49 protein-coding genes and 2 riboswitches (2 of these 51 only partly in view) are annotated in these 57,671 nt (G+C 61.5%); of the genes, 19 read left to right on the top strand and 30 right to left on the bottom strand.

Annotated elements, in window-relative coordinates:
• Together AC3ISG_RS10760 and AC3ISG_RS10755 are read left to right on the top strand one after the other, a co-directional pair.
• Nucleotides 1-191, top strand: partial view of a DUF1349 domain-containing protein gene (locus AC3ISG_RS10760; RefSeq protein ID WP_489299498.1) — the end only. 385 nt of this gene lie to the left of the window's left edge; the window shows 191 of its 576 coding nt (coding positions 386-576); its start codon lies beyond the left edge, outside the window; it ends in the stop codon at nt 189-191.
• 93 nt (nt 192-284) lie between these two features.
• A complete protein-coding gene (locus AC3ISG_RS10755; RefSeq protein ID WP_122624711.1) occupies nt 285-626 on the top strand; it encodes an FKBP-type peptidyl-prolyl cis-trans isomerase in 342 nt (113 codons plus the stop codon).
• Between the two features lie 250 nt (nt 627-876).
• Here the strand turns inward: AC3ISG_RS10755 and AC3ISG_RS10750 are convergent, their stop codons facing one another.
• From AC3ISG_RS10750 to AC3ISG_RS10700, 11 genes are all read right to left on the bottom strand, one after another.
• Nucleotides 877-3,252: a hybrid sensor histidine kinase/response regulator gene (locus tag AC3ISG_RS10750; RefSeq protein ID WP_122538565.1), complete on the bottom strand. Its 2,376-nt coding sequence runs from the start codon at nt 3,250-3,252 to the stop codon at nt 877-879.
• Nucleotides 3,253-3,320: 68 nt separating this feature from the next.
• Nucleotides 3,321-3,782 carry a response regulator gene (locus tag AC3ISG_RS10745; RefSeq protein WP_122538564.1) on the bottom strand — a complete coding sequence of 154 codons (462 nt, stop codon included), beginning with the start codon at nt 3,780-3,782 and terminating at the stop codon, nt 3,321-3,323.
• 33 nt (nt 3,783-3,815) lie between these two features.
• Nucleotides 3,816-6,056: an ATP-binding protein gene (locus tag AC3ISG_RS10740; RefSeq protein WP_122538562.1), complete on the bottom strand. Its 2,241-nt coding sequence runs from the start codon at nt 6,054-6,056 to the stop codon at nt 3,816-3,818.
• 156 nt (nt 6,057-6,212) lie between these two features.
• Entirely contained in the window at nt 6,213-8,153 is a 1,941-nt protein-coding gene (locus AC3ISG_RS10735) for a response regulator (RefSeq protein ID WP_122538560.1), read from the bottom strand.
• On the bottom strand, nt 8,143-9,024 hold the full coding sequence (locus AC3ISG_RS10730) for a sensor histidine kinase (RefSeq protein ID WP_489299228.1): 882 nt from the start codon (nt 9,022-9,024) through the stop codon (nt 8,143-8,145). Before AC3ISG_RS10730 ends, AC3ISG_RS10735 begins: the two co-directional genes overlap by 11 nt.
• Nucleotides 9,017-10,054 (bottom strand): ATP-binding protein, encoded by a 1,038-nt coding sequence (locus AC3ISG_RS10725; protein WP_205902668.1) that lies wholly within the window; start codon nt 10,052-10,054, stop codon nt 9,017-9,019. Before AC3ISG_RS10725 ends, AC3ISG_RS10730 begins: the two co-directional genes overlap by 8 nt.
• Nucleotides 10,045-10,449, bottom strand: coding sequence for an anti-sigma regulatory factor (locus AC3ISG_RS10720; RefSeq protein WP_122538557.1), 405 nt, complete (start codon nt 10,447-10,449; stop codon nt 10,045-10,047). Before AC3ISG_RS10720 ends, AC3ISG_RS10725 begins: the two co-directional genes overlap by 10 nt.
• Complete coding sequence (locus tag AC3ISG_RS10715; RefSeq protein WP_037010489.1) at nt 10,446-10,808, bottom strand: STAS domain-containing protein; 363 nt, start codon at nt 10,806-10,808, stop codon at nt 10,446-10,448. The genes AC3ISG_RS10720 and AC3ISG_RS10715 overlap by 4 nt, the downstream gene beginning before the upstream one ends.
• Nucleotides 10,809-10,811: 3 nt before the next feature.
• A complete protein-coding gene (locus AC3ISG_RS10710; protein WP_122538555.1) occupies nt 10,812-11,663 on the bottom strand; it encodes an STAS domain-containing protein in 852 nt (283 codons plus the stop codon).
• A 265-nt stretch (nt 11,664-11,928) separates the two neighbouring features.
• Nucleotides 11,929-12,408 carry a hypothetical protein gene (locus AC3ISG_RS10705; RefSeq protein ID WP_122538719.1) on the bottom strand — a complete coding sequence of 160 codons (480 nt, stop codon included), beginning with the start codon at nt 12,406-12,408 and terminating at the stop codon, nt 11,929-11,931.
• A 235-nt stretch (nt 12,409-12,643) separates the two neighbouring features.
• On the bottom strand, nt 12,644-13,765 hold the full coding sequence (locus tag AC3ISG_RS10700) for a DUF1615 domain-containing protein (protein WP_489299227.1): 1,122 nt from the start codon (nt 13,763-13,765) through the stop codon (nt 12,644-12,646).
• A gap of 1,819 nt (nt 13,766-15,584) precedes the next feature.
• Between AC3ISG_RS10700 and AC3ISG_RS10695 the strand changes: the two genes are divergently transcribed.
• The 5 genes from AC3ISG_RS10695 to AC3ISG_RS10675 all read left to right on the top strand — a co-directional run bounded on the left by AC3ISG_RS10695 (nt 15,585) and on the right by AC3ISG_RS10675 (nt 20,179).
• The gene (locus AC3ISG_RS10695) at nt 15,585-16,127 is read left to right on the top strand and encodes a cysteine hydrolase family protein (protein ID WP_489299226.1); all 543 of its coding nucleotides are present in this window, start codon (nt 15,585-15,587) and stop codon (nt 16,125-16,127) included.
• A gap of 14 nt (nt 16,128-16,141) precedes the next feature.
• Nucleotides 16,142-17,095, top strand: a complete 954-nt coding sequence (locus AC3ISG_RS10690) for a 2-hydroxyacid dehydrogenase (protein ID WP_489299225.1) — start codon at nt 16,142-16,144, stop codon at nt 17,093-17,095.
• A gap of 231 nt (nt 17,096-17,326) precedes the next feature.
• Nucleotides 17,327-17,971 carry an HAD family hydrolase gene (locus tag AC3ISG_RS10685; protein WP_122624703.1) on the top strand — a complete coding sequence of 215 codons (645 nt, stop codon included), beginning with the start codon at nt 17,327-17,329 and terminating at the stop codon, nt 17,969-17,971.
• Nucleotides 17,972-18,053: 82 nt separating this feature from the next.
• Nucleotides 18,054-19,274 (top strand): putative DNA modification/repair radical SAM protein, encoded by a 1,221-nt coding sequence (locus AC3ISG_RS10680; RefSeq protein WP_489299224.1) that lies wholly within the window; start codon nt 18,054-18,056, stop codon nt 19,272-19,274.
• A complete protein-coding gene (locus AC3ISG_RS10675; RefSeq protein ID WP_489299223.1) occupies nt 19,271-20,179 on the top strand; it encodes a TIGR03915 family putative DNA repair protein in 909 nt (302 codons plus the stop codon). Before AC3ISG_RS10680 ends, AC3ISG_RS10675 begins: the two co-directional genes overlap by 4 nt.
• Nucleotides 20,180-20,204: 25 nt before the next feature.
• On the opposite strand, the gene AC3ISG_RS10670 is transcribed toward AC3ISG_RS10675, so the two are convergent.
• The 3 genes from AC3ISG_RS10670 to AC3ISG_RS10660 all read right to left on the bottom strand — a co-directional run bounded on the left by AC3ISG_RS10670 (nt 20,205) and on the right by AC3ISG_RS10660 (nt 23,812).
• The gene (locus AC3ISG_RS10670) at nt 20,205-21,272 is read right to left on the bottom strand and encodes an alpha/beta hydrolase family protein (RefSeq protein WP_489299222.1); all 1,068 of its coding nucleotides are present in this window, start codon (nt 21,270-21,272) and stop codon (nt 20,205-20,207) included.
• Nucleotides 21,273-21,672: 400 nt separating this feature from the next.
• Nucleotides 21,673-22,278, bottom strand: coding sequence for an FMN-dependent NADH-azoreductase (locus AC3ISG_RS10665; protein WP_489299221.1), 606 nt, complete (start codon nt 22,276-22,278; stop codon nt 21,673-21,675).
• 598 nt (nt 22,279-22,876) lie between these two features.
• The gene (locus AC3ISG_RS10660; protein WP_489299220.1) at nt 22,877-23,812 is read right to left on the bottom strand and encodes a LysR substrate-binding domain-containing protein; all 936 of its coding nucleotides are present in this window, start codon (nt 23,810-23,812) and stop codon (nt 22,877-22,879) included.
• A gap of 173 nt (nt 23,813-23,985) precedes the next feature.
• Here AC3ISG_RS10660 and AC3ISG_RS10655 point away from each other — a divergent pair, with 173 nt between their 5' ends.
• The 3 genes from AC3ISG_RS10655 (at nt 23,986) to AC3ISG_RS10645 (ending at nt 27,403) form a co-directional block, all read left to right on the top strand.
• Nucleotides 23,986-26,226 (top strand): heavy metal translocating P-type ATPase, encoded by a 2,241-nt coding sequence (locus tag AC3ISG_RS10655; RefSeq protein WP_489299219.1) that lies wholly within the window; start codon nt 23,986-23,988, stop codon nt 26,224-26,226.
• Complete coding sequence (cueR, locus tag AC3ISG_RS10650) at nt 26,223-26,636, top strand: Cu(I)-responsive transcriptional regulator (protein WP_489299218.1); 414 nt, start codon at nt 26,223-26,225, stop codon at nt 26,634-26,636. Before AC3ISG_RS10655 ends, cueR begins: the two co-directional genes overlap by 4 nt.
• 194 nt (nt 26,637-26,830) lie before the next feature.
• Nucleotides 26,831-27,403, top strand: coding sequence for a cytochrome P460 family protein (locus tag AC3ISG_RS10645; RefSeq protein ID WP_489299217.1), 573 nt, complete (start codon nt 26,831-26,833; stop codon nt 27,401-27,403).
• A 210-nt stretch (nt 27,404-27,613) separates the two neighbouring features.
• Here AC3ISG_RS10645 and acpP read toward each other — a convergent pair whose 3' ends face one another.
• Nucleotides 27,614-27,856 carry an acyl carrier protein gene (gene acpP / locus AC3ISG_RS10640; protein ID WP_489299216.1) on the bottom strand — a complete coding sequence of 81 codons (243 nt, stop codon included), beginning with the start codon at nt 27,854-27,856 and terminating at the stop codon, nt 27,614-27,616.
• Nucleotides 27,857-28,204: 348 nt separating this feature from the next.
• Here acpP and AC3ISG_RS10635 point away from each other — a divergent pair, with 348 nt between their 5' ends.
• Nucleotides 28,205-28,564: an MmcQ/YjbR family DNA-binding protein gene (locus AC3ISG_RS10635; RefSeq protein ID WP_122538715.1), complete on the top strand. Its 360-nt coding sequence runs from the start codon at nt 28,205-28,207 to the stop codon at nt 28,562-28,564.
• Nucleotides 28,565-28,595: 31 nt separating this feature from the next.
• Here AC3ISG_RS10635 and AC3ISG_RS10630 read toward each other — a convergent pair whose 3' ends face one another.
• Both AC3ISG_RS10630 and AC3ISG_RS10625 read right to left on the bottom strand, forming a co-directional pair.
• The gene (locus tag AC3ISG_RS10630; protein ID WP_489299215.1) at nt 28,596-29,039 is read right to left on the bottom strand and encodes a DUF1294 domain-containing protein; all 444 of its coding nucleotides are present in this window, start codon (nt 29,037-29,039) and stop codon (nt 28,596-28,598) included.
• A 7-nt stretch (nt 29,040-29,046) separates the two neighbouring features.
• Nucleotides 29,047-29,877, bottom strand: coding sequence for an undecaprenyl-diphosphate phosphatase (locus AC3ISG_RS10625; RefSeq protein WP_272635228.1), 831 nt, complete (start codon nt 29,875-29,877; stop codon nt 29,047-29,049).
• 357 nt (nt 29,878-30,234) lie between these two features.
• Between AC3ISG_RS10625 and pnuC the strand changes: the two genes are divergently transcribed.
• Nucleotides 30,235-30,798, top strand: a complete 564-nt coding sequence (gene pnuC / locus AC3ISG_RS10620; RefSeq protein WP_489299214.1) for a nicotinamide riboside transporter PnuC — start codon at nt 30,235-30,237, stop codon at nt 30,796-30,798.
• A 5-nt stretch (nt 30,799-30,803) separates the two neighbouring features.
• Complete coding sequence (locus AC3ISG_RS10615; RefSeq protein WP_489299213.1) at nt 30,804-31,328, top strand: AAA family ATPase; 525 nt, start codon at nt 30,804-30,806, stop codon at nt 31,326-31,328.
• A gap of 51 nt (nt 31,329-31,379) precedes the next feature.
• On the opposite strand, the gene AC3ISG_RS10610 is transcribed toward AC3ISG_RS10615, so the two are convergent.
• Complete coding sequence (locus AC3ISG_RS10610) at nt 31,380-32,717, bottom strand: sigma 54-interacting transcriptional regulator (protein WP_489299212.1); 1,338 nt, start codon at nt 32,715-32,717, stop codon at nt 31,380-31,382.
• Nucleotides 32,718-33,105: 388 nt separating this feature from the next.
• On the opposite strand from AC3ISG_RS10610, the gene AC3ISG_RS10605 reads away from it, so the two are divergent.
• Complete coding sequence (locus AC3ISG_RS10605) at nt 33,106-33,372, top strand: hypothetical protein (protein ID WP_062381945.1); 267 nt, start codon at nt 33,106-33,108, stop codon at nt 33,370-33,372.
• A gap of 35 nt (nt 33,373-33,407) precedes the next feature.
• Here the strand turns inward: AC3ISG_RS10605 and AC3ISG_RS10600 are convergent, their stop codons facing one another.
• The 4 genes from AC3ISG_RS10600 to cobW form a co-directional block, all read right to left on the bottom strand.
• Entirely contained in the window at nt 33,408-33,986 is a 579-nt protein-coding gene (locus tag AC3ISG_RS10600) for a vWA domain-containing protein (RefSeq protein ID WP_489299497.1), read from the bottom strand.
• A 101-nt stretch (nt 33,987-34,087) separates the two neighbouring features.
• Nucleotides 34,088-35,128 (bottom strand): magnesium chelatase ATPase subunit I, encoded by a 1,041-nt coding sequence (locus AC3ISG_RS10595; protein WP_489299211.1) that lies wholly within the window; start codon nt 35,126-35,128, stop codon nt 34,088-34,090.
• Between the two features lie 88 nt (nt 35,129-35,216).
• Nucleotides 35,217-38,981, bottom strand: coding sequence for a cobaltochelatase subunit CobN (gene cobN / locus AC3ISG_RS10590; RefSeq protein ID WP_489299210.1), 3,765 nt, complete (start codon nt 38,979-38,981; stop codon nt 35,217-35,219).
• Between the two features lie 2 nt (nt 38,982-38,983).
• The gene (gene cobW, locus AC3ISG_RS10585; protein WP_489299209.1) at nt 38,984-40,057 is read right to left on the bottom strand and encodes a cobalamin biosynthesis protein CobW; all 1,074 of its coding nucleotides are present in this window, start codon (nt 40,055-40,057) and stop codon (nt 38,984-38,986) included.
• A gap of 128 nt (nt 40,058-40,185) precedes the next feature.
• Nucleotides 40,186-40,416, bottom strand: a riboswitch (cobalamin riboswitch).
• A gap of 101 nt (nt 40,417-40,517) precedes the next feature.
• A riboswitch (cobalamin riboswitch) is annotated at nt 40,518-40,750 on the top strand.
• A 97-nt stretch (nt 40,751-40,847) separates the two neighbouring features.
• Here cobW and AC3ISG_RS10580 point away from each other — a divergent pair.
• From AC3ISG_RS10580 to cobM, 4 genes are all read left to right on the top strand, one after another.
• A complete protein-coding gene (locus tag AC3ISG_RS10580) occupies nt 40,848-41,057 on the top strand; it encodes a CbtB domain-containing protein (protein WP_122538509.1) in 210 nt (69 codons plus the stop codon).
• An 11-nt stretch (nt 41,058-41,068) separates the two neighbouring features.
• Entirely contained in the window at nt 41,069-41,788 is a 720-nt protein-coding gene (locus AC3ISG_RS10575; protein WP_489299208.1) for a CbtA family protein, read from the top strand.
• On the top strand, nt 41,785-42,201 hold the full coding sequence (locus AC3ISG_RS10570) for a cobalamin biosynthesis protein (RefSeq protein ID WP_489299207.1): 417 nt from the start codon (nt 41,785-41,787) through the stop codon (nt 42,199-42,201). Before AC3ISG_RS10575 ends, AC3ISG_RS10570 begins: the two co-directional genes overlap by 4 nt.
• 581 nt (nt 42,202-42,782) lie before the next feature.
• The gene (cobM, locus tag AC3ISG_RS10565; protein ID WP_489299206.1) at nt 42,783-43,529 is read left to right on the top strand and encodes a precorrin-4 C(11)-methyltransferase; all 747 of its coding nucleotides are present in this window, start codon (nt 42,783-42,785) and stop codon (nt 43,527-43,529) included.
• A 79-nt stretch (nt 43,530-43,608) separates the two neighbouring features.
• Here cobM and nfuA read toward each other — a convergent pair whose 3' ends face one another.
• Together nfuA and AC3ISG_RS10555 are read right to left on the bottom strand one after the other, a co-directional pair.
• Nucleotides 43,609-44,202: a Fe-S biogenesis protein NfuA gene (gene nfuA / locus AC3ISG_RS10560; protein ID WP_489299205.1), complete on the bottom strand. Its 594-nt coding sequence runs from the start codon at nt 44,200-44,202 to the stop codon at nt 43,609-43,611.
• A 105-nt stretch (nt 44,203-44,307) separates the two neighbouring features.
• Nucleotides 44,308-45,327 (bottom strand): acyltransferase family protein, encoded by a 1,020-nt coding sequence (locus AC3ISG_RS10555; protein WP_122538500.1) that lies wholly within the window; start codon nt 45,325-45,327, stop codon nt 44,308-44,310.
• 360 nt (nt 45,328-45,687) lie between these two features.
• On the opposite strand from AC3ISG_RS10555, the gene metH reads away from it, so the two are divergent.
• Nucleotides 45,688-49,398, top strand: a complete 3,711-nt coding sequence (gene metH / locus AC3ISG_RS10550) for a methionine synthase (RefSeq protein WP_489299204.1) — start codon at nt 45,688-45,690, stop codon at nt 49,396-49,398.
• Between the two features lie 216 nt (nt 49,399-49,614).
• Here metH and tssF read toward each other — a convergent pair whose 3' ends face one another.
• From tssF to AC3ISG_RS10520, 6 genes are all read right to left on the bottom strand, one after another.
• On the bottom strand, nt 49,615-51,381 hold the full coding sequence (gene tssF, locus AC3ISG_RS10545) for a type VI secretion system baseplate subunit TssF (RefSeq protein ID WP_489299203.1): 1,767 nt from the start codon (nt 51,379-51,381) through the stop codon (nt 49,615-49,617).
• Between the two features lie 52 nt (nt 51,382-51,433).
• Entirely contained in the window at nt 51,434-51,697 is a 264-nt protein-coding gene (locus tag AC3ISG_RS10540; RefSeq protein WP_122623207.1) for a PAAR domain-containing protein, read from the bottom strand.
• A gap of 115 nt (nt 51,698-51,812) precedes the next feature.
• Nucleotides 51,813-53,273, bottom strand: a complete 1,461-nt coding sequence (locus AC3ISG_RS10535; protein WP_489299202.1) for a hypothetical protein — start codon at nt 53,271-53,273, stop codon at nt 51,813-51,815.
• Complete coding sequence (locus tag AC3ISG_RS10530; RefSeq protein ID WP_489299201.1) at nt 53,270-54,553, bottom strand: SEL1-like repeat protein; 1,284 nt, start codon at nt 54,551-54,553, stop codon at nt 53,270-53,272. Before AC3ISG_RS10530 ends, AC3ISG_RS10535 begins: the two co-directional genes overlap by 4 nt.
• Nucleotides 54,553-56,511 (bottom strand): phospholipase D-like domain-containing protein, encoded by a 1,959-nt coding sequence (locus tag AC3ISG_RS10525; RefSeq protein WP_489299200.1) that lies wholly within the window; start codon nt 56,509-56,511, stop codon nt 54,553-54,555. The genes AC3ISG_RS10530 and AC3ISG_RS10525 overlap by 1 nt, the downstream gene beginning before the upstream one ends.
• Nucleotides 56,508-57,671, bottom strand: partial view of a type VI secretion system Vgr family protein gene (locus tag AC3ISG_RS10520; RefSeq protein WP_489299199.1) — the 3' portion only. It continues 1,563 nt past the right edge of the window; only the last 1,164 of its 2,727 coding nucleotides appear in the window; its start codon lies beyond the right edge, outside the window — the gene reads right to left on this strand; its stop codon occupies nt 56,508-56,510. The genes AC3ISG_RS10525 and AC3ISG_RS10520 overlap by 4 nt, the downstream gene beginning before the upstream one ends.

Here is a 57,671-nt window from a genome sequence, read left to right as displayed (position 1 = left end):
GCGTGCTGCGTCTGCAATACTCCACCGATGGCATCACTTGGCCGCTGCTTAGACTTGCTCCCTTTCCAGACGCGGACAGCTACACGGTGGGTCCTATGTGCTGCACACCGGGGCGCCAAGGGTTAAAGGTGAGATTTTCCGAATGGTCGTTGATCCCGCCTCTCGGGCGAGACCTGCATGACCTGAGCTAGCCAATCTGCCGGGCGGGCCAGTCAGGCAACTGATTTGGCCGGCTGCTGACGCCCGGCTGACCTGCACCCCCCTCTCGTTGTGGACACCTGAACATGAATGAAGAACTGAGCATCATTGATCTGCACCAGGGCGACGGCAAGGCCGTCGTCAAAGGCGCGCTGATCACCACGCAATACACCGGCACCCTGGAAGACGGCACCGTGTTCGATTCCTCATGGGAACGTGGCAAGCCGTTTCAGTGCGTCATCGGCACCGGGCGGGTGATCAAGGGTTGGGACATCGGGCTGATGGGCATGAGGGTCGGCGGCAAGCGCAAGCTCTGGGTGCCTGCGGCGCTGGCGTACGGCGAGCGCTCAATGGGCGCGCACATCAAACCCGATTCGAACCTCGTGTTTGAGATCGAGCTGCTGGAAGTGCTGACGCGGGATGATTGAGGTGGTTGACGACCGGTATTCATACGAGGCTTTGCGATATGGCCACCGACGCCTTCCCGGCTAAATCCGGTCCCACAATATGGGGTCGCCCACCGTCACGTTGGGTGTGCGCGATGGGTTTTGTGGGACCGGCTTCAGCCGGGAAGAGGCCACTGTGTACGCGACCAGTCTGACAGTAGGACAACCAACGCTTCCCCGGCCACAGCCGGTCCTAACCTGGGAGCCTGCCGTCGCCCCCACAATCTCGGGCCTACGCCTTCATCAATACATCGGCCAGTTTCTTCGCCAGCTCTTCTTCCTTGTACGGCTTCTGCACGATCAGCTTCGGGTCGACATCGAGGATGTCGATGTCGGCGAAACCGGTGATGAACATGATCGGCAGCTGCGGGTGGTCGCGGCGGACGATTTCGGCCAGTTCGCCGCCGGTCATGTTGGGCATGGCGAAGTCGGTGAGGAGCAGTTCGATGCTCGGGTCGAGTTTCTTCAGCGCCTCGTCGCCGCTGTCCGCTTCGACCACCGAATAACCCAGCGAAACCAGCATCATCGCCGTCACCGAGCGTACGTCCGGGTCATCGTCGACCAGCAGAATCGTGCGGTCCTTGTCGTCAGCGTCGGCACGACCGGGCATGTCGGAGGCGCTGATCACCGGGACTGCGGTGCGCGCAACACTCGGCAGATAGACTCGCAGCGTGGTGCCGGCGTTTTCGGCGGTGTCGATGCTGACGCCGCCACCCGATTGCTTGGCGAAACCGAACACCTGCGCCAGACCCAGTCCAGAACCCTTGCCCACCGCCTTGGTGGTGAAGAACGGCTCGAAGGCCTTGGCCAGCACTTCCGGGCTCATGCCACAGCCGGAGTCACTCACCGACAACACCACGTAGGCGCCGGGTTCAGGGTCTTCAGGCCGTAGCGGCAGGCGATAGACCATCTCGTTCCAGGTGCTCAGGCGCAGTTGCCCGCCCTGGGGCATGGCGTCCCGGGCGTTGATTGCCAGGTTGAGAATGATCATCTCGGTCTGCGTCGGGTCGACCAGCGCACTCCACAGGTCTTCGGCCAGTTCGGTCTCTACCCACACACTGCCGCCCAGCGCACGGCCAAGCAGTTCGCGCATGCCGGCGATCGTGTCGTTGAGGTTCAGCGCAACAGGCTCCAGACGCTGGCGACGGGAGAACGACAAGAGCTGGCTGGTGAGCTTGGCGCCCCGCTCGCCCGCTTCGCGGATGTTTTGCAGGCGCTGGGGAGACTTGGTGAACACCCCTTTTTCCAGATCCCGGCTGAGGAAATTCGCGCTGGTCAGAATCACCGTCAGCAGGTTGTTGAAGTCGTGGGCAACGCCGGCGGTCAATTGGCCGACCACCTCCAGCCGCTGCATCTGCTGCAGGGCGGCCTCGACGCGCTCGCGCTCCTTGATCTGATCACGCAGGCGCTTGTTGGTCGCCGCCAACTCGTCCACCACCGCCCGCTCGCCGGTGATGTCGCGGACTGCGGCGTACATCAGGCCGTCGTCCGGCACGATGGTCCAGGACAACCAGCGGTAGCCACCGTCGGAATGGCGCATGCGATTGACGAAACGCGTCGAGACATGGCCTTCAGCGACGCTGGCGGTTTCGCGCAACGTGGCTTCGAGATCATCCGGATGAATCAACTCGCTCAAACGCTGCCGCCCGACCTCATCGCGCGCCCAGCCCAGCGTCGATTCCCATGCCGGGTTGAGGGCGATCGGCGTCATGTCGAAATGCAGCACGCCGAGCAGCTCCCGGGACAGCTCCCAGGTTCGGTCGCGTTCGCGGGTTCGCTGCACGACACGTTCACCGAGAATGTCGTTGAGCTGATGCAGCGCCTGAGTGGCGTGCTTGCGCTCGGTAATGTCCTGCATGACGCCGGTGAAGCGCACGCATCGGCCCTCTTCAAACACCGAGCGGCCGTTGGAGAACACCCACCGTTCCTCGCCCTCATCAGTGACCAGTCGGTGCTCGATCTGGAAGGAAGTGTCCACCGTCAGCGCGGCCATGACCTTGCTGTGCAGCTGATCGCGGTCGTCCGGATGGCAGAGCAGAAACATCAGCGCCAGGCTGACGGGAGCGTCGGCGCCAACGCCGTAAAGCGCCTTACAGCGCTCGTCCCACAGCAGCGTGTCGGTGCGCGGGTCGTACGTCCAGACCCCCATGTCCGCGGCTTCGATCGCCAGCTGCGCGCGCACTTCCGCCACTTGCAGCGTCTTCTCGGCGTACAGTCGCTTTTCCCGCTCCTGCACTTCGGACACCGCGCGCATGACCGCCTTGGGCAGCATCTTCATGTTCTGCTTGAGGACGTAATCGATGGCGCCCATGCGCATCATTTCGACGGCATGCTGCTCGCCGAAAATCCCCGACAAAAAGATGAAAGGCGTCTGCGGCGCCAGACGCAATGCGCTGTTGAGCACATCCGCACCTGAAGAGCCCGGCAGCAGAAAATCGCTCAGAATGAGGTCAAAACGCGCGGCCAGCAGCTCACGCTCGACGTCCTGATGGTTGTAGACCAGCGTGGCGTCGATCTTCAGCCCGCTGTTTTCGAGGGTGAGCAGGATCAGTTCGGCATCCAGCGAACTGTCTTCGACCAAAAGCAATTTAAGCTGCGATAACGGCATGAATAAAAGTCATTGTTCCAGAAGGGGCTGGTTCGGCGGTTATAAGTGCCGGTCCGAGAGCCCCGGAGTCAGGAGCCTGGACGGCGCGCAAGTCGCAGGGAGCCCGGTGGTGGCTCGTTCAATACAGCCCAGAACACGCCGAGGTCCGAGATCGCCGAGACGAATTCCTTGAATTCGACCGGCTTGACCACGTAAGCGTTCACACCCAGTGAGTAGGCGCGGTTCAAATCGGGCTCTTCGCGAGAGGACGTCAGCATTACCACGGGGATGCTGCGCAGTTCCTCGGTTTCGCGGATGACCTTGAGCACTTCAAGACCATCCACTTTCGGCAGCTTCAGGTCCAGCAGCATCACTGCCGGATTACCGGCGACACGGTCGTGGTGATGGTTGCGGCGCAGCAGGTAATCAAGCGCCTCGGCACCGTCACGCAGCACGATCACTTCATTGGCCAACTGGCTACGCTCAAGGGCGACAAGGGTCAGCTCCAGATCGTTTGGATTGTCTTCCACCAGAAGAATGGGTTTCAGCACTGGGCGTCTCCTTCGACACTCAAAGAGTAACGGTCAACCGCGCTTGGGTAGCGCAAAGTAAAAAGTGGCGCCATGGCCCAACTGGCTATGGGCCCAGACGGTGCCGTCATGGCGTTCGATGATCCGTCGGACGCTCGCCAGGCCAATGCCGGTGCCTTCGAATTCTTCCATGCGGTGCAGGCGCTGAAACACGCCAAACAGCTTGCCGGCGTAAGCCATGTCGAAGCCTACGCCGTTGTCGCGGATGTACACCACGACCTTGCCGTCTTCCTCGTAACTGCCCACCTCGATCACTGCCGGGTTCTGGTTGCGGGTGTACTTGATCGCGTTGGACAGCAGGTTGCGCATCGCCAGGTGCAGGAACGCCGCGTCGGCAATGACCACGGGCAACGGCTGGGAGACTTTCCACTCCAGCGCGCGGCTTTCGTAATCGGGCAGCATTTCCCGGCGTATCGATTCGACCATGGCATTGAGGTCAACATCAGAGAAACGCATCGCCGAACGGCCCATCTGCGAAAAGCTCAGCAGGTTGTCGACCAGCGTGCCGGCAAAGCGCGCCGACTCGCTGATGTTTTCCAGAAAGCGCACCCCCCGGTCGGACAACTTGCTGCCTTCAATGTCGCTCAACAACTCAGCGTAGCCGGCAATGTGTCGCAACGGCGCGCGCAGATCGTGGGACACGCTGTAGGAAAATGCTTCAAGCTCTTTGTTGGATTTCTTCAATTCATCGGCCAGTGCGGCCATTTCTTCAGCCTTGCGCAGGACGATGCCCAGCACGGCCGCACGCAGCTCGATCACCGCTTCGCAGTCCATGTCGTCCCAGGGTCTGGAGAACCCGCGCACGGTCTGCTGCCATAAGGCGAAGCTGTTGCGCGGGCTCAGCGAGCCGCTCGGGCTGACGCTTTTCTCGGGTTTGCCGGCCCAGTTGACCACGCGGGTCTGCTCGGGCCGGAACCAGATGATGAAGTTGGAATGCAGCTCGGAGATCGCCGTCGCCAGAACGCCGCTGACCGAGCTGGCGAGCAAGGGCAGCTCAGGGATGTCACGACTGATGTTGTCGGAGCGAAAGACCTCGTGGGGGTCGCGGCCGCTCAACCAGTCGGCGAGCTTGACGATCTGCTCGCGCTCGGGGGTTTCGCCGTAGACATCGACGCTGGCGCCGGAAATCACTGCCGCGCCAGTGGCACCGACAAAACCCAGCAACACTTCGGGCATCGTGCGCAGGCCACCGGTGACGCTGTCGAGGTCAGCCATGGCTGCGAGCATCTGCACGATCTGCCGGCGCAGGCTCAGCATGCGCTGGTTGGCGGCATGGGCTTCCTTGCTCTCGATCTGCAGCGACAACACGCTGCCCAACAGCTCACAGGCAGTGCGGGACTGGAAGGTGACCCTGCGTGGCGTGGCGTGGTGGCAGGAAATCAGGCCCCATAACTGCCCGCGCACCACGATGGAGATCGACATCGAGGCCAGCGTCTGCATGTTGCGCATGTACTGCAGATGCACGGGCGACACGCTGCGCAAGGTGGCAAAAGTGAGGTCCAGGGGCGCGCCGGTCATGGGGTTGTTGCCGGGTACCAGCGGCGATGGCTGGTAATTGGCGTTTTCGATGACGCGAATGCGGTTGGCCAGGTACAGCGCCCGGGCCTGGGCAGGCACGTCAGACGCCGGGAAGCTCAGGCCGAGGAGGCTTTCGTAATCTTCATCCAGTGCTTCGGCGCTTACCAGCCCGTTGCCATCGGCATCGAAGTGATACGCCTTGATCCGGCCGAAACCGGTGATGCGCTTGACCTCGGCCACCGAGCGCTGACACAGCGCTTCGATGCTTTCTTCCACATTCATCTGGCTGATGAAGCCGCGCATCAGCGGGTAGACGTTGCCGTACGCGCCACTCATGTCCCCGGCCGGCTCGAACTCGGCGATCAGCACCTGATCGTGACGATGGACCATCATGGTCATCGGCTGGCCGGCACTCGAACCTGGCAGGAACCGCACCTCACCGATGTGAAAAGGATTTTGCTCTTCGTCAGGCAAAGCGTGCAGGCGCTGGAGCAGGCGCTCAGGCTCGGCGAACACACTGGACAGGGTTGCGCCGATCAGCGCCTGCGGATCCAGCCCAAGCCAGTCTCTGACGTTGGCGCTGACTTGAATGACCGTAGAAGCGGCTTCGTCGATGACCAGCAGAAATCCCTGGGGCTGAATGCTGCCGGGGATCTGAATCGGTTCACGCGCGCAATGCTCGATCGCGCCCTTGAGGGCGTCGTCGCTAAGGGTCAAGGTCTTGCTCCTTTACCTTCAACGTTTGGGCAAACGGCGTCGGCAATGTGTGCCGCAAAAGCGGCACGGATGGGAATGCCGCACACGTTAACAAAAACCGTCCTGCTCAAATACTCCGAACTCACTGATTGGCGAGAAAAAAACCATCCATTCGCATCAGCTGTCGAGCATGGCCCTCACCTTCGACAGAAATTCAACCAACTGGAAGGGCTTCAGGATCATGTCCATCCGTTCGCCCAGAAAATCCTGTCGGTTGAGCGCGTTCTCCGCGTAGCCGGTCATGAACAGCACTGGCAGGTCGGGCCGCCACCCTCGGCCGCGCTGGGCCACTTCGCGGCCGTTCATTTCCGGCATGCCCACGTCGGTGAGCAACAGGTCAATGGTGCCGTCATGCTCCAGGCACGACAGCGCCGTGCCGACATCGGCCACCTGGGTGCAGCGGTAACCGGCATCGGTGAGGACTTCATTGACGAACATGCGCACCGACGCCGTGTCTTCGACGATCAACACGTGCTCCCCCGCGCCCTGCGCGGCGACGGCGGAAGGCTGCGGCGGCTCGACGCTCTGCTCGTCCGCCGCCGGCAACAGCAGCGTGACCTCGGTGCCGTGACCGACCACGCTGCGAATCTGCACGTCGCCGCCCGACTGCCGGGCGAAACCGTAGATCGTCGACAGGCCCAGGCCGGTGCCCTGGCCGATCGGCTTGGTGGTGAAGAACGGGTCGAATACCTTGTCGATCAAGTGGTGTTCGATGCCGACGCCGTCATCGCGCACGGTCAGGGCGATGTACGCGCCATCTGCCATGCGTGAGTGGCCCTGGGAGTAGGTCTCGAAAGTGCTGATCCAGATGTTGCCGCCCGACGGCAACGCGTCCCGGGCATTGATCACCAGATTGAGCACGGCGCTTTCGAGCTGGCCGGCGTCGACCATCGCCACCGCGCTGCGTGAAGTCAGCTCCAGCGTCAGGCAAATGCCTTTGCCGATGGTGCGACCCAGCAGGTCCTCAAGGGAACGCACGTACTGATTGACGTCGGATGCGCGCGTATCAAGGGGCTGCTGGCGGGCGAAAGCCAGCAGACGATGGGTCAGTGCCGACGCGCTTTTCGCCGACGCCAACGCGGCATCGGCATACACCATCACTTTTTCGGGGCGGCCGTCTTCGGTGCGTTTCTTGACCAGCTCCAGCCCGGTGACGATACCCGTCAGCAGGTTGTTGAAATCGTGGGCGATGCCGCCGGTGAGCTTGCCGATAGCGTCCATCTTCTGCGCTTGCAACAGCTGTTCTTCGGTCCGGGCGCGCTCGGCGACTTCATGGGCGAGCCGGCTGTTGACCGAGTTCAGTTGCTGCAGATGCGACTGTTCGCGACGGCGGTGCTCGGTGACGTCTTCGATGAACACCAGGCTCATGCCGCTCTCCCTGTACGGCGAAACCTGCCATTCAGTCTCGCGCAATTCACCCTTGACCCGCATGCTAAGCGTGCCCATCCAGCGCTCCCCTGCGCCCAGCGCTTCGCGCAGGCCGTCGAGGGCCGAGCCCTGATCTTCACTGAAGCTGCGCAGCACCGACCCCTCATCGGCGCCTTGACCCAGCAGTTGGGCAAAGGCGTGGTTGGCTTCGTGGACGTTCAGGCTGCCGTCCATGACCGCAATCGGCGCCGAGACATTGGCAAAAATCTCGCGGAAGCGCTCTTCGCTGTCACGCAATGCGTATTCGGTATCACGCACCCGCAACAGCGTGCGCAGCGTGGCAAGCAGCACGTCGGGGTCGACCGGGTGCACCAGATAGGCGTCCGCGCCTGCTTCCAGGCCGGTGACGATGTCGCCGGTCTGGATCGACGCCGCCGACACGTGCACCACTGGCAACAGCGCGGTGCGGGGCGCAGCGCGCAGCTGACGAACAATATCAAAGCCGCTCATGTCAGGCAGATTGACGTCGAGAATCAGCGCGTCGGGCAAGCGCTCGGCGATCAGCGCCAGACCTTCGGTGCCGGTGCCGGCCTCCGCCACCTTGAACCCCTGGCGCTCCATCCGACGCCGCAAGGCGTAGCGGGTCGCGGCATTATCGTCGACGATCAGCAGCCGGGTTTCAGGCTTCATTGGCAGGCTCCTGGGCCAGCGCCAACGGGATCACCACGTAGAACGTCGAGCCTACGCCGGGTTCGCTCTCCACGCCGACATGCCCGCCCAGCAATTCGGCAAAACGCTTGCACAGCGACAGGCCCAGACCGGTGCCGCGCAAGCGTTTCTGCAGGGGCGAATCGACCTGAGTGAAGTCCTCGAACAGCGCACCATGAAGCTCTTGGGGAATGCCAATACCGGTGTCGGTCACGGCAAAGCGAACCGAGTCCTCGGATTCCAGCCGTGCCGAGACGCGCACTTCACCGCGCTGGGTGAATTTCAGCGAGTTGGAGATAAAGTTGCGCAGAATCTGCCCCAGTTTTTGATCGTCGGTGTACAGCCGGGGCAAGCCTACGGGCGCTTCGAAGATCAGGTCCACAGTGGAGGCGTCGACGATGGGACGGAACATGCCCCGCAGTGCCGAGAACAGGTCGAACATGTCAAACCATGCCGGCGAGATGCTGATGCGGCCGGCTTCGATCTTCGCCAGGTCCAGCAGGTCGTCGACCATGTCGCTCAACTCCCGTGCGGCCGTGCTGACAAAAGCGACCTGCTTGTGCTGTTCTTCGCTCAGGGGACCGTCCAGTTCATCAGTCAATAGACTGGCGATGCTGAGAATCGACCCCAGCGGCGTGCGGAATTCATGGCTCATGTAAGACAGGAAACGGCTCTTGAGGTCGGAAGCCTGACGCAATTGGTCGGCTTGATTCTCAAGTTCGGCGTACAGCGCGAGAACGCCCTGGTTGGTCTCGTCAAGCTCGGTGCGCAGGGCAACGGCTTCGGCGCGCGAGCGCTCCAGCTCAAGTTCGATAGACCCCTGAGGCGTCACACGGGCGTTGTTGTCAGTCATCGAGCGTCTCCAGAGCCATCACCAATACCGTCACATCGTCCCTGCCCCGGCAATAATCGCGATGCAAGACCGCTGCGATGATGGCCGGATGTCGGTACACCAGACCTGGGCTATCGCGCAGATTCCAGCGCGATTGCAGGCCATCGCTGAACATGATCAACAACTGCCCGGTGCAATCGTCATAGTCCATCGGCGGTATTTTGCGGTACTGCAGGCCGACGATGCCGGGGTGCGAAGGAATGCCGCGGGTTTTCTCGTCGCCAATCAGCGTCGCGCCGATGTTACCGATGCCGATAAAACGCAGCTTGCCTGTCGCACCGTCGAACCGCACCAGTGCTGCCGCGCCGCCACGGCTGCCTTGCATGTCGACGTGCAGGTCCTCCAGCAGCACGCCCGGATCGGCGAACGGATTGCGAATGAACGCACGTGCGCCGGCCATTCCCGCCGCTTCGGCTTCAGGGCCGTGGCCGAGGCCGTCGATCATCATGATCGACATCTGCTGCCCCTTGACCGCGACTTCCCACACATCGCCGCAGGCCGGGTCATCGTGCAGCGAATGCTGGGTGATGCCCATGCGCAGGTCTTTGACCGTGGCTTTGCGCGGGAAGAAACGCGCCAGCAATACACTGCCGCGCGCGTCGCTGTGCACATCGAAGACTTGCGCCTGGCGCAGCACGGCGCCCAGGCCGATGCCTTGGGTACCGCGGGTGGAAAAACCATCGGCCATGCAGTTTTGCACGTCGAACCCCTTGCCCCGGTCGATCGCGATGATCTCGACGCCCGGCGCTGAACGCGAGGCATCGCCCGAGGCATCACCCGGCAGCGCGCGAACGTGCAACTCTCCGCTTTGCGCATGTTTGAGAATATTGCTGGCCAGTTCGGTGACGACCAGGGCCACGCGGCCGCAATCGGCCTCGTCAAACCCCGCCTGTTCGGCCAGTCGTTGCACCGTGCGCCGTGCGTGCCCGACCTGACTGATGTCTTCGACCGACAACACCTGGGTCACATGACTGTGCAGGTTCACGTCCATTTGCAAATCATCACGCGCGTACCTGCGCCGGGTGCGGTGTCCAGCTCGAAGTCGTCCACCAGACGCTTGGCACCCGTCAGGCCCAGACCGAGGCCGCCCCCGGAGGTCCAGCCGTCGGTCATCGCCAGCTTGAGGTCGGGAATGCCGGGGCCTTCGTCGCGAAAGGTCAGGCGCACGCCGACGCGCAGGCCGTCTTCGACAACCTGCCAGTCCATGTCACCGCCGCCGCCATAAACCATCGTGTTGCGCGCCAGCTCGCTGACCGCCGTGACCAGCTTGGTCAGGTCGATCAGGCGCATGCCGCAGTCCTGCGCCAGCTTGCGCGCGGTCTGCCGCGCCAGCACGACATCTTGCTCGATGCGAATGGGCTGAGTGCCGCTGCTGCGCTCGTTCATTGAGAATAGGCCCGCTCGCGCAACAGCTTCATGCCCCGTTCAACGTTCAGCGCGGTGCTCACGCCGGGCAGGGTCATGCCCAGCTCCACCAGGGTAATGGCGACGGCAGGCTGCATGCCGACCAACACGGTTTCGGCGTCCATGATTCGCGACAGGCCGGAGATCATGCCGATCATCCGGCCAATGAACGAATCGACCATGTCCAGCGCGGAGATGTCGATGAGCACGCCGCGCGCCGAGGTGCGACTGATGCGTTCGGACAGGTCATCCTGCAGCGTCAGCGCCAGTTGGTCGTGCATGTCTACCTGAATGGTCACGAGCAGAAAGTCGCCCATCTGCAGAATCGGAATGCGCTCCATGGCTCATACCGCCTTGGTGAGGGTGACGCCCAGACGGCGCAGCGCCAATGCCAGCGCATCGGCCAGATTGGCTTTGGTCACCACGCCTTGCAGGTCCAGGCCCAGGTGCACGATGGTCTGGGCAATCTGCGGACGCACGCCGCTGATGATGCAATCGGCGCCCATCAGGCGGATCGCTGTCACGGTCTTGAGCAGGTGCTGGGCCACCAGGGTGTCGACGGTCGGCACGCCAGTGATGTCGATGATGGCAATTTCCGCGCCGGTGTCGACGATGCGTTGCAACAGCGACTCCATCACCACCTGTGTGCGCTGCGAATCCAGCGTGCCGATCATCGGCAGTGCCAGGACGCCGTCCCACAGTTTGACCACCGGCGTGGACAGCTCCAGCAGTTCTTCCTGCTGACGCTTGATCACCGCTTCACGGGATTTCTGGTAGGTACGGATGGTGTGCAGGCCCAGACCGTCGAGCAGCTCCGACATCTGCAGCACTTGCTCGGCGATCAGCAACGGCTGGTCAGCGAAGGCGTTTTGCAGTTGGGTGAACAGCGGGCCCTTGAGGGCGAAGATGAAACTGGCCGTTTGCTGAGAGTCCTGACCGGCCAGAGCGCGCTGGCTGGACAGTTTTTCGAGGAAGTGACGAACGTCGTCCCATTCGGCGGTGGTGATGTTGGCAGAGCCGCCCTTCTCCAGCGTCAACGTCAAAAGGCGCAGAAAATCGGCCACCTGCTGCCGGATTTCCTCGGGCTTGAGGTTGCGCGTCGCGCCGCTGGCTTCCAGATCAGCGTGCCATTGGGCGGCGAGTTGTGATTCGGAGCGTTTAAGGGCGTCAACGGTGATTTGTTGTAATGCTGCCATGAGATGGCTCCAGTGAGTGCAGGTCGAGAATTGAAATGGGTCGACGTAGCAGGCCTGTGAAATATGCGAAAGGGTCAAAAAAACAGCGCAGGGCGTTGCGCGGCAGATAGCTGCAAGGTGCGGACCAGAAAGCTATCGGGTCCACGAGGGTACGGCGGCTGCAACCAGCATGAACCGCGCACACGAAATACGCCTGCCGCCGGTAGGTGTCAAGGTAACATCACCGGGTTTTCAATGTTTATTTATCAATGGAGTCGTCGCCGGCTTAAAACACGCTGTCGACCAACTGAACATAGATGGAAAACGCGCCCAGCAAAAACCAGAACGCCGTAAACAGCCACGGTGTGCGCATCGAAAACATCAGCGATTTGCGGTAGCCCTTTTCGCTGGATTCGTGCTCGCTGAACAACGGCGAATCGTCATAAGCGAGGCCCATGGCCGGTTGACTGCTCAGCAACTGGGCCTGTTTGAAATGCCAGTGGTCGATGATTTCGTACGCCGCGCGGATGCCCGGCCAGGCGTGCATGGAGCTGATCAGTCCGAGCAATGTCAGAAAGGGGGGCACCACCAGCGTGAACATCTTGCCCCATTCGGGGTTGAGGTTGGCCATCGACGAGGCGAAGGCGATCACCAGAAAAGACTGCGCGGACAAATAGGCGTTGGTGCGGTTGGACAGGATCGCTGTCTCGTACTGGATCTCCTTGCGGTAGAAATCCAGCCGATCCTTCGGCGACCCGAACAGCATGGCATCTGCCACTTGAGCGTTCGCGGACTGCTCCGCGGCGATCGGGTTGCTGCTGGTAATGATGGTCGGTGTTTCCATGTCACGACTCACAAGCGGGGCTCCTGCCTATAAAACGGCGGCGCAGTCGGTCCTGCGTCACCCATCGGTATTTGATTGAAGGATCTGGGTCGGGTGCCCGCAAGCGGACGAACGGCGTTCAGTTTCAGCAGGATGGAGGGCATCGGCGAAGACACCCTCACTTCAGTGAACCCGACGCCCGCGACATGCAGCGTACGCGCCGCTCTTCCACCCGCTGGGCAAACCAGGCGGTGGTCAACTTGCGGGTGATCTTCGGGCTTTCCAGCACGATGCCCGGCAGGATTGCCCTCGGCAGCGGTTTACCGGCGGCCTCTTCGGCCATGGCGAAGATCTTCGCGTACAGCTCGGTGTCTTCGAAGGCCAGCGTTTCGCCCTTCTCCAGCTGGTTGCGGATGGTCGTATTACGCATGTCCAGCCGAGGATAGAGGCTGCGCACGGCCAGTTCGGTCTGACCCAGCGCCGGGCCGAAACCGTAGCTGATCAGGTCGCCGTCCAGCGCCAGGCGCTTTCCGGACACCCGCGCCAGTGCGCTCTGAAATGCCGCATTGCGGCTGGCGTACCAGCCGGCGTTGAAGTCAGCGAAGCGGTACAGCGGCCGGTCGTAGCTGACCGGATAACCGAGCAGATGGGCGATGCCGAAGTACATGCCGCCACGGCGGCCGAACACCTCATGGCGAATCGACCCCTCGACCGGATACGGATAATCCCGGGCCTGCCGCTCGGCGAACTCAATACTGACCTGCATGGGCCCGGCGGTGTGCACCGGATTAAAGTTGCCGAACAACGTGCGGCCCAGGGGGACCATGCCGATGAAGTCATCGAAAATCGCGCTCAGGTCTTTTTCAGTCCGGGCGGCGCTGAGGCGTTCGCTGTAGGTCTTGCCGGTCGAAGAGCGGATGTCCAGCGCGCTGCGCACCAGCAGATTGGGGATGTGCGCCTTGCTGGCTCGACGGTCGATTTCGTCCTGGGCGATCTTGCCCATGCCGGGAACGGCCGGGTCGACCTGAAAGTTGGATTCCTGCTCAGTCACCGCCAGCACGGAACAGAGGTTTTCCAGACTGGGGTCGATTTTCTGCACGTCGAACGCGCGTTGAATGTCCTGGGCCCAGCCCTGGCGGTCGGCGACATTGGCAGGCAACAACCGCACAATCTCACTGCGGACCACTGAGGGCTCTGGCGCGGGTTCCTGGCTGCGTTGCGAGCTGCAACCCGCGAGCAGCGTCAGCAGGATTAGGCTGGCCAGGGTGTGCAGGTGGCGATTGATTCCATTCACGGGCATGACTTCTCGCTGGTTACTCAAACGGGGTGGCGCCTTATGGACATCGGCAAGCGCCGCTGATTCAAACAGGGCCGGAAACGGTCTTCATAGTGGGACCGGCTTTAGCCGGGAAAGCGTCGGACGTCACGCTGCAAAATCGATGTTGTACGCACTGGCCCCTTCCCGGCTGAAGCCGGTCCCACACTCACACCGCGCACCCGGTGAAACCGGCTTTAGCCGGGAAAGCGTCGGACGTCACGCTGCAAAATCAATGTCGTACACACTGGCCCCTTCCCGGCTGAAGCCAGTCCTACACTCACACCGCGCACCCGGCAGGACCGGCTTTAGCCGGGAAAGCGTCGGACGTCACGCTGCAAAATCAAGGTCGTACGCACTGGCCCCTTCCCGGCTGAAGCCAGTCCTACACTCACACCGCGCACCCGTTGGGACCGGCTTTAGCCGGGAAAGCGTCGGACGTCACGCTGCAAAATCGATGTTGTACGCACTGGCCCCTTCCCGGCTGAAGCCGGTCCTACTCACACCGCGCACCCCGTAGGACCGGCTTTAGCCGGGAAAGCGTCGGACGTCACGCTGCAAAATCGATGTTGTACGCACTGGCCCCTTCCCGACTGAAGCCAGTCCTACTCACACCGCGCACCCGGTGGGACCGGCTTTAGCCGGGAAAGCGTCGGACGTCACGCTGCAAAATCGATGTTGTACGCACTGGCCCCTTCCCGGCTGAAGCCAGTCCTACACTCACACCGCGCACCCGTTGGGACCGGCTTTAGCCGGGAAAGCGTCGGACGTCACGCTGCAAAATCGATGTTGTACGCACTGGCCCCTTCCCGACTGAAGCCAGTCCTACTCACACCGCGCACCCGGTAGGACCGGCTTTAGCCGGGAAAGCGTCGGACGTCAAGCCGCACATTTGATGTCGTACGCGCTTGCCCCTACCCGACTGAAGCCAGTCCTACTCACACCGCGCACCCGGTAGGACCGGCTTTAGCCGGGAAAGCGTCGGACGTCACGCTGCAAAATCAATGTCGTACACACTGGCCCCTTCCCGGCTGAAGCCAGTCCTACACTTACACCGCGCACCCGGTGAAACCGGCTTTAGCCGGGAAAGCGTCGGACGTCACGCTGCAAAATCAATGTCGTACACACTGGCCCCTTCCCGGCTGAAGCCAGTCCTACACTCACACCGCGCACCCGGCAGGACCGGCTTCAGCCGGGAAAGCGTCGGACGTCACGCTGCAATATCAAGGTCGTACGCACTGGCCCCTTCCCGGCTGAAGCCAGCCCTACATTCACACCGCGCACCCGGTGGGACCGGCTTTAGCCGGGAAAGCGTCGGACGTCACGCTGCAAAATCGATGTTGTACGCACTGGCCCCTTCCCGGCTGAAGCCAGTCTTACACTTACACCGCGCACCCGGTAGGACCGGCTTTAGCCGGGAAAGCGTCGGGCGTCACGCTGCAAAATCGATGTTGTACGCACTGGCCCCTTCCCGGCTGAAGCCGGTCCTACTCACACCGCGCACCCGGTAGGACCGGCTTTAGCCGGGAAAGCGTCGGACGTCACGCTGCAAAATCGATGTTGTACGCACTGGCCCCTTCCCGACTGAAGCCAGTCCTACTCACACCGCGCACCCGGTAGGACCGGCTTTAGCCGGGAAAGCGTCGGACGTCACGCTGCAAAATCGATGTTGTACACACTGGCCCCTTCCCGGCTGAAGCCGGTCCTACAAAACGCATCGCGTTGAACCTGTGTAGCGGGAGTGGCCCTACGCTCGGGCAGGCATTACTCTGACCCACCCTGCCCATTCAACAAGGAAGCCCGAATGCCCACCACAGCGCTCATCGTAGTCGATATTCAGAACGACTATTTCCCCGGCGGCAAATGGCCCCTCGCAGGCGCCGATGCCGCCGCTGACAACGCCGCCAGGGTGATTCAGGCCGCTCGAGACGCCGGGGATCTGGTCGTGTTTATCCGCCATGAATCAGGCGCCGATGCCCCCTTCTTCACCCCCGGTTCCGATGGCGCCAAATTGCATCCCAAGGTCCTGAACCTGGAAAGCGAACCGGTGGTGCTCAAGCACTTCCCCAATTCATTTCGTGAAACCGGGCTGCAGGCGCTGCTCGAAGACAAGGGCATCAAGCACTTGGTGATCATCGGTTCCATGAGCCACATGTGCATCGACGCCACCGCCCGGGCTGCGGCGGACATGGGCTACACCGTCAAAGTCATCCACGACGCCTGCGCCAGCCGCGACCTGGAATTCGAAGGCAGCGTGGTGCCTGCCGCTCAGGTCCACGCCGCTTTCATGTCAGCCCTGGGCTTTGCCTATGCCGAGGTGCTGAGTACCGACACGTATCTGGTTTGAACAAGGAGAAAACAATGAGCGAGAAAAAAACCGACATTCTGGTCTGGGGTCCGATGCATGCAGCGCTGATGCAAAATCTCGAGCGCGACTACAACGTGCACAAACTCGCCGACATCAACGACATCGATGCCTGGGCCGACCAGCACGGGACCCAGGTGCGCGGCGTCGTCACCAGCGGTGTGTTCGGCACCGATAACGCCATTCTTGACCGCCTGCCGAATCTGGAAGTGGTCAACAGCTTCGGCGTCGGCTACGACGCAGTCGACACCCAATACCTGTCGCGCAGGGGCATCAAGCTGAGCAACACCCCAGACGTGCTCAACAACGCCGTCGCGGAAACCGCCATGGCGCTGATGCTGTGCGTCTCCCGACGCATCAGCGAAGCCGAACGCTTCGTGCGTGCGGGCCAGTGGCCCAACGGCAAATTTCCCCTCGGCAACGACCTGTGCGGCAAGACCTGCGGCATCGTCGGCCTGGGCAAGATCGGCAAGACCATCGCCAAACGCGCCGCCGCCTTCGAGATGAACATCGCCTACTTCCGCCGTGGCCGCCCCTACGACGATGTGTCCTACCGGCATTACGGTGACCTTCGGGAACTGGCGCAGGACTCGGACTACCTGATCGTCATCGTCCCCGGTGGTCCTGACACCCAGCACCTGATCGACGCCGACGTGCTTCGGGCCCTCGGACCCAAGTCATTTCTGATCAACGTCGCGCGCGGCACCGTGGTCGATGAAAAGGCACTGGTGGCCTCGTTGCTGGCCTCGGAAATCGCCGGTGCGGGTCTTGATGTGTTCGATGACGAGCCCAATGTGCCCGCCGAACTGTTGAAGCTGGATAACGTGGTACTCACGCCGCACATCGGCTCGGGGACCTACGAAACGCGCCAGGCCATGGCCGACCTGGTCTTCGCCAACGTCAAGGGCTACTTCGAAAAGGGTACGCTGGTCACGCCGGTGGAGTTGTAACCGGCGCTTAACGTGCAGGTCTGACGATGAAGCCGTCGGCCTGCCCGCAATGACATTCAAACGCCTGCCGGCCGGAGCATGGACTGAAGAGGCCGTACCGTAAGTCAGTGCTCGAACACTGATGCCAACTTTTCAGGATAATGCCGGTCGAACTGCCCCTACCCGGATTCCAGACATCTGCACATGCATTCCGATCAAGCAACCTGATCGAGAAAAGAAGGAGAACCCTGTTTGAATATTGCCGGCGTCATTTTTGACTGCGACGGAACCCTGGTTGACAGCGAACGGCTGGCCGCCGGGTTGCTGCGAGAGATCCTTCACCAGCATCAGGTGTTGCTGAGCGTCGAGGAGGTGCTGCAACGCTTTCGAGGCGTGCAGTTTGCGCTATGCCTGGAAGGCCTCTGCCGCGATTATCCATGGCTGCCGAGCGACGAGATCGAAACCGAATTCCGAGCGCGCACCCTGCCGCTGCTGCGGGAGCGACTGGAAGAAATGCCCGGCGCGGTCGACTTCGTGCGCAATCTGGCGCTGCCCAAGTGCGTAGCGTCCAACGGCCCGCGCAGCAAGATCGAAACGTGCCTGAGCACAGTCGGCCTGCTGGACGTGTTCCACGGCTTGATCGTCAGCGCTTATGAAGTGCAGTCGTGGAAACCGTCCCCGGTGCTGATCGAACACGCCGCAGAATTGCTGGGCCTGCCGCCCACTCAGTGTCTGCTGGTGGAGGACAGCGTTCCGGGCGTTGAAGCCGGGCTCGGTGCCGGTGCGCAAGTGGCGGGCTACGGCGACACCGATTTCTCGGCCTTCGTGGGCAATGCCAACTTCCATCGCGTCAAGGATTTCGGCGAATTGAAGGAATTGGTACAGCGCATCAGTTGATCGACCGGCCATCCATCCGATCGGCCCTTGTTCATCACCGACCAACTCGATACTGTACATAAAAACAGTATCGAGAAAATCCATGCAGCTGATCGACAAGCTGAGCATCCTCGCCGACGCCGCCAAGTACGACGCCTCCTGCGCCAGCAGCGCCGCCCCCAAACGCAGTTCCGAGGGCAAATCCGGCCTTGGTTCAAGCACCGGCATGGGCATCTGCCACAGCTACACCCCCGATGGGCGCTGCGTCTCGCTGCTGAAAATTCTGCTGACCAACTTCTGTCTCTACGACTGCCAGTACTGCGTGAATCGCCGGTCCAGCGACGTGCCCCGCGCACGTTTCAGTCCGGAGGAAGTGGTGACGTTGACCATGGATTTCTACCGTCGCAACTGCGTCAGCGGCCTGTTTCTCAGCTCCGGGATCATCCGCTCGGCGGACTACACCATGGAACAGCTGATTCGCGTGGCCAAACTGCTCCGTGAAGACCACGAATTCCGTGGCTACATCCACCTCAAGACCATTCCCGAAGCGGACCCCGCGCTGATCGAAGAGGCCGGCCGTTACGCCGATCGCCTGAGCGTCAATATCGAATTGCCGACCCAGCTGGGCCTGCAGAGCCTGGCGCCGGAAAAAGAAATGGGTTCGATCAAGCAGGCCATGCAGACCATCTACACCGGTCAGCAAACCGTGCTGAATGAACCGCGTGCGCCAAAATTCACCCCGGCCGGGCAAAGCACGCAGATGATTGTCGGTGCTGACGAAACCGATGACAGCACCATCCTGCACACCGCCGAATCGTTGTACGGCGATTTCCGCCTCAAGCGTGTCTACTACTCGGCGTTCAGCCCGATTCCCAACAGCCCGAAAAGCGTGCCCCATGCCGCGCCGCCACTGATGCGCGAGCACCGCTTGTACCAGGCAGACTTTCTGCTGCGCAGTTACGGCTACAGTGCCAACGAATTGCTGCAGGGCCCGGGGCATCTGGCCCTGGACATCGACCCCAAGCTGGCCTGGGCGCTGGAGCATCGCGACATCTTCCCGCTGGACCTCAACCGCGCGGAGCCGGCCATGATCGCGCGGATCCCCGGCATCGGCATTCGCACCACCAAGCGCCTGGTCGAACTGCGCCGCCAGCGCCGCATTCGTTATGAAGACCTGACCCGTCTGCGCTGCGTGCTGGCCAAGGCCAAGCCGTTCATCATTACCAGCGACTACCATCCGCGCCAGGCCGACAGCTCGAGCATCGATCTGCGCGAGCAACTGCGCGACAAACCTCAGCCGCAGCAAATGGCGCTGTGGGGATGATCATTCTCGATTGCGCCGACGCCTTCGATACCTGGCGGCAGCAGGCGCGCTGGCTGCTGAGCCATCAGATCAACCCGGATCAGGTGAGCTGGAGCGTGCAGCAGGACGCTGACCTGTTCGCCAGCGACACCGATTACCCGGACGAGCCCGGTCCGTTCCGCGCGCGCATACCCCTCGAATTGCTGGAACTGCTGCAGAACGCGGCGCAATTCTGCGGCGACCAACGCTGGACGCTCTTGTATGAGGTGCTCTGGCGCGTCAGCCACGGTGATCGCACGGCGATGCTGGCCGGGGACAAACTGGGCAGCGAACTGCACCGACGCCTGAAACAGGTCAGCCGCGAAGCTCATCACCTGCATGCGTTTCTGCGTTTCGTGGCGTTGCCGGTGCTCGACAATGCCGAAGACGTCGCCGCCAAGGCAGCGTTACTGGAGATGTCCTGCCTGCCGGAATACGTTGCGTGGCACGAGCCAGCCCACGACATTCTGCGCACCGCCAGCGAGCACTTCATCGGGCGCATGGGCCGTCATCGCTGGATGATCGCAACGCCCAAAGACGGCGTGTTTTATGACGGCAAGCAATTGATTCATCAGCCGGTGTGCCCGGAGGCGTGGCAATCGCTGGCACGCAATGCCGACGATCCCCATGGCAATTTGTGGCTGACTTATTACAGCCACATCTTCAACCCGGCCCGGCTGAATCCGAAGGTCATGCAGGGACATCTGCCGGCGCGGTTCTGGAAGAACCTGCCAGAGGGGCCGTTGATTCCGGCATTGATCAGCGAGGCGCGTACCGGTGGCCAGCGTGATGGTCAGGCGCGAGAGATCGCCGAGCGCCGCGGCAAAGTGATTCGTGGCAAACCGGCGGCGCCCTCACCCGCAGCGGACACAAACCAGGCTCCGTAGGAGCATCAGAAGTTTCTGTGCACCACTACTGATCGAGGCTGCCGACTGGATCAAATTCATGGTGGGCGGCGGTCTGCATGTCGGCAGTGCTGATGGGCGTGCCGAGTGCAGTATCGAAAAAGCGTACGGCCTCGCTGCTCAGGTCGCGGTGAATGCTTTCACGGTTGACGCCAATGGCGTCGGTGCACAGACCAGGCTGGGTGGCGCGTTGCTCGTCGTCGCAGGGTGCCATGAACACGAAATGCCCTGCCCCGGCGAACAGTTTGAAATCAGAGACATCGGGCAGCTTGCGCGCCAGCGCTTCGGCGTTCTTATCGATGGCGAGCAGTTCGTCGCCGTCGCCGCTGTACAGCAACACCGGCACGTGCACATCCGCCAGCGTCTGCCGACCGAACATCAACCCCAGCGGTGCCATCAGCATCAACGCGCCTACACGGGGGTCGGCTTGGGCGTGCAGGTCTTCACGGTCTGCCACCAATTCGCCTTGGGTTTTACAGGCGTCATGGTCTTGGGGCCGCTCGGTACAGTAATGGCGCAGACGCTGGAGATCAGGCTGGGCGCCCGCCAGAATCAACGCCGTTTCGCCACCCGCCGAATAACCGATCACCCCGACACGGCGCGCGCTGATGTACGGCGAGAGCATCGGGTCGATCAATGCGGCACTGATGGCTTCGGAGATTTGCAGGGGGCGGCCGTAGAGATTGCTCAGGCTGCCCAGACGGCTGTGGTCCATGTAGTTGTCGCCCGGGTGAAACACCGCCACCACGACAAAACCCTTGCGTGCCAATGACGTCGCCAGGTCGTGCTGCGCGAGCGGTGTGCCGGTGTTGCCGTGGGACAGCATCAGCAAGGGGAAGCGGCCCATGGCAATGGTGGCGTCTTCCGACGCTTCAATGGGATAGCCTTGAACGCGGGTGATGTGTTCATCGTCGGTGGAGGGGTAAAAGGCGTACGCGTGCATCGGCCGGGAATCCAGGGGATCGAGAAACGTCAGCTCGTGAAAGCCCACGCTCCAGCTCTGCAGCTCGCTGGCTTGCACCGAAATCAGGCTGCCCAGCAGGCTGATCATCATCACTGCACAAAGACGCATCATTGCAATGCCCCTCACCTTATCAATCCATCCTTGCCGATTCAGACGCGCAAGGCCCAATGGCCCGTAAACACGGCGTCTGTCGCTATCTGACCCCTGGGGTTCGATAACATTCCGAAACGTTTGAGGATCAATGGTGCACAAGGCGGGCCAAGCTCGACTGATTAAAGAGAATGGCCACCGCTTGACGCAGAACGGACCGAAGAGGCCGGCATTCTACGGTGCTGCAAGGAGATTACGCGCAAAGATGTCATAAAGGCTGTCGCTGGGCTGAATGACAGGACGCAAAAGCCGAGGGGACTGATTTATTTACAGCGCTTCACCGTAAATTAATCTGTCCCCTCGGCTGCTGAGGGCTTATCTCACCGGGGACCGTCGAATGTATCCCTGCGAGTGCCCGGGCTTAGGCGAACAGCGTTTCGCTGATGTTTTTCTGCGCAGCGGCCATGGCGGCGGCACGCGGCTCGTCGCCATAAGCGAGGCCTTCGGCCACGACGAACTGCAGATCGGTGACGCCGATGAAACCGAATACGACCTTGAGCAAATCATCATGGCCCGCGCCACTCGGCAGGCCCTGATGCAGACCGCCCGTCGTCGAAACGATGATCACTTTCTTGCCCTTGCACAGACCTTCCGGGCCCGCTTCGGTGTAACGGAAGGTGCGGCCGGCTACACAGATCCGGTCGATCCATGCTTTCAACTGGCTCGGGATGCTGAAGTTGTACATCGGCGCACCGATGACCACCACGTCAGACGACAGGAACTCTTCAAGCGTGGCTTCGTTCGTCTCCACTTCCAGCGTCTGTGACGCGTCACGACCTTCCACCGGCGTACCGGCAGCGGCCAGCGTCGCACCGGAGAAATGATTGAGCGGCTCATTCGCCAGGTCGCGGTAAACCACCTGAGTATCCGGGGTGATGGCGGTAAAAGACTGAACAACACTGCGGCTCAACTGACGCGAAGCGGAGTGATCGCCGAGGATGCTGGAATCGATGTGCAAGAGTTTCATAAGGTGCTCCCCAAGGTGAGAATCGCCGCCTGGCGATCAAGTGGCGTCATCCTACCGTGCGAACCAATGCGTGATTAGAGGGGGCAAATGCGATAGATCGTCCCACATGCAGGACAATAAAAAGATGAAGCGCCGGCGCTGAGTTGAGGGATCCGCGAAAAATCCTGACATTGACGGCCTCCACACTGGCCCCTTCCCGGCTAAAGCCGGTCCCACTAAAAGCAGCGCATTCAGCCAGTAAACTCCCGAGCAGCCGTCAGTGGGACCGGCTTCAGCCGGGAAGCAGTTGATCTGCTCTTGATCTTGATCTTCAAACACAAAAGGTCCAGACACCGCCAATCGCGACTTGGGTGCAGGCCGAACGCAGACGACGCGCAGTGGGCCGAGCCGCATGGATGCGGCGAGAGCGCCGTCAGGACAGAGATGTCCGTTCGGCGCGGGCCCACGGAGCGTCGTCGGAGTGAGGGAACCCTGAGGAACGAAGGGCCAAACCAGGAGCAAGCACCCTTGGTTACTTGGGGTGCTTTTCCAAGTAACTCGCCGAAGGCGAAACCCGAGGCCGTTAGGCCGACGCTCTGGATCTTGATCTTCAAAGAGCTCAAAGATGCCCCGCCAACTCACATGCCTCCCGATCCGCTCTGGCATTCGCACCAAAATCCTCCGCCAGTAAATCCACCAACCCCCGCACCGACGGCAACAACCCCCGCCGCGACGGAAACACCGCATGAATCAACCCGCTCGGCGGCCGGAACCCCGGCAACACCTCGACCAGCCGCCCCTCATGCAACGAATGCCGAATCATGATCTCCGGCATCTGCACCACCCCCACCCCCTCAACCGCCGCCCGGTGCAACGCATCCAGATCAGACGTCACAAAGCGCGGCTGATGGGCAACCTCAACCCGCTTATCGTCCGGCCCGATCAACGCCCAGCGGTGATCCCGGTTTGCCGGGGCCAGATCCATACTCGGCAGCCCCAGCAAATCCTGCGGCGTACGCAGCGACAAACCCTCCACCAACGACGGTCGCGCCACCAGCTTCTGGACACTCTCGCCCAACACCTTCATCACCAGATTCTCATCGTCCAGCGGCGGAAACCGCACCCTCAGCGCGATGTCATAGCCCTCCCCCAACACATCCACCCGACGGTTGGTGCTTTCCACCTGAACCTGCACTTTCGGGTGCAGCACCAGAAACCTGGCGATCGTGTCGCTCACCCCCATGGCCCCGAGTGCAGGCGGGCAACTGATGCGCACGATGCCCTGGGGTTCGGACCGCGATTGCTCGACCACCTTCTCGGCGGCATCGGCCTCCACCAGCATCGCCACACAGTGCCGGTAATAATCCAGACCCACCTCGGTCACCGTGAACTTGCGCGTGGTGCGCTGGATCAGCCGCACACCCAGCCGATCCTCCAGCTGCGCAATGCGCCGACTGAGCTTGGTCTTCGGCACCTCGATCTTGCGCGCGGCGGCGGCGAACCCCTTGTTCTCGACCACCTGCACGAAGTAGTACAAATCGTTGAAGTCGTACACGGTATGCCGCTCGCCTGGCCAAAAGGGCTGAGATTGTCGCAGGTTGCAAATGGGCTGTCCTGCATGCCCTGGGCAAACGATCCGCCAGAAAAAACCATCACGGCACGCCCCTTGACCTTGCCAGAAGGGCAAGGTTGATCCTTACTGGCATTCGACTCACCGGAGTGTCCACCATGCCCAGTCCCGCCACATTCGATCTGCCCATTACCGGCATGACCTGCGCCAGCTGCGCAGGCCGGGTCGAGCGCGCCCTGCGCAAAGTGCCGGGCGTTCAACTCGCCACGGTCAACCTCGCCAACGAACGCGCCCACGTCGAGGTCAGCGGGCAGATCGATCCCGCCGTGCTGTTAGCCGCCGTCGACAAGGCGGGCTACGGCGCCAGCCTCGAACAGGATTCAGCCGTCCAGCAGGCCGACCAGCGCCAACGTCACGACACCGAGCGCTGGCAGTTGATCGTGGCCATCGTTCTCGCGCTGCCACTGGTGCTGCCGATGATCCTGCAACCGTTCGGCGTCCACGGGATGCTCCCGGCATGGCTGCAGTTCGCCCTGGCAACGCCGGTGCAGTTTCTCCTCGGCGCGCGCTTTTACATAGCCGCGTGGAAAGCCGTGCGCGCCGGCGCCGGCAACATGGATTTGCTCGTCGCATTGGGCACCAGCGCCGGTTATGGGTTGAGCGTTTACCAGTGGCTCAGCGCTGCGCCCGGTACGATGCCGCACCTGTACTTCGAGGCGTCGGCGGTGGTCATCGCCCTGGTCCTGCTCGGCAAATACCTGGAGAGCAGCGCCAAGCGCCAGACCGCCAGCGCGATTCGGGCGCTGGAAGCCTTGCGCCCCGACCGCGCGATCCGGCTGGTGAACGGGCAGGAAGTGGACGTCGCCATCAGCGAATTGAGCGTCGGCGATACGGTGGTAGTAAAACCCGGCGAGCGCTTTCCGGTGGATGGCGAGGTGACCGAAGGCCAGAGCCACGCCGATGAAGCCCTTATCAGCGGCGAAAGCCTGCCGGTGCCGAAACAGCCCGGCGACAGGGTCACTGGCGGCGCGATCAATGGCGAAGGTCGGCTGCTGATCAGCACCCGGGCGCTGGGCGCGGAAACCGTGCTGGCGCGCATCATCCGTCTGGTGGAAGCCGCGCAGTCTGCCAAGGCGCCGATTCAGAAGCTGGTCGACAAAGTCAGTCAGGTGTTCGTACCGGTGGTCTTGTTGACAGCGATCGCCACACTGACCGGCTGGCTGATGGCCGGTGCCTCACTGGAGAGCGCATTGATCAACGCCGTCACCGTGCTGGTCATCGCCTGCCCCTGCGCGCTGGGGCTAGCCACGCCCACCGCGATCATGGCCGGCACCGGCGTGGCCGCACGCCACGGCATCCTCATCAAGGACGCCGAAGCCCTGGAACGCGCCCATGAAGTCACCACGGTGGTGTTCGACAAGACCGGCACGCTGACCTCCGGCAAGCCGCGCATTGCCCACCTGGTCGCGCTCGACGGTAATGAAAATAACGTGCTTGAACTGGCCGGTGCGTTGCAGCGTGGCAGCGAACACCCATTGGCCAAAGCGGTGCTGGACGTGACCACAGAGCGCGGCCTGCAGCTGGAGACCGTCAGCAACAGCCGAGCGCTGGCCGGGCGCGGGATCGCTGGCACCCTGGGCGGTCGCGAACTGGCGCTGGGCAATCAGCGCCTGCTGCAGGAAAGCGGCTTGCTGCCAGAAAGCGGCCTGACCGGAGACGCCCTGCACGAGCGCGCTCTGGCCTGGGAGGCGGAAGGCCGCACGCTGTCCTGGCTCATCGAATTGAGCCCGCAGCGTCAGGTGCTGGGCCTGTTTGCCTTCGGCGACACGCTGAAGACCGGCGCCGTTGAGGCCATCGCGCAACTGAACGCCCGGCACATCAGCAGCTACTTGCTGACGGGTGACAATCGCGGCAGTGCGAGAGTCGTCGCGCAGGCTCTGGGCATCAGCGACGTGCACGCCGAGGTCTTGCCTGCCGACAAAGCCGCGACCGTCGTGTCCCTGAAGAAAACCGGCGTGGTGGCGATGGTCGGTGACGGCATCAACGACGCCCCTGCCCTGGCCGCTGCCGACATTGGCATCGCCATGGGCGGCGGCACGGACGTCGCCATGCATGCCGCCGGCATCACCCTGATGCGCGGCGACCCACGGTTGATCCCCGCCGCCCTCGACATCAGCCGCAAGACCTACGCGAAGATCCGCCAGAATCTGTTCTGGGCCTTTGTCTATAACCTGATCGGCATTCCGCTGGCCGCGTTCGGCCTGCTCAATCCGGTGCTGGCCGGCGCGGCCATGGCCTTGTCGAGTGTCAGCGTCGTGAGCAACGCTCTGCTGTTGAAAACCTGGACACCCAAAGACGACCCCAAAGACAAGCCCAACCACACGGGAGACGCGTCATGAACATCGGACAAGCCGCCAAACGCAGTGGCCTAAGCGCCAAGATGATTCGTTATTACGAATCCATCGGCCTGCTGCCTGCCGCTGCCCGCACCGGCAGCGGTTACCGCCTGTACGGCCCGGACGAGTTGCACACCCTGGCGTTCATCAAACGCTCGCGGGATCTGGGGTTTTCCCTGGAAGCGGTCGGCAAACTGCTGACCCTGTGGCAGGACCGCGGCCGCGCCAGCGCCGACGTCAAGGCGCTGGCCCACCAGCACATAGCCGAACTCAATCAGAAAATCGAGGAATTGGCCGGGCTGCGCGACACGCTGCAGAACCTGGTCAGCCACTGCCAGGGCGACCGTCGCCCGGACTGCCCGATTCTGGCGGACCTGGCGTCCAATGGCGCTCGCACCCATCAGCCCGTGTAACGCCTGAAGGCACGCGCGCCGCCGGATCATTTCGCCCCGTGCAATGCTGGATTGCGGGATTGGGTCATTCCGCTGCCTTTCAGATCGCGGGATGATCGGCGTGCGGCGATAGATCAGCTCTGAAGTCCTCATCCCACCGCCGAAGCGCCATTCAACGCTGCGTTCACCTTTGTCTACCCACGGGAGAATCTGTGATGACCCGGAACATGCGTTTTGCCTCGGTGACCGCCAGCGCGCTCTGCGCACTGATCGGTCTTACATGGCTCGGGCTTTCGAAGTTCGGGCTTTCCTCCGAGGCGAGGGCTGAAGCACCCCAAGGCGCGCCACCCGACGCCTCGCCGGTGTTTGGCGTAACGCTGCCACCGGGGTACCGCGACTGGCCGTTCGTGAGCATCGCCCATGAAGCCGGGGACAAACAGGACATCCGGGTCATCCTCGGCAACGACATCGCCATGCAAGCCTTCAGAGACGGCATCCGGCCATTTCCGGACGGCGCGATCATCGCCCGCCTTGCCTACAACTACGAGGTGTCCGCGCAGAACAACGCGGTCTTCGGTCGTGAGCAATCGTTCGTCGCGGGGGACCCGACCAACGTGCAGATTGAAATCAAGGATTCGAAACGCTTCGCCAGCACCGGCGGCTGGGGTTATGGGCAATTTGAAGAGGGCAACGCCAACCCCAGCGAGAAACTCGCCAACAGCTGCTTCGCCTGCCACAACAAACTGCCGGCGGCGACTGACCTGATCTTCACCCGTTATTCCCGGTGATACCTGGGCGGGAAAGGAGCAGCGCCCCGACCGCTATCCACTCACCCCGCCGCTGATGCCGCGCGCGCAACATTTGAGCGATGGTTTGAGATAACTGGAGTTTTGGGGTGTTTGCACCCGTTGCAAGGAAATATCAGAAGACGACCCCTAGATGAATAATAGTTGGCTGATGAGAGAGGGCTGTACCAAACAGCCCATCTCAATACTTTCTCAGTGGTTTTTGGTGAAAATCAAATCGATTACCTGGCCAACCGTCTTAATAGATTCAGCTTCTTCATCCGTTATCTCAATCTCGAACTCGCCTTCCACCGCCATCACTAGCTCTTTGAGGTCGATTGAGTCAGCGCCCAAGTCGTCGATGAACCTCGATTTCTCAGAAACGTCCTCTTCAAGAACACCAACTTTATCGGCGATTATTTCCTTAATCTTGGCAGCAATATCAGCCTTGTCCATGGCACACCTCTTTTCTCGTTGGTTGAGTACAATGTTTCGAATTCTCCCCCCGATAGCCTTGCCCGACTACTGTCAGAAATGACAGGTTTTGCTCGAAAACCTTGCCATTTCGATGAGCGGCACTGTGGTGCAAGCCCGGCATTCAGTTTTAAACCCGCACTCACGGGTTGGCTCGCAATCTACTCCGCGACTTTCAGCGCAACGGCGTTTACGACTGATAGCTTCTGCAAGGCTGGCCGTATGCAGTCCGAGGCAAAGCCCATCATACTGAGGACGCTTATGACTCCCCCGGAATAAAACTCCATTCAAGCCTGTGGCAGAATGCACTTTTTCAACCTGGAACTCCTCATGCGAGTTGAAGCCCTTCAGATTGAAGCAGTTGCTACGTTCTGCCTGAGCCTTCCGGGCGCGCGGGAGGACTACAAATGGGGCGGCATCAGGGTGTTCTCTGTCGCAGACACCAAAATGTTCGCCGTGATGGGCCTGGCGGGCAACGACCTGTCGTTCAAGGTCGGCGCCGAGCTGTTCCTCGGCTACGTTGACCGTCCGGGCGTGCGACCTGCGCCGTACCTCGCCCGCGCCCACTGGATCACCCTCACCTATCCGTTCGCCATGGGCGAAGACGAGCTGAAGGAATTGCTGACCCGCTCCCACCAGTTAGTGGTCGGCAAACTGTCGAAGCGCCGGCAGGTGGCACTGAAGCTGTGACCGCGCCCGTCCAGAGTCGTAGGTGATTCGTTTAAAACAGGTGGCGCGAGATCAGGCGACCGCCGAACAGCAGACGGTCGATCCAGAATAACTCGTGCAGCAGCACAATCAGCCAGAACAGCAACTGGTAGGAAAACTTGCGAGTTTTGTGGCGGAACACCTGCTGGGCCAGCAGTGCGCCGGGCCAGCCACCGAGCAGTTCCATTCCGTGAAGCAGCTTTTCCGGCGTACGCTGGCCGCCGTGCCGGGCCTGCTGCTTGTCGTAGCCGTACGAGGCAAAGGCAACAACGCTCATCAGCGCGTAGATCGCCGCCGGCAGCCAGCTGCCGCCGCGCGTCCAATACGTCACAACCCCGTAAACCGGCAAGCCGCACAGCAACAAGAGCGCCAGGAGCTTGAGTTTCAGGAAGCGCACCGCAACAGGCTTGCCAGCAGCCGGTCGACCCGGGTTTTGCGGTTCAGAGCGCTGAGTCATTGAAAGATCAGCCCTGCACGCTGGACCAGTCGACCCAGCCGAATTGCCAGGTCGCCAGAATCAGCAAACCGAAGGCGATGCGGTACCAGGCGAACACGTCGTAGCTGTGGGTGGCGATGAACTTGAGCAAGCCACGCACGGCGATCATCGCGAAGATGAACGCGGCGATGAAGCCGATGGCAAACACTGGCAAATCGTCGGGCTGGAACAGGTGGCGGTATTTGTAACCGGAGTACACCGAAGCCGCGATCATGGTGGGCATCGCCAGAAAGAACGAAAACTCGGTGGCGGTCTTGCGCGACAGGCCGAACAGCAGCCCGCCGATGATGGTCGAGCCCGACCGCGAGGTGCCGGGAATCATCGCCAGGCATTGCGCGAAGCCGACCTTCAACGCATCCACCCACGTCATCTCATCCACGGTTTCGGCGTGAATCGCATGCTCGCGGCGCTCGGCCCAGAGCATGATGAAGCCGCCGACCACCAGTGCAACGGCCACGGTGATCGGGTTGAACAGGTATTCGTGGATCAGGTCGGAAAACAGCACCCCGAGGACCATGGCCGGCAGCACGCCGATGATCAGGTTGAGGGTGAATCGACGCGCCTCGGGCCGCGTCGGCAAACCGCTGACGACGTCGAGGATCTTGCGGCGAAACTCCCACATCACTGCGAGGATCGCCCCCAGTTGAATGATGATATTGAACGCCATCGCGCGCTCGCCGCCAAAGCCGATCAGATCAGCGACGATGATCTGATGGCCCGTGCTGGAGATCGGCAGAAATTCCGTCAGCCCTTCCACAACCCCAAGTATCAGCGCCTGTGCAGCGGTCCAAAGATCCATCATTCCCCCGGCTGGAACCTGCTCATGGCAAGGCTCTCTTGATTTGTATTACAAACTGTTGCGCGAACGATAAACGGTCCCGCGTAAAAAAAGCATGAACGCTGAAGCGGTCTGGCTCGGGCATGAGCGCGGCGATGCTAGCAGACCTTTCTGACGAACGCGCTAGCATGAATACTGGCGCGAAGCCTTTGACGTTCGCCCCGCGCCCGTTACATTTTCTCTATGAGCGCCACTGGATGCCCTGAAGGTTTTCCGCTGCCTTTTCAGACGCTTCCGACGCATCATCGCCCCCCACCTCGGGCGATAAAGCGCCTACAATCGCCGACCCGTTTTTCCACCGTCTCTTCAGGAGTTGCCATGTCTGGGCTTGAGCTGTTCGCCGCTGCACTCGGTGTCATAGCCGTCTGGCTGACAGTCAAACAGAACCCGTGGTGCTGGCCGATCGGCCTGGTCATGGTGCTGCTCTACACCTGGATCTTCTTTGACGTGAAGCTTTACTCCGACATGCTGCTGCAGGTGGTCTACGCCGGGCTGCAGCTATACGGCTGGTGGCAGTGGACCCGACGGGGCGCGGCAGACAACGGCCGCCTCGTCACCTCGCTGGGCAGCGGCAGTCTGTTGCTCAGTCTGGCGGCCGGCGCGGTGGTCAGCCTCGTGCTTGGCGCGGCCATGGCCCACTTGACCGACGCTGCGCAACCCTGGCTCGACGCCACACTGACCGGCTACAGCCTGGTGGCGCAGGTCTGGATGGCGCAAAAACGCGTGCAGTGCTGGCCGCTGTGGATCCTCCTCGATGTCATCTTCGTCGGTCTGTTTCTCTACAAGGCGCTGTACCTCACCGCCGGCCTCTATGCCCTGTTCACCCTGCTCGCCGTGCAAGGCTGGCGTGACTGGCGCGCCGACCCAGCGCTGGCGCGTTGACCGGGATGAAAGTGCTGGTACTGACAGGGCCTGAATCCAGCGGCAAGAGCTGGCTGGCGGAAGAGATCCAACGACAGTTCGGTGGCGTGCTGGTGGGCGAATACGTCCGCCAGTACATCGATGAGGTGCAGCGGGACACCGTTTACGCTGACATCGACGTCATCGCCCACGAGCAACTGGCCCGGGAAGACGCCGCCCGCGCAATCAAGCCGGCACTGCTGATCCTCGACACCCATTTGCTCAGCAACATCCTCTGGAGTCGTACGCTGTTCAACGACTGCCCGGCCTGGCTCGAAGCCGCCCTCGTCGAGCGCCAGTACGATCTGCACCTGTTGCTATCGCCCGACGGCGTCGAATGGGTCGGCGACGGTCAGCGCTGCCAGCCGGATCTGGGGGAACGCCAGGCATTCTTCGAGGCCAGCCGGCAATGGCTGGTGGCCCACGGGCAGCCTTTCGCTGTGATTGAAGGAAGCTGGAGCGAGCGCAACGAACATGTGCTGCAGCGGGTCGCCCGGTTGATCAACGGCTGAATGCAAAACACCCGGAAGGTGGCGTCGGGGCATAAATCGCCCGACGCCGGGTCAACGAATCTGGTGTTTGTGCAGCAAGCGATAGAACGTGGGCCGCGAAATGCCCAGCACTTTGGCCGCTACGCTGAGGTTGTCGCTGTGACGGGTCAACACATCACACAGCGCTTGCCGTTCCGCCCGGGACTTGTACTCATCCAGGGTGGCCATGCTGGAGCTGATTTCCTCTTCGCCCAGCAAGCCGAGGTCAAACGCTTCAATCTGCCGCCCTTCTGCGAGCACCAGCCCGCGACGAACCCGGTTTTCCAGCTCCCGCACGTTGCCGGGCCAGTCGTGCTTGCCCATGGCGACCAGCGCGTCCTGACTGAAATTGCGCGCCCGCCGGCCGGTCTCCCGGCTGTAGAACTGAGCGAAGTGATTGGCCAGCAACGCCAGATCGCCGTGCCGTTCACGCAAAGGTGCGGTGCCCACTTGCAACACATTGAGCCGGTAATACAGGTCTTCACGAAAACGCTTCATGCGAATCGCCGCTTCCAGGTCGACGTGGGTCGCCGCCAGGACCCGTACATCGACCGGGATGCGTTCGCCGGCCACCTGGATGTGCCGATCCTGCAAAAACCGCAGCAGGTTGGCCTGCACGTCCAGGGGCAGATCGCCAATTCCGTCGAGAAACAAGGTGCCGCCGTTGGCTTCTTCGATGCGCCCCGGCTTGCGTTGGCGTGATGCGTCGACTGTCTCCCCTGCGTCGCCGAAGAGCTCTTCCTGCAGCAAACCCTCCGAAGCCGCCCCGCAGTTGACCGAAATAAAGGGCTGCTCGCGGCGCTGGGACTGTCCATGCAACGTGCGCGCGATCAATTCCTTGCCTGTCCCGCCTTCGCCTCGGATCAGCACTGGCGATTCAGTGGGCGCCAGCTTGCCCAGCAAACGCCGCAACTCGCGCATCGGCCGGCTTTCCCCCAGAAGTTGCTGCCCCGGGTTCTCGCCAACAGGGAGACCATTGGGATGGCTGGCGTCTTTGGCTCGCAGTCGCGCCATCCCGTAGGCGCGCCCTAACGTGACCTGCACCCGCGCGACATCGAAGGGCAAGGTATGGAAATCGAAGAACCATTCGCAGACGAAATCACCGATGTGCTCGCGGCGCAGGTCCTCGCTGGTCAGCACAGCGATCCATTCGGTGTTGCTTCGGGAAATAAGGGATTTGACCACTTCGGGGTGGGCGAAATGCTCGGGCAGCAGGCGGATAAGACCTACGTCGCAGGGACGCAACGCCGCCTCTTGCAGGGTGCAGCTGTCGACATCCCAACCCGCGATACGCAAGCCGGGGACCAGCTGCAAACATTCCTCGCACGGTTCGACGATCAGCAGGCGGCGGATGGAGGCCAGATCATGCATGTTTGATTCCTTGGCGCCGGGGTCGCGTAGTGATCCATGGAGAAAACGTTCTTATAAACAGTGGCTTGTGAAGGCCGATTGACACCATAGCAAGATTTTTGACACGCCCTTGGATCGATTCTCTATAAGCCTGAGATCGAAACGTGCTTAGCAGCAGCGTGCGAGATCGAACGTCGCTGGGCCTGAAAACCCCGGCGCCGGAACAGCTCACCCAGGCGCGGGAAGGAAGCGCGGCCTCACGTTCGTTCAAAATAAATCAGGAAATTTCAGGAATGGGTGTGACTCAGCCGTGGGGGACGGTCATCAGTACAGGTAGCGACACCAGTCACCACCGAGCGAAACGCCCGCCGCCGGTGCACAACGGATACGGGCACTTTGAGGACAGTCCATGAACGCCCCCTTGCGCTTCAACGATGCTTTGCTGATTGCCGGTCACGCCTTTGAACCCTTCCAGTGCGTGGCCTGGGCCCCACAGGATGGCAACGGCGAGCTGAGCCTGACGGTCGTCGACCGCACCAGCACCCGCATTGGCCGCAAGCAGATCCCCAGCAGCGCCTACTCCGATCCGAAGCAACTGGCGCAGTTTCTTGAACAGGCCCGTGCGGAGATCAGCGGTGAAGGCTACAGCCTTGAGCCGTGGACCATGCCGGCCTGAGACCTGCTGATCACACACCTGCCGGCGACGTGCGCTCAGCACTCGTCGATGTGGCGGTAGTCAGCGTCTAGTTGCGCGGCGATGTCCCGGGCGCGGCCCAGTCGGATGGGCCCGCGCTCGATGTCGATCAGCAGCACGGGGCTGCTGAACAAAGGAAGCGGCTGCGCCGGTCGTGCTGATAGCGTCGGCATGTCCTTGACCCGCCCGTCCGTGAGAATCAGCACCCGTTGCTGTTCCGCCGGGCAGCGCTTCTGCCGCTTGGCTGACCAGGCCGCGGCCTGGTTGATCGCATCAAACAGCGGCGTGCCGCCCCCAGCGCCCAATGCATCCAGCCAGGGCTGCAACGTAGCGCTGGCCTTCAGGCCCTGATGCTGCCAGCGGGCGCCCTTGCCGCTGGCGGTGAGCAACGCCAGTCTGGCGCGCTGCCGATAGGCATCGTCGAACACCCCTGCCAATAACCCCTTCGCCTGACTCAACGCCTGATTGCGTCGGGTCGATGCCGACGCGTCGACGATCACCAGCCAGAGCTGCTCCGGCCGGCGACTGCGGGGTTGATGCACCAGATCGGCACGAGCCCGAGGGCGGCCGCGCAGCAACGTCGGCAGCCAGGCAATGGCGCCGTCGGCACCTGAGCGTGCGGCGCCATTTTTACCGCCACCCGCTGCGCCCGGTCGAGGGCTGGCATTCGCCCCCTTCGACAGGCGGGGGCGAATGCCTAGGGCTTTTTTGACCAGTGGGGCACTTCTTTGCGATTGCCGGTTTGCACGCTGCGAGCGGGTAGCTCGCCCCAACTGCCCTCGCCTGATTCTGACGCGTCATGTTGCGGCCGAGCACCGTCATCGGGTGTCGGCGGGGTTTGCTCTGACGGCGCAGGCGGCTGAGGCTGGGAGTGATGGGGGGGTTGCGGCTCGCGCCGACGGTGGCGCAGGGCGAAATCAGCCACGGCGTCGATGTCCGCTTCAGTGATATGGGCTCCGCCACGCCAGGCTGAATGGGCACGGGCCGCGCGCAACCAGACCAGATCCGCCCGCAAACCGTCGACCCCGGCGGCAAAACAACGCTCGGTGATCAGGCCCAGACTGACGTCATCCAGCTCGATGCTCGGCAATAGTTCACGGGCGGTTTCACAACGGGCCTTCAATGCCTGCTGTTGCGGGGCCCATTGCGCGCAGAACGCTTCAGGGTCGGCGTCGAAATCCAGCCGGCGGCGAATGATCTGCCCGCGCTGGTGCGGCACTGTCTGCCCGCTCAACGCCACGTTCAGGCCGAAACGGTCGAGCAATTGCGGCCGCAGCTCGCCCTCTTCGGGGTTCATGGTGCCGATCAGCACGAAGCGCGCCGCGTGGCGATGGGAGATGCCGTCGCGCTCCACCAGATTAACGCCGCTGGCGGCCACATCCAGCAGCAGATCGACCAGATGGTCCGGCAGCAGATTAACCTCATCGACGTACAGCACGCCGCCGTCCGCCTTCGCCAGAACCCCAGGGGAGAAAGCCGCGCGGCCCTCGCCCAGTGCCGCGTCAAGGTCCAGCGTGCCGACCAGCCGCTCCTCGGTGGCGCCCAGCGGCAGCGTGACGAACTGACCGCTGGCCAACAGATCCGCCAGCCCTCGGGCCAGGGTCGATTTGGCCATGCCGCGCGGCCCTTCAATCAACACGCCGCCGATTTTCGGGTCGATGGCGGTCAGGCACAAGGCGAGCTTCAGGTCATCGGCACCGACGACGGCGGCCAAGGGAAAATGTGGGGTGTCGGTCATGTTCGATTCTCGTCAAGCGGCAGGGCAGTCACGTTGTTCAAGCCCGTCAGGCGTCTGTGCGCACTGCCGGGCAGGCGCTCATCCATCCTCATGACTCTTCGATGTCCAGCAACAGATTCTCCAGCGCCTCGCGGTACTCGCCCGGCTCCTGCCACAAGCCGCGCTGCTGGGCTTCGAGCATGCGCTCGGTCATGTCCCGCAATGCGTCGGGGTTGTGCTGCTGGATGAAATCGCGGGTCGAGGCGTCCAGCAGATAGGCGTCGGCGAGCAGCGCGTATTGGTGGTCGTCGATCAGTTCGGTGGTGGCGTCGAAGGCGAACAGGAAATCCACCGTCGCCGCCATCTCGAACGCGCCCTTGTAGCCGTGGCGCTTGACCCCTTCGATCCACTTCGGATTGGCCGCCCGCGAGCGCACCACCCGGTTGAGTTCTTCCTTCAGCGTGCGGATTTTCGGCAGATCGGGCTGGCTGTGGTCGCCGTGATAACTGGCGACCTTTTCGCCGGACAGGCTTTCCACCGCCGCCAGCATCCCGCCCTGGAACTGGTAGTAATCGTTGGAATCCAGCAGATCGTGTTCGCGGTTGTCCTGATTCTGCAGCACCGCCTGAACCTGGCTCAGCCGCCTGGCAAAACCGTCACGGGCCGGCGTGCCCTCGTCGCTGCCGCCATAGGCGTAGCCGCCCCAGTTCAAGTAGACCTCGGCGAGGTCGTCGCGGCTTTGCCACAAGCGTCCGTCGATGGCGTTCTGCACCCCCGCGCCATACGCGCCCGGTTTGGCGCCGAAGATGCGCCAGCCGGCCTGCTTCGCCGCTTGATCGGCATCCAGACCGTCGCGCAGCAGTTGCTCACGCTCCTGGCGCACGCGCGCCGCCAGAGGGTTCATGTCGTCGGGCTCGTCCAGCGCGGCGACGGCCTGCACCGCCGCATCGAACAGGCGGATCAGGTTGGCGAACGCGTCGCGGAAAAAACCGGACACCCGCAGGGTCACATCGACCCGAGGCCGATCTAGCAGGCTCAAGGGCAGGATTTCGAAATCATCCACGCGCTGACTGCCCGTCGCCCACACCGGACGCACCCCCATCAACGCCATGGCCTGAGCGATGTCATCGCCGCCTGTGCGCATGGTTGCCGTGCCCCACACCGAAAGACCCAGCTGACGGAGGTAATCACCATGGTCCTGTAAGTGCCTCTCCAGCAACAGATTCGCCGACTGGAAACCAATGCGCCACGCGGTCATGGTCGGCAGGTTTCTCACGTCCACCGAGAAGAAGTTGCGCCCGGTGGGCAACACGTCCAGCCGTCCGCGACTGGGGGCGCCGCTTGGCCCCGCCGGGACGAAACGCCCACTTAGCGCGCTGAGCAGGTTGGACATCTCCGCAGGACCACAGGCGTCGAGGCGCGGGATCACGACTTCATGCAGAGAATCAACAACTTCTGATAAACCTTTGTTTTCAAAGCGATTACTCACCTCGATTCCAGAGGCGATCTGCTCAATCATCTGCGCGGCCAGCAGCTCCAGCCGCTCGCGGGTGTCACCCGTGGTGCGCCACGGTTCAGCGCTGACCTCATGTAATACCTGAGGTTTATCGCCGGTCCACGGCGCGCCGAGGTCACAGTCCAAAGGGTCGAAATCCAGTGCCAGCGCCTGACTCAAAACGCGCAACAGGCTCGCCTGACCGCCGCGACCATCGCCGCGAGGCACGCGCACCATCGCCAGCAGCGTGTCGATGCGCAGCCGTCCAGTGGGCGACTCGCCAAACACGTGCAGGCCATCGCGAATTTGCGATTCCTTGAGGTCACACAGATAGGTGTCCAGGCGCGGCAACCACACGGCGGCATCGGCCTCGCTGCTGGCGTCCCCGTCCATCGCCAGTTCGCGGTCGATATGGGTTTCGCGCACCAACCGTAGAATGTCCTTTTGCAGCTCCCGGGCGCGGCGCGGGTCAAGCAGCTGCGCTTCGTAGTATTCGTCCGCCAGCAGTTCAAGGTCGCGCAGCGGCCCGTAGGTTTCGGCGCGGGTCAGCGGCGGCATCAAGTGGTCGATGATCACCGCCTGGGTACGGCGCTTGGCCTGTGCGCCCTCGCCCGGATCGTTGACGATGAACGGGTAGATATTCGGCATTGGGCCAAGGATCGCGTCGGGCCAGCAGTGCTCGGACAAACCGACCCCTTTGCCTGGCAGCCACTCCAGATTGCCGTGCTTGCCGACGTGGATGACGGCGTGGGCGCCATAGCGTTTGCGCAGCCAGAAGTAGAACGCCAGGTAACCGTGGGGCGGCACCAGATCAGGATCGTGATACACCGCGCTGTGATCGACGTTGTAGCCCCGCGCCGGTTGAATGCCGACGAAGGTCATGCCGAAACGCAGGCCGGCGATCATCATCCGCCCTTCGCGACACATCGGATCTGTCTGCGGCGCGCCCCACCGAGCCATCACGGCGTCGCGATTGGCCTCAGGCAACTCCTGAAACGCCGCCAGGTACTCGTCCATGGCCATGCTCTGATGGCACGGCCGCTGATCGAGGCTGTCCGGGTCATTGGTGACACCGCCAAGCAGGGCATGAATCAGCGCAGTGCCGGTTTCGGGCAAGCCTTCGACCGGGTAGCCCTCGGCCTGCATCGCCTTAAGGATGTTCAGGGCGGCCGCCGGCGTGTCGAGGCCGACGCCATTGCCGATGCGCCCGTCACGGGTCGGGTAGTTGGCGAGAATAAGCGCCACGCGCTTGTCGGCGTTGGCCGTGCGGGCCAGCAGCACCCAGCGCCGGGCCAGTTCGGCGACGAAATCCATGCGCCCCGGCTGGGCGCGGTAGCAGACCACGTCGGACTGGCTGCGCTCGCTGTGCCAGGCCAGGTCCTTGAAGCTGATCGGCCGGCTGATGATGCGACCGTCCAGTTCCGGCAGCGCGATGTGCATCGCCAGGTCGCGGGGGCCCAGCCCTTGGGCGCTTGCCCGCCAGGCGGGTTCATTGTCCTGGGCGCAAATGGCCTGAATGACCGGGATGTCCCGGCGAAACGGTCGTACATCCGGCGCTTCCGGGTTCGATTGAGCAAACCCGGTGGTGTTGAGGATGACCTCGCAGTCCACCTCGTCGAGCCAATCCTGTATCGCGCTCATGCAGCCGGCTTCTTTCAGGCTGGCGACAGCGATCGGTAATGGGTTCAATCCCTGGGCCGACAAGCGCTCGCAGAACACATCGATGAAACCGGTGTTTGCCGCTTGCAAGTGGGAGCGATAAAACAGCACGGCGGCGACCGGCTGATCCGCGCGCCAATCGGCCTGCCAGCGGGCCAAATCGGCGTTGGTGTTCTGCGGATGGTAAATGACGGTGCGCGGCAAGGTTTGCGGCTCGACCCAGGGATAGTCGCCGCCCAGCCAGCGTGTGGCGATGAAGTTGAACAGCGCCAGCGCGTTGTGCTTGCCGCCCTGACGCAGGTAATGCCAGAGCCGATCACGGTCTTCGGCAGACTCCGTGCTCAGGCCGCTCAGCTCGGGGTCCGGGCGATCACAACCCGGCACCAGAATCAGCTTCACCCCCTTTGCCGCCAGTTCCACCAGCCGCTCGACGCCATAACGCCAGTAGCCGATGCCGCCGTGCAGGGAAATCAGGATGACTTTGGCGTGGCGCAGCACCTCGTCGACGTACAAATCCACCGATGCATGATTTTGCACCTGCATCGGATTGGCCAGGCGCAGGCTCGGGTAGTCACCCGGCAGTTGCTGCGCGGTTTCAGCCAGCAGGGCCAGATTCGAGTCGGCGCTGCACAGGATCACCAGCTCGGCGGGGGTCTGGCCCAGGTCAGCGATGCTGTCGTCAGGAACGAAGCCGCCGGGCTGAGTGCGCAGCAGGTGCATGGTTAGCCTTTGATCGCTGAGAGAGCTGCGCGCAATTGCGCTTCGAGGACGCCGGGGTCCAGCTCCTGGCCGATCAGCACCAGGTGGGTTTCCCGGGCTTCGTCAGGCTTCCAGGCGCGGTCGAAATGCTTGTCGAAGCGCGTGCCGACGCCTTGCACCAGCAGGCGCATGGGTTTGCCGGGAATCGCAGCGAAGCCTTTGACGCGCAGGATGCCGTGCTGGACGACGGCCTGGGTCAGCGCGTCAAGCAACAGCGATTCGTCCGCCTGGGGCAGCGTAATGGAGATGGAATCGAAGGCGTCATGGTCGTGATCATCGTGATCGTCGCCTTCGTGGTGATCGTGATGGGTCTTGCGGCCATCAATGTGCAGCTCGGATTCGGCGCCGAGCCCCAGCAACACGCTGATCGGCAGCTGCCCCCGGTTCGCTTCGACGATTTTTACCGCTGGCGGCAATTCTTCGGCGACTTCTGCGCGCACGGCGGCCAGCGCATCGGCGTCGAGCATGTCGGCCTTGTTCAGCACGACCAGATCGGCGCTGGCCAGTTGGTCGGCGAACAGCTCGTGCAGCGGGGATTCGTGGTCAAGGTTCGGGTCGAGCTTGCGCTGGGCGTCGACTTGATCCGGAAACGCGGCGAAGGTGCCAGCGAGCACGGCCGGGCTGTCGACCACGGTGATCACCGCGTCGACGGTGCAGGCGTTGCGAATTTCCGGCCACTGAAAGGCTTGCACCAGCGGCTTCGGCAGGGCCAGGCCCGAGGTTTCGATGAGGATGTGATCGAGGTCGCCGCGGCGGGCGACCAGTTCCTGCATCACCGGGAAGAACTCTTCCTGAACGGTGCAGCACAGGCAGCCGTTGGCCAGTTCGTAAACGCGACCGACGGCCTCTTCTTCGGTACAGCCGATGGTGCACTGCTTGAGGATGTCGCCGTCGATGCCCAGCTCGCCGAATTCATTGACGATGACGGCGATGCGTCGTCCTTCGGCGTTGTCGAGCATGTGCCGCAGCAAGGTGGTTTTGCCCGAGCCGAGAAAGCCGGTGACGATGGTGACGGGAAGTTTGGCCAGTGTTTTCATCGGTTGCCCTCAGGCGTGCGGCGGGGCAACGAGGACGAAAACAGCGCAGGGCCGGCCGAAGCAGGCGCGCGGTTCGATTCGCCACCGGATCACCCCGCCCGGTTGTAGTGGAATTCCTCGGCCGCTTGCAGGCGGTCCGATTCGAGGCAGGTCTCCTGGCTCACGGCGTCCGGTTGCTGACAGGCATCGTCAGGCGACTGGCATTCATCGCGCCTTCCCGCTCGCGCAGTGGCTGTGCAATGAAACTGTCCGCTTACAGTTGCGGGGGCAGCTGCGGCTTGAAACCGCATTCCCTTCTTAGCGCCGGTGGCCTTGATACATGAAAAGGCGGCCGGCGAACCTCAAGTGCGCAAGGCTACGCAGTGACCGCAGGCCGGTCAATCGCGCCGTTGCAGTGATTGCCGCGCCGATTGACGCACCGAATGACCCTAAGATTGACGACTCGAACCGTGCGTGGTCTTCTACACACCTTGTTACGGGTGCCCTTCACAGGGTGAAACGGGAAACCGGTGCGTGCAGACCTTCGGGTGTGCATCAGTCCGGTGCTGCCCCCGCAACGGTAAGCGAGTGAAGAGTCAGATCCACTGTGTCGGCATCGATATGGGAAGGCGATTCTTGAAGGCACGATGGCTGTAACGGCTGATGCATGTGCCCCTCGCGAGCCCGGAGACCGGCCCGACAACACACCATAACAACCCGCGGTGGGCGGGCGCTGTTGAGCACTGCCGGCATTCGCCTGCGGTGTCTTTGCGCCTTTCCGTCCGCTGAAACCACTTCAGAGGGAAGCGCCATGTCCATCAGCACACCCCGCCAGACGTCCGGCACCGCCAGCAACACCACAACGGCCGTGACTGCCACGCAAAGCCAGCGCCTTGTTGCCGCCGTCAGCGCGATGTTTCTCGGTGCATTTCTGGTGTACTTCGCCGGTTTCTCCCACATCGATGCGGTGCACAACGCGGCACACGACACCCGTCACAGCTCCGCCTTCCCTTGCCATTGAGACCTGCCGCCATGTTCAAGCGAATTGCGCAAACGGCCGGGTTCACCGGACTGCTCGCCGCCCTGTTGTTGACACTGCTGCAGAGCTTCTCGGTCGCGCCGTTGATCCTGCAGGCGGAGACCTACGAAAAGGCTCCGGCTACCGAGATGCACGAGCACGCCGACGGTGCGATGGCCGGCCACGTTCATGACGCCGAAGCCTGGGAGCCTGAAGACGGCTGGCAGCGCGTGCTGTCCACCACGGGTGGCAATCTGGTAGTCGCGGTCGGTTTCGCGCTGATGCTGGCGGCCTTGTACACCTTGCGTACGCCGACGAGTGCTCGCGAAGGCGTGCTGTGGGGATTGGCCGGTTATGCCGTGTTTGTGCTGGCGCCCACTCTTGGTCTGCCGCCCGAACTGCCCGGTACCGTCGCGGCGGACCTGACCCAACGGCAGATCTGGTGGGTGGGCACTGCTGCCTCCACGGCTGCAGGGTTGGCGTTGATGGTGTTTGCCCGGCACTGGCTGTTGAAGGTTGTGGGCGCAATGATTCTGGTGGTGCCGCATATCGTCGGCGCCCCTCAGCCGGCGGTGCATTCGGCACTCGCCCCGGAAGCCCTTGAAGCGCAATTCAAGATTGCGTCGCTGCTGACCAATGCGGTTTTCTGGATTGCCCTGGGCTGGATCAGCGCCTGGCTGTTTCGTCGTAGTGGCATGCCCGCGACGCAAGCCGGTTTGAACCCTGCTCTGTGAACGAGTTGCGCGATCGACCGCTGTGGGTGGTCGGTCTGGGCTGCCAGCGCGGCTGTTCGGCGCTGGAGCTTCGGCAGTTGATGGAGGATGGTCTGCGCGAATGTCAGCTTCAGCTAAAGGACGTTGCCGCCCTCGCCTCCATTGACGGCAAGTCGGCTGAGGCGGGATTGCTGGAACTGGGCCATGGCTTGGGGCTGACGATTGGGTTCTTCAGTGCGGATGATCTAGCGGCTTACGAGGCACAGCTGAGCCATCGCTCGGACATCGCCTTTGAACGCACCGGCTGCTACGGCGTGGCAGAAAGCGCGGCGCTGGCGATGGCGACGCGGTTGACCGGCTCGCCCGCGACCCTGGCCATACCCCGCCGAAAGAGCCCCCATGCGACGTTTGCGCTGGCAACCGCAATCTTGTAGGACCGGCCAACCCTTGTAGGACCGGCTCAAACTGTAGGACCGGCTTTAGCCGGGAAAGCGCCAGGCGTCACACTGCAAATTTGGGGGCGTACATGCAGACCCCTTCCCGGCTAAAGCCGGTCCCACTAAAGCAGACCGCGTGCATTCATTGAGATATGACACGGTCTTGTAGGACCGGCTTTAGCCGGGAAGGCGTCAGTGGTCACACCGCAGATTTTGATGGTGTGCCCGAGGGCCCCTTCCCGGCTAAAGCCAGTCCCACTAAAGCAGACCGCGTGCATTCATTGAGATATGACACGATCTTGTAGGACCGGCTTTAGCCGGGAAAGCGTCAGTGGTCACACCGCAGATTTTGATGGTGTGCCCGAGGGCCCCTTCCCGGCTAAAGCCAGTCCCACAGAGGCGATTCGCGTACGGCTGCTGAAATATGAACGCGGACTGTTGTTGGGACCGGCTTTAGCCGGGAAAGCGCCAGGCGTCACACTGCAAATTTGGGGGGGGGCATGCGGGCCTCTTCCCGGCTAAAGCCGGTCCCACAACAGCAAACCGCGTGCTCAAATGAATTCCAATCAGGACACCCCATGACTGTTTTTTTCATCGGCGCAGGCCCCGGCGATCCGGACCTGATCACTGTCAAAGGCCAGCGGCTGATTCGCTCCTGCCCGGTGATCATTTACGCCGGTTCCCTGGTGCCTGAAGCAGTGCTGGAAGGTCATCAGGCGGTTCAGGTCGCCAATAGCGCTTCGTTGCACCTTGAGCAGATCATCGATCTGATGAAATCCGCTCATGCGCAAGGCCAGGATGTGGCGCGTGTTCACTCGGGCGATCCGAGCCTGTATGGCGCCATCGGCGAGCAGATCCGCTGCCTGCGCGAGCTGCAGATCCCCTTCGAAATCATTCCCGGCGTCACTGCCACCGCAGCGTGCTCTGCATTGCTTGGCACGGAGCTGACGCTGCCGGACATTTCCCAGAGCGTGATCCTGACCCGCTACGCCGACAAAACCGACATGCCAGAAGGCGAAGCCCTCGGTGATCTGGCGCAGCATCAGGCGACCATGGCGATTCACTTGGGGGTGAGTAACCTCGGCAAGATCGTCGCCGAGCTGACCCCACACTATGGCGCCGATTGCCCGATTGCCGTGGTGCATCGCGCCAGCTGGCCGGATCAGGACTGGGTCACCGGCACGCTGGCGGACATCGAGGAAAAGGTGCGGATCAAGGGATTCCGCCGCACCGCGCTGATTCTGGTAGGCAGAGTGTTGGGCAACGACCTGTTCAGCGAATCATCGCTGTATCGCGCGGGCCACGCCCATGTGTTCAGGCCCTAGCGTGCGCCTCAAGACGTTGGCGAGCGCCCACAAAAAAGCCCCGAACCAGTCGGGGCTTTGCTTGCCACGCCATCACTTCTCAGTAATACGCGTTTTCTTTCTGAGTGTGGTCGGTCACGTCACGCACACCGGTCAGCTCGGGGATGCGCTCCAGCAGGGTGCGCTCGATGCCTTCCTTGAGCGTCACATCCGCTTGACCGCAACCCTGACAACCGCCGCCGAACTGCAGAATGGCGACATTGGCCGCATCCTCTTCCACCACCTCGATCAAGGTCACCTGACCGCCATGGCTGGCGAGCCCTGGGTTGATCTCGGTCTGCAGGTAGTAATTGATGCGTTCGTTGATTGGGCTGTCGGCGTTAACCATCGGCACCTTGGCATTCGGGGCCTTGATGGTCAGCTGTCCGCCCATGCGGTCGGTGGCGTAATCGACCACGGCATCGTCCAGAAACGCTTCGCTGAATGCGTCGATCCAGGCGGTGAAGCTTTTCAGGCCAATGGCCGTGTCTTCGGGTTTCTCTTCGCCTGGCTTGCAATAGGCAATGCAGGTTTCAGCGTATTGGGTGCCAGGCTGGGTAATAAACACGCGGATGCCGATGCCGGGCGTGTTCTGCTTTTCCAGCAGATCAGCCAGGAAATCGTGGGCGGCATCGGTAATCGTAATAGCGGTCATGAAAATTCCTCGCAGACGTGGGGTGCAGTTTACGCCAATCAACTGCGCCTGACAAAGCCCTAGTAAATTAGTCGGGTAAGCGACCCATCGACTGCCCGACGCCTGTCACGACAGCGCCGCCTCCTTGCTCGCCCTCCTCTGGTCCAGCCAGCCTTTCATGCGCCGGTACAGCCCCTTCTCGATCCACTCATAACTGAGCCACGCCCCGAGCGCGATGACTGGCACGCAGACGGCGAAGACCAGATAGGGGTTAACGCCGTAACGCTCGCTCACCAGCCATCCCGCATAGAGCACCAGCACGTGGAGCAGGTACACCGAGTACGAACAGTCGCCCATGGTTTTCAGCAGGCGGTAATTTCGTAGATAGGGTTCGAGGGAGATGCACGCGACGACGATGACCGCGCTCGGCAGGCCCCAATTGATGATGCGGGGCGCCGGTTGCAGGTGGTCGATGGTGAACAGCGCAGCGCCGATTGCGATCAACGGCAACCACAGCCTTTCGCTGATCCAGCCCCGGCGGTACATCACACCCACGAAGATGCCAAGCAGGAACTCATAGACGATGTCATTGGCATAGAACCGGCTGACCAGCCCGGAGCGACCCAGCACGTCAGTAATGGCAAACAGTGCCGCCGCCAGGATTAACGGGCGTAGCCGTTGCTGAAACAGGAAGACCATCGAAAACAGCACGTAAAACAACATCTCGTAATTCAGCGTCCAGCCCACGTTCAGGGTGGGATAGAGGCCGTAACCACCAGGATTTTCCGAAGGGATAAACAACAGCGACAAGACGAAGCTCTGCCAGTCGACCACCTGATGGGGCAACAGCGGCTGTGCGACGACCACGAGCAGGCCCATCACCAGGGTGTACAGCCAATACGCGGGGACGATGCGAATCACCCGGTTGAGCATGAAGCGGCCGGCCGGAATATCCTTGTCCACGGTCGAAAGGTAAATGACCAGACCGCTGATGACGAAAAAGACGTCGACGCCGACAGCACCTTTTTCAGTGAAAAAACGGCCAACCGGCCCACTCGGATGGAAGTCGAAAAAAATCTGCATGAAGTGGTGACACACAACAGCCCACGCGGCGAGTGCCCGCAGGGCCTGAACCGAAATCAACATCTGCAACCTCTTGCTTCGTCTGGATTGACCTTCAATCCCACACTCAAAAAGAGCGGGTGCCGAAGAGCGACTCCCAATGTCCGACTTCAAACGTTGCAAAAAGGTTCGGCTTCACTGACGGGCTGCATAATGGCTGCGCGCCATGTTTTATAAGGGTTTCAGCGTTTGGGGCAGTGTCACTGGGGCCATTGCGCGCTAACGATGGATGTGCACGCAGGACGAGATTGCAGATCCGACCACCGCCTCCAACATGAACATAATTCATGTAAATCCCGAAATGATTTAAATCCGCGCAGGTTTGCTATTATTTCGCACCTTTCAGCGCCATCTTATTTCGTACTTTTTCATCCGGGTAACCTCATGTCAGATCGCAGCGCGCGTCTTCAAGCACTCCAGCAGGCTCTTCAACAGCGAATCCTGATCCTCGATGGCGGCATGGGCACGATGATCCAGAGCTATCGACTGGAGGAAGAAGACTACCGCGGCAAGCGCTTTGCCGACTGGCCGAGCGACGTCAAGGGCAACAACGACCTGCTGATCCTGACCCGGCCCGACGTGATTGGCGCGATCGAGAAGGAATACCTCGACGCCGGCGCGGACATACTCGAAACCAACACCTTCAACGCCACCCAGGTGTCCCAGGCCGACTACGGCATGGAGGCGCTGGTCTATGAACTGAACGTGGAAGGCGCACGCCTGGCCCGCCAGGTCGCCGACGCCAAGACCCTTGAAACCCCCGACAAGCCGCGCTTCGTCGCCGGCGTGCTCGGCCCGACCAGCCGCACCTGCTCGCTGTCGCCGGACGTCAACAACCCCGGCTACCGCAACGTGACCTTTGACGAACTGGTGGAGAACTACACCGAGGCCACCAAAGGCCTGATCGAAGGCGGTGCGGACATGATCCTCATCGAAACCATCTTCGACACCCTCAACGCCAAAGCGGCGATTTTTGCCGTTCAGGGCGTGTTCGACGAGCTGGGCTTCGAGCTGCCAATCATGATTTCCGGGACCATCACCGACGCCTCCGGTCGCACCCTCTCCGGGCAGACCACAGAAGCGTTCTGGAACTCCGTGCGCCACGCCAAGCCGATCTCCGTGGGCCTCAACTGCGCGCTGGGCGCCAGCGAGCTGCGGCCGTACCTGGAAGAGCTGTCCAATAAAGCTGAAACCCATGTTTCCGCGCACCCGAACGCCGGCCTGCCCAACGAATTCGGCGAGTACGACGAAGCCCCGGCAGAGATGGCCAAGGTCGTTGAAGAGTTCGCCCAGAGCGGCTTCCTGAATATCGTCGGCGGTTGCTGCGGCACCACGCCGGCGCACATCAAGGCCATCGCCAACGCCGTCGCGCCCTACGCGCCGCGCCCGATTCCGGAGATCGCGAAGGCCTGTCGCCTGTCTGGTCTGGAGCCGTTTACCATCGATCGCAGCTCGCTGTTCGTCAACGTCGGCGAGCGCACCAACATCACCGGTTCTGCCCGCTTCGCCCGTCTGATCCGTGAAGACAACTACACCGAAGCCCTGGAAGTCGCCCTGCAGCAGGTCGAAGCCGGCGCTCAGGTGATCGATATCAACATGGACGAGGGCATGCTGGACTCGAAGAAGGCCATGGTGACCTTCCTCAACCTGATCGCCGGCGAGCCTGACATCTCCCGCGTGCCGATCATGATCGACTCCTCGAAATGGGAGGTCATCGAAGCCGGGCTCAAGTGCATCCAGGGCAAGGGCATCGTCAACTCGATCAGCATGAAAGAAGGCGTCGAGCAGTTCATTCATCACGCCAAGTTGTGCAAGCGCTACGGCGCGGCAGTGGTGGTGATGGCTTTCGACGAAGCCGGCCAGGCCGACACCGAGGCGCGCAAGAAGGAAATCTGCAAGCGCTCCTACGACATTCTGGTCAACGAAGTCGGCTTCCCGCCGGAAGACATCATTTTCGACCCGAACATCTTCGCCATCGCCACCGGCATCGAGGAGCACAACAACTACGCCGTGGACTTCATCAATGCCTGCGCCTACATCCGCGATGAGCTGCCGTATGCGCTGACCTCGGGTGGCGTGTCCAACGTGTCGTTCTCGTTCCGCGGCAACAACCCGGTGCGCGAGGCGATCCACTCGGTGTTCCTGCTGCACGCGATCCGCAACGGCCTGACCATGGGCATCGTCAACGCCGGCCAGCTGGAGATCTACGACCAGATTCCGGCCGAACTGCGTGACGCGGTGGAAGACGTGGTGCTCAACCGCAACCCGGAAGGCACCGACGCGCTGCTGGCCCTTGCCGACAAATACAAGGGCGACGGCTCGGTCAAGGAAGCGGAAACCGAAGAGTGGCGCGGCTGGGAGGTCAACGAGCGCCTCAAGCACGCGCTGGTCAAGGGCATCACCACGCACATCGTTGAAGACACCGAGCTCTCGCGCCAGTCGTTCAAGCGCCCGATCGAGGTCATCGAAGGCCCGCTGATGGCTGGCATGAACGTGGTCGGCGACCTGTTCGGCTCGGGCAAGATGTTCCTGCCGCAAGTGGTTAAATCCGCCCGCGTGATGAAACAGGCCGTGGCGCATTTGATCCCTTTCATTGAAGAAGAGAAAGGCGACAAGCCCGAAGCCAAGGGCAAGATCCTCATGGCGACGGTCAAGGGCGACGTCCACGACATTGGCAAGAACATCGTCGGCGTGGTGCTGGGCTGCAACGGCTACGACATCGTCGACCTCGGCGTAATGGTGCCGGCGGAGAAAATCCTGCAGGTCGCCCGCGAGCAGAAGTGCGACATCATCGGGCTGTCCGGCCTGATCACGCCGTCCCTGGACGAGATGGTCCACGTTGCCCGTGAGATGCAGCGTCAGGACTTCCACCTGCCGCTGATGATCGGCGGCGCGACCACGTCCAAAGCGCACACGGCGGTGAAGATCGAGCCCAAGTACAGCAACGACGCGGTGATCTACGTCACCGACGCTTCCCGCGCCGTGGGCGTGGCGACGCAGCTGCTGTCCAAGGAGCTGAAAGCCGGCTTCATCGAGAAGACCCGCGCCGAATACGTCGAAGTGCGCGAGCGCACGTCCGCCCGCAGCGCCCGCACCGAGCGCCTGAGCTACGGCGCGGCCATCGCCAAGAAGCCGCAGTTCGACTGGGCCGTCTACCAGCCTGTGAAGCCGACGTTCACCGGGGTCAAGGTGCTGGAAGACATCGACCTGAACGTGCTGGTGGATTACATCGACTGGACGCCGTTCTTTATTTCATGGGACCTGGCCGGCAAGTACCCGCGCATTCTGACCGACGAAGTGGTGGGCGAAGCGGCCACCTCGCTGTTCAAGGACGCCCAGGAGCTGCTGCGCAAACTGATCGACGAGAAGCTGATCCGCAGCCGCGCCGTGTTCGGCTTCTGGCCGGCCAATCAGGTCGATCACGACGACATTCAATTGCTCGACGACAACGGCGCCCCACTGGCCAAGCTCCATCACCTGCGCCAGCAGATCATCAAGACCGACGGCAAGCCGAACTTCTCGCTGGCCGACTTCGTGGCGCCCCAGGGCAGCGGCGTGACCGATTACGTCGGGGGCTTCATCACCACCGCCGGCATCGGCGCGGAAGAAGTGTCGAAGGCATATCAGGACAAGGGCGACGATTACAACGCGATCATGGTCAAGGCGTTGGCGGATCGTCTGGCCGAGGCCTGCGCCGAGTGGCTGCACCAGCAGGTGCGCAAAGAGTATTGGGGTTATGCCCGCGATGAGCAGTTGGGCAATGACGAGTTGATCAAGGAGCAATACACCGGCATCCGCCCTGCCCCCGGCTACCCGGCTTGCCCGGACCATACCGAGAAAGGCGTGCTGTTCGACCTCCTCGACCCGGCCCAGGGCGACGGTAAACCCGGCGTCAGCGGCGTGTTCCTCACCGAGCACTACGCGATGTTCCCGGCGGCGGCGGTCAGCGGCTGGTATTTCGCCCACCCGCAGGCCCAGTACTTTGCCGTCGGCAAGGTGGACAAAGATCAGGTGGAAAGCTACACGGCGCGTAAACAGCAGGATTTGAGCGTGACCGAACGCTGGCTGGCGCCGAACCTGGGGTATGACGAGTAATCACGGCAGAGGTGTTATGCCGACTTGATCATTCGGGCATTACACAACCTGTGGGAGCGAGCTTGCTCGCGAATACTGCATTCCAGGCGCTGAAATAGTCGGCGGATTGCCGCCCTATATCGCGAGCAAGCTCGCTCCCACACCGCTATGTTTGCTCTGGGGCAGCGTAGCGTCTCAATGAAAGAAAATCTGCCACGGTGCTCGCCAATTAACGATTCACCCGGGTACTCGCTGGCTGTGGTTTTCGCTCCACCGCAAATGTTTATCCTGCGGTTGCAGGATCAACGTCAGCTGGTTGAACAGATGAATGTCGGCGTACTGCGCAAAGAAGCGGCTGAGCAGTTCACCAAACAGACAAATGTCCCCTTCCCCCGCGAAATTGCCTGCCTCCAGCGTGACTTCAATGTCCACACCGCGCAGCAGAAAACCGCCCTCAAAACGTTGGATCAGATGATGACGAACCTCGATGATCGACTGTAACCGGCGCCGGTTCAGCGGACTGTCGGTCCAGTCGTAAAGCGCCAGCGTATTGCGCAAGACCTCGGCATTGTCGAGCAGCGGCAGAAAACTCGAGCCCAGGTGACTGAGAACACGCCAATGAAAACGGTCTTTGTCAGGGGCGTAACAGGGCATCGTCGGCGCGCACAGGTTGCGCACGGTCAATGTCCGCCGACTCGACTGCGCAGGCTGGTCCAGCACCGTCTCGGCCAACGCCATTCGCGGCAGCCGCCCGTTGGTGCCCGTCAACTGCAGCGTCAGGCGGTGTGCCGGGTTCAAGCGGTCCTGTTCGAAACCGTCTCCCCCTAAAACCAGCCATGTGTCGTGGGACCCATCTGGCGCGGGTTTGAGCCGGGTATGGAAATAGCGCTCCGGAGCGTCATCACGCAGCGTGCCGCCCCTGTGCTGAAAATGGGTGAAGGGCACATACTCGTGCCGCGCAGCACGCTTGCCCGCGATAACACTGTCCACGGAATAGATTTCCGTGTCGGCATCCTCCACATGCGCCGGCCGCACGCGGTAATCGGTCTGCAAAGGGTCGAGGGCCAGAGGGTCTGCCTCCAGGGCAAACAGGTTAATGACCGGCACGGCGTGAAGACGAACATGCTCGGCACTGAGCGCAAACCCGCGGGGCCAGGGTTGACCCAGCACCACCTCAAGCTCGAACGCCTTTGTGTTGGCGTCCAGTTTCACCTGCTCCAGGCCCTTGATCGTGAGTAACATGAATTTCTCGGGTAAGCTGAAATACTCCAGCAATAACGGGCAGCCGCTGGAACGGTCATCGGCGTGAGGCCAGAGTCGATCTTCGTCACCGAAACCCTTGGGGCTGAATTTGACAGCGACCTCCTCGCGTTCCGAACTTCCCTTGCGCAGGTAGACCTTGCGGGCATTGAGCGCCAGCGCCTGGTGCAAGGCGCTGGCTACGGGCGCGCTGGCGTTCAGGTACAACGGCAGGTTGCTCAGGTCCATCGTGTCACCCTGCACCAACTTGCCCAGGGAGAACCGCAGCCTGATCACGGAGCGGCCATCCGCCTGCTGCCCGACCTCCACGCCATCGAGCGACAGCGCGCGCAATGTCAGGTCCTGCGTGGTGGTGTAACGGCAGCGAGTACCCTCTGGGCCGACAGGTCGCGAGCGCACCTCGAAGCCTTTGCGGATCGTCTCGCTGGTCTTCATCTCATGGATGTCAGGCGAGAACTCGACGATCGACAGCGACGGAATCATGCGCAGGTACTGCGGGCTGACCAGCCCGACCAAGCCCTCAGTTAGCTCCGGCAGGTCGTCGTCGAGCTTTTCCCGCAGTCGGCCCATCAGGAACGCAAAGCCCTGGAACAGCTGTTCGACGGCGGGGTCCTGAGCCCCGGGCTTGTCCAGGTTCAATGCGCTGGCACGGTCGGGAAATGCCTCGGCATACTCTTTAGCGGCTTCGCGCAGGTAGCGCATCTCGGCATCGAAGTACGCCAGCGTCGGGTTGTCCTTGTTCATGACAGATGTCCTTGTCTTGGGTGTCTCGGGTGTTGAAAAACATCATGCTTCGTCAGCCGGCGCTGGCTTCCGGCAGCGAGGTGTTCAATGCGCAGCCACACTCACAGAGGTCGCCGTGGAACGCGATCGGCACGCCGTCATCGCTGCAGCCCGAGTTGCCCTGGGCAATGCGGGTGGTGCCATGGCCTGGCAATGGGCAAAGCACGATGTCGCCTACGCGGGCGGCGCCGATGCCTTCAAAGATCATTGCGTCCGAGCCGGTTTTGACGATGCCGCCGCCGGTGGTGCTGTCGCCGATGCGGATGATGCCTTTCATGGTTTGCACCTTCATAAAAAAAGATAGAGCAATATATTGAGATAATTATCGCAGGCTACTTACGTGCACGTTTTCTCCTGACGCATAAAGCACTTCATACTCGCTAAACTTTCAGTCATTCCATACCTTGGCCTAGGCGAGTATTCAATACTTCGTAGCGCCGAGTGTAGTTGGATACTTTATAGTTCTCGCCATCACTATGAATGTAGAAAACCCCACTTTTCCCATATGCATAGAGGTCGACCGAAGCCGCACCTATAAAACGACGCACCCCTCCATAAGGACTGAAATAAAAGACATCTTCCCCAACAATAGTCACTACCCCTTGCTCACTAATCGATCTCAAAATACGCTTCTCAGACCAGCAGGCACTGCTGACGCCGCTTGAGAAAACCTTACATGGAGGCAAAACCCTTAGCCCATTAAAGTCGATATTTCCGACACTACGAGCCCCAACGAATGAAGATTTACCGCTCCTCGATATATTGAATATCTTCCAGCGCTCATCTGTCCCGAAAGGAAAGACAACAGTTAAGTCATTAGGGTCAGCCCCCGGCAACCGCTCCCCATCAAAATAGACTGCTTCACTGGTGAGGTCATATCGCATGATCTGCTCGTGCTGCCATCTGAGGTTTCCTTCTAGAGGCTGCGCAAGCGGCTTGTGATCTGGGCGAAACCATCTCGACCTTTTTATTGCGTACGAATTGGCGACAGTAAGCTCATCAGACGCTCTGGAGAGTTCGTATAGAACCCCACCGGTATAAATATACTGGCCCAACTTATCAGAGAACGTGAACATACCCGAAGAAGATTTGTTTTTAAAAAGAATTGCGCCGTCCGCACTTAAAAAAATCAAATCCTTACCTATCGACCCAAACACACCTTTATCACGATCCCCGCTGAGCAATTTCGTTAGATCATAAGAGAAACATTCGCGAGAATTTTCTGGACATTTTGAAGGCTTGATCAAGCGGAATTTAGCCAAATCAATTTCACCAAATTCCACCCCCTGCACAAACGTCATCTTTCCAGCGCGAGCCACGTTGATAAAGCTCCACTCTTCTTCATTGCCGAAAGGAAATATCACTTCAAAGTCATCCGGATCAACGTGCTCCATCAAATAACCTTTATAATAGACACCGCGCTGACCTATAGCGTAGTTATTGAATTGCCTTTTTTGCCATTCCGAAGGCACGGAACTCCGACCCTCTAATATCTTGAAGGATGGTGAGTACGTCTCTACTTTTATTAACGTTCGATGTTCTACTGTGCGAGCGTACCCATCCCTCTGCATCCAGCACTTGAAACTTATAAGATTTCCACCAATCGCACCCGGTCCTTGTCCGCAGCCAAACTCAGGGGCATAGTTTTGATGCTCCCAATATACCTCACCCTTTAAAACCCTATAGTGGGATGCAAGCATCTGGTCATAGGTTGAGCAACTGCGGATAGGGGCATCCCACCGGTTCTCCCGCTCTTCGCAGACCGGCACTTCGCTGTAGCGCTCGAAAGACTCTATGGCGAGCCACCTTATTGCGAACAGCATTACTGGCACCATCAAAAACCATTTCTTCATGCCAGCCTCCACCAGACCCGCACCGGGCCTTCATGCTCGCTCTCGGCAAGCGGCCAGATTCGGTCACGGTAATAGCGCATGCGCTCGACGGGGAAAACGTCGCCTTGCTCGAAATAACGAACAATCGGCTGGCCGTTGGGGGTGTGCAGCTCTCGGTGAACGACCACCTGCCACCAACCGCTGACCGGGCACTTAGTCCCGGCGACGCATTGGTCGGCCGACAGGTCTGCCTGGCTGAAGCCCTTGGCGCCCGGCATCGGTCTGCCGGTTGCGGGGTCGAGCTTCAGGTCCTGGGTCAGGCGCTGGATCAGCTCCGGTGAAGGCTTTTCAGGCGGGATGTTGGCTTCGCGGGCTTCAAGCCATTGCAGCTTGCCGTCCCACGGCGGCAGCTTGGCCGGGGGCAGCGGGAGGATGTCGTTGATTTCGGGGACTTTGGGGTGGGCGTAGGAGTAGTCGGCGAGGATGCTCCAGATTTTGTCGTAGCGCTCGGCACGTTCGAGGTCTTCCTCCAGAGCGAGGTAGTAGAGTTCGTTGGTGGGTTCTGGCCCACGAAATCCGTGGCGCAAAAAACTGGCAGAGCTCTCATCGCCTGCTGCGACACCGAGTTGAAAAGCTTCAAGCGCGTCGCGATATTTTTTGTTGTATTTACGGTCCACTCCCAATGTCGACGCTGCGTCCCCGTGGCCTTGACCTGCGGCACAGCGATACATCTGCACCGCAATTTCTGGAGCAATGTCACTCGGCGCCAGCGCCTCGCCAATCTCGTACTGGGCCTGGGCACTCCCTTCGTCGGCCGCCTTGCGCAAGTAACGCAACGACATCTCCATGTCCTGTTTCAGATCAGCGATACCGTTTTTTAGAAACATCGACACAAAGTAGTAACCCGTGGCTACGTTTGCATCGATCAGGTCTTGACTGAAGCGCAGGTGTTCGTGGCCCCGCAGTTTGTATTTCCCGCGCAGGCTGCCGTTCTGCAGGTTGATAGTGGCTTTGACATGGCCATTCTCGGCTGCGATGCGGTACAGCCGGGTAATTTCCAGGTCGGTAGTCGGGTCCTGTTTGAGCTGGTCATTCTTTTCCAACCAACGGGCGTAATGAAACAGCACATCGCTATCAGGACTCGCCGGAGGTAGCGTTTCGTGTTTGCAGGTAAAGGCCAGATTGTCCTTGATTGCAGCAAGGGATTTCATGTGGATGTCCTTGTCCGGTGGTGGTCGTGAACCGTTGCCGTTGTCGCAGGCAGACAGGGTCAGGCAGGCGAGTAGTAGTAACCGGCGCATCAGTCGAGGTTCGTCAGCGTGGCAGGGCAGTAATGAAACTCGACGAGAGGCGCAAAGGGTTTGCCTCCCGCCTTTTCACCCTTTCTCTTCTTGTTTTCCTTGATAATGTTCTGCCAAGCCTCAAACGCTACCTTCGGATCATCCTGCATCCCTTGCTTGGCCGTATGCAGCTTCCACAACCTCCTCCTCAACGCCTGAGTCGCCCCGGCCCACTCATGGGCAATGTTCAATTCGCTATCCACCTGCATGCTTCTGGTGTTGATGTTGGCGGAGCCATGGGTGGTAAATACGTCGTCGACGATCATCAACTTGGAATGGATGTACACCGGCATCCAGTTACCGGGAGGTGAGTCGGGCGCCACCAGCGAGCAGATGTGCACTTTGAGGTTAGGGATGTCCTCGGGCTTGAGCACTTCCTGCTGGATGGCTTTGATCTGGCCTTCGAGCACGGCCCGCCGGAAGGCCGCCGCGCTTTCGGCGTCACGCTGCTTTTGCCGGGCCTTTTCACTCATCTCGCTATTTGGCCCGGTCAGCAAATGGCTCACAAAGGTCATCGCCTGGTCCGCGATCAATTCGCTCAGATCCTGCTCCTGCGCAGCGGCCTCTGCCTTGGCTGCCTCGATGCGTTGCAGTCGGGTGATCTCCGGCATGGTGTCGGCGCGCCCCAGGCTGTCGAGCATACGTTGGGTGTTGACGGTGCCTTTGCCGATGCCGTCATCGGTCACGTTGGTGATCACGAACAGGTGCAATGCGCCGTGCTTGCCGGGGTCGCGTCCGCCCTGGGTCTGGGCGAGGGCGGCCTTCTTGATCATTTCGGCCAGGGGCGGCCAGCGAAAGTACTGGTTTTCGATGTAGATGAAGCCCGTGGCGTTGTTCACCGCTTGCAGGTAGAGCGTCTCGATGTCGCGTCGGCCTTCCTGGGCCTGGGTGCGCAGGATCTGGGCGAAATGCCGCTGCTCGTTTGGCGGGCATTTCAAGCGTTTGCCCAGGGCCATGGCGTCGCGAGTGGTCATCAGGTCTTCGCCCGTCGCGTCGAACCAGGCGGTGGCGAAGTTGTGATGCAGGTGTTCCAGAATCGGCCCGGCCACCTGGCTGGAAATGTCCTGACGCGGCGTGTCACCGCGAGGGCCAGCGTTGGGCGCGGGTTTACTGGCTTTGTCGCGCTTGAGCGCCGAGTGCCGATCCGTGTCCCAATATTCGTCGAGGGAGTTGTGGCCCATGACGAAACCCACCGCCTGTTCGGGGGCTTCATAGTCCACCAGCACGGTTTTTTGGTGGTGTGTAGCGGCAGCACCGAGGACTCCTAAGGTACTGGCACTCAGATTCGGGTCGGAACCGTGATACCGGGCCTGGTGAATGATCTCGGCGCGGTCGAACAGGCTGAAGCCGCGGCTGGCGAAGGCAGGCCTATCCAGGTCACGCCATAACGACATAGGAATGCCTGAGATGGAGCACATCGCGAACCACTTGCGGTCATAGGCGTATTGATCATCGGTGGCGCTTTGCATCTTGCGATCGTCAATCGGCAACCCCCGCTTCCCCGGCAAGTTGGCCTCACCCGCCACCCCTGCGGCGTTGAACGGCGCCTCCCAACCCAACACGCGTACTTTTACGCCCTGCCTGGCCTTCTGCATGAGCAGTTCGCCGATGCACACGTGGTGCCACGTTACCCCTTTCAAACCACCGACTTTGGGCACTTCGGCTGTGCAGGCCGGATGCGATGCCCCACGAATGAAATACATCGACGGCTGAAATCCCCAGCAGATGATGTCCACCGAATGGGTCGCTTTTTCGATGGCCTCGTGCACGGCACCAAACGTCTCTTCTCCGTTGACCAACGGTTTATACGTCGCCAGCGAGGGTCCGTACTCGGACTCCTGCACATACCAGGGCGCGCACAGAGTCACGGTGTCGGTTTCTTGAAACGATACGGGCGCGACGATTTCGGGCTGCGTCATGGAGCCTCCTCTTCCTGATCGGCGGTGTTATTCAGCACGGCGGCGTACTGCGTGCGGTGGTCGGTGTGTGCAGCCGGCTGATTGACCGGGGTGTCGGGCGCAGAACGGTGGTGGTGCAGGCCCTGATTGGCCAGCCTCCCCTGCTCGGGATGGCGGTAAGTGGTCACGGCGGGAATGCGGTAGCTCACGCCGTTGGCCATTTCCAACCGGTATTCCTGCGTCGTCGGCTGATGATCAACCTCGACGTGCCCGCTGCCGTCCATGACGCCCTCGCTGATCAACCCACCATCGGCATAAAGCTTGTAGGGCATGTGAGTCCAGCTGCCGCCAAGGTTGGGCGTTGCGGCCAACTTCAGGCGCAGGGGCTGACGGGTCAGCTGTTTCGGGGAATCGGGATGGTCGGCAGCCATGGTCGCGCCGCCCTTAAGAAACTGAAAAGTCGCGGCCTTGAGGAGATGGTCGCCCGCCGTCCCCGACTCGATGAGACCCTGCTCCAGCGTCAGGTAACTGCCTGCGGCGTTGAGCACGATCTTCTTCTTGGCGACGATGTGGATCTCGTCTTCGGTGCTGGTGATGCTCAGGCCTTGCCGGGCCAGCAGCTCCAGCGTGTCGTTCTGCGCCTGCACGGTGATCGGGCCCTGATTGGCGATCAGCTTGATGCCCAGCTGGCGCACGAACAGGCTCAAGCCTTTGCCGACGCCGATGAACATCCGCTTGACGACGCCGATGTCGGCTTCGCCGCCAGCGTTGAGCATCAGATTGTCGTGTGCCGCCAGTTGCAGGTGCTTGCCGCTGGTGAGGGCAATGCCTTGGGGGGCGCTGAGCAACAGCACGGCGGATTTGAGCTGTTCGAGGTTCTGTTCAAGCAGGTCCATTTGCGCCTGAACCCCGGCGGGCTCCGCCCTGCTCGCCTGGGCATCCTGGGACAGCCCTTGCAGTTGCTCCACCGCATGCTGCAGGTGAGCAATCGCCGCTGCCATCTCAAGTTGCTGCCCCTGTGCGCCGGCCTGTTCATCGGCGCTGATGAATAGCCCTTTGCCGCTGCGGATTGCCCCCCAGCCATCGGTGCGCAGTTCGAAGCCTTCGCCGCGCTTCTGCTTGCTGGCGTCCACCAGATGCCCCAGATTCAGCTGACTCTTGCCACTGTGGTCGGTGCTGAG

It is taken from the genome of Pseudomonas sp. GL_135 (assembly GCF_057834665.1).
Note: the sequence above shows the minus strand (reverse complement) of the source record. Positions and strands in the feature narration are given on the sequence as shown.

Coding starts and splice junctions, on each gene's coding strand:
- AC3ISG_RS10525 (WP_489299200.1), bottom strand. CDS start 56,511: ATGACGCAGCCCGAAATCGTCGCGCCCGTATCGTTTCAAGAAACCGAC.
- AC3ISG_RS10720 (WP_122538557.1), bottom strand. CDS start 10,449: ATGAACGAGCGCAGCAGCGGCACTCAGCCCATTCGCATCGAGCAAGAT.
- AC3ISG_RS10580 (WP_122538509.1), top strand. CDS start 40,848: ATGTCCATCAGCACACCCCGCCAGACGTCCGGCACCGCCAGCAACACC.
- cobW (WP_489299209.1), bottom strand. CDS start 40,057: ATGAAAACACTGGCCAAACTTCCCGTCACCATCGTCACCGGCTTTCTC.
- AC3ISG_RS10555 (WP_122538500.1), bottom strand. CDS start 45,327: ATGTTGATTTCGGTTCAGGCCCTGCGGGCACTCGCCGCGTGGGCTGTT.
- AC3ISG_RS10695 (WP_489299226.1), top strand. CDS start 15,585: ATGCCCACCACAGCGCTCATCGTAGTCGATATTCAGAACGACTATTTC.
- AC3ISG_RS10625 (WP_272635228.1), bottom strand. CDS start 29,877: ATGGATCTTTGGACCGCTGCACAGGCGCTGATACTTGGGGTTGTGGAA.
- AC3ISG_RS10710 (WP_122538555.1), bottom strand. CDS start 11,663: ATGGCAGCATTACAACAAATCACCGTTGACGCCCTTAAACGCTCCGAA.
- AC3ISG_RS10530 (WP_489299201.1), bottom strand. CDS start 54,553: ATGCGCCGGTTACTACTACTCGCCTGCCTGACCCTGTCTGCCTGCGAC.
- AC3ISG_RS10715 (WP_037010489.1), bottom strand. CDS start 10,808: ATGGAGCGCATTCCGATTCTGCAGATGGGCGACTTTCTGCTCGTGACC.
- AC3ISG_RS10675 (WP_489299223.1), top strand. CDS start 19,271: ATGATCATTCTCGATTGCGCCGACGCCTTCGATACCTGGCGGCAGCAG.
- cobM (WP_489299206.1), top strand. CDS start 42,783: ATGACTGTTTTTTTCATCGGCGCAGGCCCCGGCGATCCGGACCTGATC.
- nfuA (WP_489299205.1), bottom strand. CDS start 44,202: ATGACCGCTATTACGATTACCGATGCCGCCCACGATTTCCTGGCTGAT.
- tssF (WP_489299203.1), bottom strand. CDS start 51,381: ATGAACAAGGACAACCCGACGCTGGCGTACTTCGATGCCGAGATGCGC.
- acpP (WP_489299216.1), bottom strand. CDS start 27,856: ATGGACAAGGCTGATATTGCTGCCAAGATTAAGGAAATAATCGCCGAT.
- cueR (WP_489299218.1), top strand. CDS start 26,223: ATGAACATCGGACAAGCCGCCAAACGCAGTGGCCTAAGCGCCAAGATG.
- AC3ISG_RS10615 (WP_489299213.1), top strand. CDS start 30,804: ATGAAAGTGCTGGTACTGACAGGGCCTGAATCCAGCGGCAAGAGCTGG.
- AC3ISG_RS10665 (WP_489299221.1), bottom strand. CDS start 22,278: ATGAAACTCTTGCACATCGATTCCAGCATCCTCGGCGATCACTCCGCT.
- AC3ISG_RS10595 (WP_489299211.1), bottom strand. CDS start 35,128: ATGACCGACACCCCACATTTTCCCTTGGCCGCCGTCGTCGGTGCCGAT.
- AC3ISG_RS10645 (WP_489299217.1), top strand. CDS start 26,831: ATGACCCGGAACATGCGTTTTGCCTCGGTGACCGCCAGCGCGCTCTGC.
- AC3ISG_RS10700 (WP_489299227.1), bottom strand. CDS start 13,765: ATGCCCGTGAATGGAATCAATCGCCACCTGCACACCCTGGCCAGCCTA.
- AC3ISG_RS10750 (WP_122538565.1), bottom strand. CDS start 3,252: ATGCCGTTATCGCAGCTTAAATTGCTTTTGGTCGAAGACAGTTCGCTG.
- AC3ISG_RS10610 (WP_489299212.1), bottom strand. CDS start 32,717: ATGCATGATCTGGCCTCCATCCGCCGCCTGCTGATCGTCGAACCGTGC.
- metH (WP_489299204.1), top strand. CDS start 45,688: ATGTCAGATCGCAGCGCGCGTCTTCAAGCACTCCAGCAGGCTCTTCAA.
- AC3ISG_RS10635 (WP_122538715.1), top strand. CDS start 28,205: ATGCGAGTTGAAGCCCTTCAGATTGAAGCAGTTGCTACGTTCTGCCTG.
- AC3ISG_RS10540 (WP_122623207.1), bottom strand. CDS start 51,697: ATGAAAGGCATCATCCGCATCGGCGACAGCACCACCGGCGGCGGCATC.
- AC3ISG_RS10655 (WP_489299219.1), top strand. CDS start 23,986: ATGCCCAGTCCCGCCACATTCGATCTGCCCATTACCGGCATGACCTGC.
- pnuC (WP_489299214.1), top strand. CDS start 30,235: ATGTCTGGGCTTGAGCTGTTCGCCGCTGCACTCGGTGTCATAGCCGTC.
- AC3ISG_RS10690 (WP_489299225.1), top strand. CDS start 16,142: ATGAGCGAGAAAAAAACCGACATTCTGGTCTGGGGTCCGATGCATGCA.
- AC3ISG_RS10670 (WP_489299222.1), bottom strand. CDS start 21,272: ATGATGCGTCTTTGTGCAGTGATGATGATCAGCCTGCTGGGCAGCCTG.
- AC3ISG_RS10535 (WP_489299202.1), bottom strand. CDS start 53,273: ATGAAGAAATGGTTTTTGATGGTGCCAGTAATGCTGTTCGCAATAAGG.
- AC3ISG_RS10730 (WP_489299228.1), bottom strand. CDS start 9,024: ATGACTGACAACAACGCCCGTGTGACGCCTCAGGGGTCTATCGAACTT.
- AC3ISG_RS10605 (WP_062381945.1), top strand. CDS start 33,106: ATGAACGCCCCCTTGCGCTTCAACGATGCTTTGCTGATTGCCGGTCAC.
- AC3ISG_RS10680 (WP_489299224.1), top strand. CDS start 18,054: ATGCAGCTGATCGACAAGCTGAGCATCCTCGCCGACGCCGCCAAGTAC.
- AC3ISG_RS10575 (WP_489299208.1), top strand. CDS start 41,069: ATGTTCAAGCGAATTGCGCAAACGGCCGGGTTCACCGGACTGCTCGCC.
- AC3ISG_RS10630 (WP_489299215.1), bottom strand. CDS start 29,039: ATGACTCAGCGCTCTGAACCGCAAAACCCGGGTCGACCGGCTGCTGGC.
- AC3ISG_RS10725 (WP_205902668.1), bottom strand. CDS start 10,054: ATGGACGTGAACCTGCACAGTCATGTGACCCAGGTGTTGTCGGTCGAA.
- AC3ISG_RS10755 (WP_122624711.1), top strand. CDS start 285: ATGAATGAAGAACTGAGCATCATTGATCTGCACCAGGGCGACGGCAAG.
- AC3ISG_RS10735 (WP_122538560.1), bottom strand. CDS start 8,153: ATGAAGCCTGAAACCCGGCTGCTGATCGTCGACGATAATGCCGCGACC.
- cobN (WP_489299210.1), bottom strand. CDS start 38,981: ATGCACCTGCTGCGCACTCAGCCCGGCGGCTTCGTTCCTGACGACAGC.
- AC3ISG_RS10705 (WP_122538719.1), bottom strand. CDS start 12,408: ATGCTGTTCGGGTCGCCGAAGGATCGGCTGGATTTCTACCGCAAGGAG.